The sequence below is a fragment of the Brevundimonas kwangchunensis genome (genome assembly GCF_039523815.1).
GTDB classification, from domain to species: Bacteria; Pseudomonadota; Alphaproteobacteria; order Caulobacterales; family Caulobacteraceae; genus Brevundimonas; species Brevundimonas kwangchunensis.
On sequence record NZ_BAAAGA010000007.1, the window covers coordinates 79,507 to 136,165 of the forward strand.

The window sequence follows — 56,659 nt, forward strand, 5'->3', positions numbered from 1 at the left end:
CTGCATGTCGCCATCATCATGGACGGCAACGGGCGCTGGGCGGCGGCGCGCGGCCTGCCCCGGGCGGTCGGCCACCGCGAGGGCGTCCAGGCCCTGAAACGCACCATCGAGGCCGCCCCGAAGCTGGGCATCAGCTGCCTGACTGTGTTTGGCTTCTCGACCGAGAACTGGAACCGCTCGACCGAGGAAGTCTCGGACCTCATGGGTCTGGTCCGCAGCTATGTGGCCAGCGACCTGAAGCGCCTCGAGAAGGCCGGCGTGCGTCTGCGGGTTCTGGGCCGCCGCGAGGGGCTGCCGAAAGACATCGCAGACATCGCCGACCGGGCCGAGGTCCAGACCGGCCATAACTCCAAATTCCTGCTGCAGGTCGCCTTCAACTACGGCGGCCGGGCCGACATCGTCGATGCCGCGCGGGCCTACGTCGAGAAACTGCAGGCTGGAGAGGTCGTCGGCCCGCTGGACGAGGAGTCGCTCGGCGCCGGCCTGTCGACCGCGGGCGGCCCACCGGTGGACGTGATCGTGCGCACTTCGGGCGAGCGCCGGCTGTCGAACTTCCTGCTGTGGGAAGCCGCCTACGCCGAGTTCGTCTACCAGGACATCCTCTGGCCCGACTACGGGCCGGAAGCCCTCGCTGACGTGGTCGCGCAATACAGGCAGCGCGATCGTCGCTACGGCGGCCGTCCGGCCGACGCGGTGGCCTGATGGCGGTCAAGGCCGGGGAAATCGGAATCCGGGCGGCGTCGGCGCTGGTGCTGGCGCCGGCGGCCGTGCTCGGCATCTGGGCCGGGGGCGTCTGGTTCCTCGGCCTGATGATGGCCGCCTGCGCCCTGTTGGCCGTAGAGTGGGCGATGATGAGCGCCCAGAAGGCCTGGCGTGTCATGGCCGGGGCGGTGGCGTTCGGCCTGTTCGCGGCGATGATCGCGGCACACATCGAGCAACTGTCCCTGTCGCTGGTGATGCTGGTCTTCTGCGCCGTCGCCGCCGGCCTGTTCGCCCGCAGCCGGGGGCAGGAGGCGCTCGACGCCTCCTATGGCGTTCTCTACCTCGGCTGGCCGGCGGTGCTGCTGATCTGGCTGCGCGACGGCTCCAGCGATGTCGGCCTGTACTGGACCGTCTTCGCCTTCGTCATCGCCTGGTCGTCGGACATCATGGCCTATCTGGTCGGCTCGACGGTTGGTGGCCCCAAGCTGTGGCCGCGCTTCTCGCCCAACAAGACCTGGTCCGGCTTCATCGGCGGACTGACGGCCGGCATGGTCGCCGGCGCCCTGATGGCGACCTTGTTCGACATGGGGCTCGGCATCGTCTGGGGCGCGGTCCTCGGTCTGGCCACCGCCATCGCCACCATGGCCGGCGATCTGTGGGAATCCGCCCTGAAGCGCCGCTATGGCGTGAAGGACGCCGGCAATCTGATCCCGGGCCACGGCGGTCTGCTGGATCGCGTGGACGGCCTGATGTTTGCGGCCGTCGTGGTCGCCTGCGGCCGTTTGATCATGCTGATGGCGGAGCGCGCGGGATGATCCGCCGCCGCATCACCGTGCTGGGGTCGACCGGATCGGTCGGCTGCTCGACGCTGGACCTGATGGCCCAGACCGAGGCGAGCGGGGCAGGGGCCTTCGAGGTCGAGGCCCTGACCGGCGGCGCCAATATCGCCCGTCTGGCCGAACAGGCCCGCCGCTGGAAGCCGAAGGTCGCCGTCACCGCCGATCCGGCCCGCCTGAACGAACTGCGCGACGCCCTCGCCGGCACGGGGGTCGAGGCCGCCGCCGGGCACGAGGCGATCGTCGAGGCCGCGCAACGCCCCGCCGACTGGGTCATGGCCTCCATCGTCGGCTCTGCCGGTCTGCGCTCCGCCTGGGCCGCCGCCGGGACGGGCGCGACGCTGGCCCTGGCCAACAAGGAAAGCCTCGTCTGCTGCGGCCCGTCGCTGATCGAACGGGTCAAGCGGGCCGGCGGACGGCTGCTGCCGGTCGATTCCGAGCATTCGGCCATCTTCCAGGTCTTCCCGCACGGCGCGCCCGAACAGGTGGCCAGGCTGGTGCTGACCGCCTCCGGCGGCCCGTTCCGCACCACGCCCAAGGCCGCCATGGCCGCGATCACGCCCGAACAGGCCGTCGTCCACCCGAACTGGAGCATGGGCGCCAAAATCTCGGTCGACAGCGCCACCATGGCCAACAAGGGCCTTGAGATGATCGAGGCGGCCTATCTGTTCGACACCCCGGCCGAGCGGATCGACGTGGTGGTGCACCCGGAATCTATCATTCACAGCCTCGTCGAGTACGTCGACGGCTCGACCCTGGCCCAGATGGGTCCACCGGACATGAAGACGCCGATCGCCTGCGCCCTGGCCTGGCCCGACCGGATCGCCTGGCCCGCGCCGAAGCTGGACCTCGCCGCGCTGGGCAGGCTGACGTTCGAGGCGCCCGACGAGGCCCGCTTCCCGTTGCTCGGACTGGCCCGTCAGGCGTTGCAGGCCGGCGGCTCGGCGCCCATCGTGTTCAACGCGGCCAACGAGGTGGCGGCGCTGGCCTTCCTTGACCGGCGTCTGGCGTTTCTCAATATTGCCGCAGTCGTCGCCGACACCTTGTCGCGCGTGACCGCCCCGGGGGTGGATTCCTGTTCCGACAGTGCATGCGACGCGGCTCTGGCCGTGGACGCGCAGGCGCGGCGGGCGGCTGAATCGATCGTCCAGGGCTTCGCGGCAGCGGCCTGAGACAGGCGTAGGGGACCCTTGGCGGAATGATGGGCTTTCTCGGCCAGGCGCTGATCTACATCGTGCCGTTCCTGCTGGTCCTGACGTTCATCGTCACGATCCACGAACTGGGCCATTTCTGGGTCGCGCGCGCCTTTGGCGTGAAGATCGACCGGTTCTCGATCGGCTTCGGCAAGACGATCGTCAGCCGGACCGACAAGCGTGGCGTCGAATGGCGCATCGCCTGGCTTCCGCTGGGCGGCTATGTGAAATTCTCCGGCGATCTGGACGCCTCCAGCGTGCCGGATCAGGCCGGTCTGGCCGAGCTGAAGTCGCGCGTGATCGCCGAGCACGGCCCGGGCGCCGAGCGCGACTATTTCCATTTCAAGCCGGTCTGGCAGCGCGCGCTGATCGTGGCGGCCGGTCCGGTCGCCAACTTCCTGCTGGCGATCGCCCTGCTGACGGTACTGTTCAGCGTGATCGGCGAACAGGTCGTCGGCCCACGCGTCTATAACGTCGTGGCGGGTTCCCCGGCGGCGCAGGCCGGTTTCCAGCGCGGCGACCTGATCACCGCGCTCAACGGCCGCGCGGTGTCCGAGGCCGAGACGGTGACCAATCACGTCATGCTCAGCGCCGGCGACGCGCTGATCTTCACGGTCGAGCGCGGGACGCAGATCCTGACGCTGACCGCCACGCCGGAGCGTCGTTTCGAGAACGACCCCATCGCGGGCCGCATTCGCGTGGCCCGCATAGGGCTGGAATTGAGGCCGCTGCCGCAGGATTATCACTACAACCGCCTGAATCCGCTGGAAGCAGCCGGGAAGGGCGTCGAGCGGATGAACCTGATCGTCGGCAGCACCTTCCGCTACCTGGGCCGCATCTTCGTGGGCAAGGAATCCGGCGATCTGCTGAACGGTCCGGTCGGCATCGCGCGCGCCGCGGGCGGCATCACCAACGCCGCAGCCTCGGTCGAGGCCCCCGTCGGACTGGTCGCCGCCAACGTCGCGCTGCATCTTCTTCAGTTCGCCGCCATAGTTTCGATCGGAATGGGTATTGTTAATCTGCTTCCGATTCCCGTTCTCGATGGGGGGCATCTGGTGTTCTACGGCTATGAGGCTGTGGCGCGCCGGCCAGTCCCCGCTCGTGTTCAGGAGCTCGGCTACAGGGTCGGTCTTGCTTTGCTGGCTGGATTGATGTTGTTCGCAACCTGGAACGACCTGCAGAAGCTGAGCCTGTTCAAATTCCTCGGCGGGCTCGCATGATGAGCCGACGCCAGCCCCCGATGGTTTCCCGAATGATTCAAAACGACGCGTCCGCCCTCCGTTTCGCCCGGACCCTGAGCCCGAGCCTCCTGGCCCTCGCCATGGCTGCCGGCCTTGCCGGTCCGGCGCTGGCCCAGACCGCCCCGGCCATCCAGCCCGGGGAGCCGATCGCCGCGCCCGCCGAGGCCCAGGAAGCCGCCCAGGCACAACGCGCCACGATCAACCGCATCCTCGTGCGCGGCAACCAGCGCATCGATCAGACGACGGTCCTGTCCTATCTGCCGATCCAGCCGGGCGACACGATCGACGCCGCGGTGCTGGACGTCGCGGTCCGTACCCTCGTCCGCACCCAGCTGTTCGCCGACGTGCAACTGGGCGTGCAGCCCAACGGCGATCTGATCGTCGAGATCGTCGAGAACCCGATCATCAACCAGGTGGTGTTCGAGGGGAACAGCGCCATCGGCGACGACAAGCTGAACGAGGAAGTCACGCTCAAGCCGCGTGGCATCTACACCCGCGCCCGCATCCAGGAAGACGTCGGCAAGATCGTCGAACTGTACCGCCTGTCGGGCCGTATCGCCGCCACCGTGACGCCGAAGATCGTTCAGCTGGACCAGAACCGCGTCGACGTCGTCTTCGAGATCACCGAAGGCCCCGAGACCGGCGTGCGCTCGATCACCTTCCTCGGCAACAGCGCCTTCTCGGACAATGACCTGCGCGAGGTCATGGTCACCAAGCAGAGCCAGTGGTGGCGCCTGTTCAGCTCGACCGACAACTACGACCCGAACCGTCTGGACTACGACCGCGAGCAACTGCGGAAATTCTACACCAACCGCGGCTACTACGATTTCCGCGTCGTTTCGGGTATCAGTGAGCTGTCGCCGGACGACAGCGCCTTCGCCATCACCTTCACGGTGGACGAGGGTGATCGGTACAACTTCGGCGAAGTCACTGTGGTCACCGAGAACGACCGCCTGAACGCCGACTTCCTGCGCGCACTGCTGCCGATCCGCTCGGGCGACCTGTACGAGAGCGACAAGATCGAGTCGGCCGTCGACGCCCTGACGTTCGCGGCCGGTTCGGCCGGCTACGCCTTCGTCGAGATCGATCCCGAGTACACCGCCAATCCCGAGACGGACACGGTGGACGTCACCTTCCGCGTCCGCGAAGGCCAGCGGGTCTATGTCGATCGCATCAACGTCGTGGGCAACACCCGCACCCTGGACAACGTCATCCGTCGCGAGATGATGCTGAGCGAGGGCGATGCCTTCAACCGCACCCTGCTGGAGCGTTCGCGCAACAACCTGCGTGGTCTGGGCTTCTTCAAGGACGTGACCGTCGAGGAGGCCCGTGGCTCGGCCCCGGATCGTTCGGTGGTCAATGTCACCGTGACCGAACAGCCGACCGGCGAACTGTCCGTCGGCGCCGGCTTCAGCTCGGTCGACTCCTTCGTGCTGAACCTGGGCATCACCGAGCGGAACTTCCGCGGCCGCGGCCAGAACGTGGTCGCCCGTCTGGAGTGGGGTTCGCTGCGTCAGCAGATCGACTTCCGCTTCACCGAGCCGAAATTCCTCGGCCGCGACCTGCGCGCCGGCTTCGACGCCTTCCACTCGCGCTACGATCTGTCGGAGTACTCGTCGTACGACTACCGCTCGACCGGCGGCGGCGTGCGTCTGTCCTACCCGCTGAACGGCTTCACCCTGCTCAGCACGCGCTACTTCCTGAAGTCGGACGAGATCATCGTTCCGTCGAACTACTGCGGCACTAACGGCAGCGGCTCGACCGCCCTGTGCGATCAGGTCGGTTCTTTCATCAACTCGTCGGCGGGCTACACCCTGCTGGTCGATCGCCGGAACGATCCGGTGCGTCCGACCCGCGGCTGGACCGGCTCGCTGCGTCAGGACTTCGCCGGCATCGGCGGCGACGTGAACTACATCAAGACCGAAGCCGACATCTCGGCCTATTGGGGCATCTCGCCCGCCTGGGTCGTCACGGCGACGGCCTCGACCGGCTATGTGTCGGGCTGGGGCGGTGATCCGATCCGGATCAACGACCGCTTCTTCAAGGGCGGCAACAGCTTCCGCGGCTTCGAGACCGCCGGCATGGGGCCGCGCGACCTGACCACGACCGACGCCCTGGGCGGCAACTTCTACGTCATCGGCTCGCTGGAGCTGACGGTTCCGAACTATCTGCCGGAAGAATACGGCATCCGGACCTCGCTATTCACCGACGTGGGTACGCTGGGCGTTCTGGACGACCGCTACACGGTCACCTCGACCGGTCTGCCTGACTCGAGCATCATCGATGACCTGGCCCTGCGCGCTTCCGCCGGCGTAAGCATCCACTGGCGCTCGCCGATGGGGCCAATCCGCTTCGACATCAGCAAGGTTCTCGGTCAGGAAGATTACGACAAGACCGAAAGCTTCCGCTTCTCCACCTCCACCCAATTCTGATCGCGGAACCAAGTCCCGCACTGCAAGGCCTGACCATGAAACTCCTCGCCATCGGCGCTTTCGCCGCCGCCATCCTCATCGCCGGCGCTGCTTCGGCACAGAACGCCCCGGCCCAGCCGACCGTCAACCACGGCCCGGCCATCGCCGGTCTGTGCATCTACAACCCGCAGCGCGTACTGGCCCAGTCGACCGCCGGCCAGGCCCTGCAAACCGGCCTGCAACGCCTCGCCGAGGAAGTGCGCGGCGAACTGCAGCCCTACGCCGCCAACATCCAGAGCGAAGCCCAGCAACTGCAGCAGGGCGGCCAAGCCGCCGATCCGGACGGCAGCCGTCGCCGCGCCTGGCAGCAGCGTCTGGAAGAAGCCCAGCAGCTGGAGCAGACCCGCGAGCAGGAGCTGCGCTACACCGAAGCCATGCAGACGCAGACCATCGGCAACGCCGCCAGCCCGATCATCGCCGCCGTCTATCAGGAGCGCAGCTGCAGCATCCTGCTGGACCGCAGCTCGGTCTTCATCGGCAACCCGGCCATGGACGTGACCGATCTGATCCTGCAGCGCCTCAACCAGGCCCTGCCGACCCTGCCGGCCTTCAACCGTATGCCGCTGCCGGCGCAGCAGTAAGTCGTTGATGCCCGATCCGCGCTTTTTCGAAAGCCTGCCCGCGCTGGACGTCGCGGCGCTGGCGCAGCGGATCGGAGCCGAAGTCCTGCGCGGCGGAGACCGGAAGGTCTCCGCCGTCGCACCTCTCGGATCCGCCGGATCCGGCGATGTCGCCTTCATGGGCGACCGCAAGTTCGTCCAGGCTCTCAAGGACACCGCCGCCGGCTGCGTGATCGTGCCGGCCGCCGCTGCTGACCATGCTCCGGCCGACGCCTCCGTGCTGGTTTCGCCAACGCCGCAGGCCAGTTGGGCCGAGGCCTCGATGCTACTGCATCGCTCCATCCCCCTGACCGCCATCACTTCCGCCGAAGCCGCCGAGGACGATAGCGTCGTCATCGAACCGGGCGTCGTGCTGGGGCAGGGCGTTCGCATCGGCCGTGGCTCGCGCATCGGCGCCAACACCGTGATCGCGTCGGGCGTCCAGATCGGCCGCGATTGCGTGATCGGCTCCAACGTCACAGTCGGCTTTGCCCTGATCGGCGACCGGGTGAAGCTCTACGCCGGCGTTCGCATCGGCGAGGCCGGCTTCGGCGCCGCCGGCGGCCGCACCGGCCCGATCGACGTGCCCCAGCTGGGCCGGGTGATCATCCAGGACAACGTCACGGTCGGCGCCAACACCTGCATCGACCGCGGCGCCTATGACGACACCGTCATCGGCGAGAACACCAAGATCGATAATCTGGTCATGATCGCCCACAACTGCGTCATCGGCCGCAACTGCCTGATCGCCGCCCACACCGGCATTTCCGGCTCGGTCGTCGTCGGCGACGGGGTCATCTTCGGCGGCAAGGCCGGCATCGGCGACCACCTGAAGATCGGCGCCGGAGCCCGGGTCGCAGGCGGCGCAGGCCTGCTGGCGGACATCCCGCCGGGCGAGACATGGTCGGGTTATCCCGCGAAACCCATTCGTCAATTCTTGCGTGAAACCGTCTGGGTGTCCAAACAGGCAGCGAAGAAGAGAGACGACAAGGAGTAGGCCCATGGCCGAGGATACGGGCAACATCGACTACGCCGAGGTGATGCGGCGCCTGCCGCACCGTTATCCCTTCCTGCTCGTCGACAAGGCCGAGGACTTCGTGCCGGCCACCTCGATCACCGGCATCAAGAACGTCACCCACAACGAGCCCTTCTTCCCGGGCCACTTCCCGATCGATCCGGTCATGCCGGGCGTGCTGATCGTCGAGGCCATGGCCCAGACCGGCGCTCTGCTGATGTCCAAGACCATGGACGTTGCGGTGGCCGACAAGGTCATCATGTTCATGTCCATCGACGGCGTGCGCTTCCGCAAGCCGGCGCGCCCGGGCGACCAGCTGCGCATGGAGGTCAAGGTGACCCGCGCCCGCGGCGACGCCTACAAGTTCCGCGGCGAGACCTTCATCGACGGCAAGCTGGCGGCCGAGGCCGAGTTCATGGCCATGGTCGTGACCGTGGACCAGCCGGCGACCTGACATGGCCATCCATCCCACAGCCCAGGTCGACGCCAGCGTCCGACTGGCCGACGGCGTCGAGATCGGGCCGTGGAGCATCGTCGGCCCGAACGTCGTCCTGTCCGAGGGCGTCCGCGTCGCCAGCCATGTCGTGATCCAGCAGGACACCACGGTCGGCGCCGGCACCACCATCCACCCCTTCTGCGTCATGGGCGGCGATCCGCAGCACGGCGGCTACAAGGGCGAGCCGGTGGCGCTGGAGATCGGCGCGGGCAACACCATCCGCGAACACTCGACCTTCAACCGGGGCACGCCGGGCGACCGCAAGCTGACCACCATCGGCGACAACTGCCTGTTCATGACCGGCGCCCACATCGGCCACGACTGCATCGTCGGCAGCAATGTCACCTTCGCCAACAACGCCACCCTGGGCGGTCACGTCCGCGTCGGCGACAAGGTTTTCCTCGGCGGTCTGGCGGCGGTGCACCAGTTCGGCCGGGTGGGGCAGGGCGCCATCGTCGGCGGCCTGTCGGCGGTCACGCGGGACATCATTCCCTACGGCTCGGCCTGGGGGAACCACGTCCGCCTGCACGGGCTGAACCTGATCGGGCTGAAGCGGAAGGGCTACGGCAAGGATGCGGTGCGTCGCCTGCTGGCCGCCTACCGCGACATCTTCGAGGCCGAGGGCCTGTTCTCGGAGCGTCTGGACAAGGCTGCCGAGGCCTATGCCGACCTGCCCGAGATCCAGGAGATTATCGCCTTCATCCGTGAAGACACCCGGCGCCCGGTCGCGCTTCCAGAAAAATGAGCGGCAAGCTGGGCCTTATCGCCGGCGGCGGAGCTCTGCCCCTGTCGGTCGCGGCGCGTTGCGAGGCCGAGGGGCGCCCGGTCTTCATCGTCCGCCTCGCCGGCTTCGCCGACCCGCATCTGGCCCACTATCCCGGCATCGACGCCGGCATGGCCGAGATCGGCAAGGTGCTGACGGCCATGAAGAAGGCCGGCTGTCAGGCCGTCTGCCTTGCCGGCACCGTCAGCCGCCCGGACTTCAAGACCCTGAAACCCGACTTCAAGGGCGCGACCGTCCTGCCCGGCATCATCGCGGCGGCGACCAAGGGCGACGACGCCCTGCTGCGGAAGATCCTGTCGGTGTTCGAGGCCGAAGGCTTCGCCGTGGAAGGCGCGGACGACATCCTGGGCGGCGAGACACTGCCGGCCGGCGCGCTGGGCAGGGTGCACCCCACGGAGAGCCAGCTCGCCGACCTCAAGAAGGCGCTGCACGTCGCCGAGAAGTCCGGCGAGCTGGATATCGGCCAGGGCGCCGTCGTCTGCGACGGCCTCGTGCTGGCGGTCGAGGCGCAGGAGGGCACCGACGCCATGCTGATGCGCGTCGCCGGCCTGCCGGCTGACCTGCGCGGCTCGGCCTCCGACCGCAAGGGCGCGCTGGGCAAGGCGCCCAAGCCCATTCAGGACCTGCGGGTCGACATGCCGGTCATGGGCGCGCGCACCATAGAGATGGCCGCCGCCGCCGGTCTGGCCGGCGTGGGCGGGGTCTCTGGCAAGCTGATCCTGATAGACCGGGCGGCGCTGGTGGAAGCCGCCGATCGGCTGGGCCTGTTCGTCTGGGGCGAGACCCGATGAGCCGGCCGCTGAAGATCATGCTGGTCGCCGCCGAGGCTTCGGGCGACGCGCTGGGCGCCGGTCTGGCGAAGGCGTTGAAGGCCCGGCTGGGCGCGGACGTCGTCTTCGTCGGCGTCGGCGGGCCGAAGATGGCCGCCGAGGGCGTCGCCAGCCCGTTCGACATCGCCGAACTGTCCATCCTCGGCTGGCTGGAGGGCCTGAAGGCCTACGGTCTGGTCAAACGCCGGGTCGCAGACACCGTCGCGCAGGCCGTGGCCGAGAAGCCGGACGCAGTGGTCCTGATCGACAGCTGGGGTTTCACCATCCGGGTGGCCAAGGCGCTGAAAGAGGCGCTGCCGGGCGTCCCGTTGATCAAATACGTCGGCCCGCAGGTCTGGGCCTCGCGCCCCGGTCGGGCGAAGACGCTGGCGGCCTCGGTCGACCACCTGCTGGCCCTATACAGCTTCGACGCCCCCTGGTTCGAGAAGGAGGGGCTGGCCACGACCGTCGTCGGCTCCCAGGCCCTGCACGTCGACATGTCGGGGGCCGACCCGGCCGCCTTCCGCGCTCGCCGCGGCATTGCGCCGGACGCCGACCTGCTGCTGGTCCTGCCGGGCAGCCGCCCGTCCGAGATCCGCCTGATGACGCCGGTGTTCGAGGGCGCGGTCGCGCGGCTCAAGCAGGAGAACCCCGCGCTCGAGATCGCCGTCATCGCCGCCGGCACCGTGGCCGACGACGTCGCCGGCCGCGTCGCCACCTGGCCCTTCCGCGTGCATCTGGTCTCCGAGGCCGAGAAGTACGACGCGATGAAGGCCGCCACCGTCGCCCTGGCGACCTCCGGCACGGTCTCGACCGAACTGGCGCTGGCCGGCGCGCCCATGATCATCGGCTACCGCTTCCAGCCGCTCAGCTATGCGATCATGAAGCCGTTCTTCACCGGCAAGTACGCGACCCTGTTCAACCACGCCGCCGACGCCGAGATCGCCCGCGAGCTGATCCAGACCGACGCCACGCCCGAGAAATTTGTCGCCGAGGCTCGCCGGCTGTTGTCCGACCCGGCCGCGCGTCGCGAACAGGCCGACCGCCAGACGGCGGCCCTGGACCTGATGGGCCGCGGCGGACGCGACCCCTCCGAAATCTCCGCCGACGCCGTGCTGCGGGTGATCGCGGGCAGGGCGGCGGCCCGGACCTGACCATGGCGCGGATGCTCAGCCCTCGACGGGCCGCCGAGGTCCGCGCCGCCCTTCAGATCGCCGTTGGCGCCGTCGTCGCCTTCTATTTCGCAACGGCCCTGCGCCTGCCGCATCCCTACTGGAGCGTGATCTCCGCCATCGTGGTCATCCAGACCAGCGTCGGCGGCGGCGTGCTAACCGTGGCCCGCGACCGGGCGATCGGCACCCTGGCCGGAGCTGTCGTCGGCGGGCTGGTGGCCTTCGTCCGGCCCGAGGGCGTGAACTGGATGATGGCGACCCTCGCCATGGCCACCGCAGGCCTTGCTTTCTTCGCAACGGGGCGTCCGTGGCTGAAGATCGCGCCGGTGACGGCGGCCATCGTCATCGCCGGCGGCGCAGGCCCCGAAGGGCCGGCCCAACTGGCTCTGGACCGGGTCATGGAGATTCTCGTCGGCAGCGGCGTCGGCGTCATCGCCATCCTGCTGCTGTTTCCACGCCATGCCCGCCAGACCTTCAGCCTTCAGGCGCGCGAGGCGGCGGGCAAGGCCGCGGCCCTGCTCGATCTGGTCATGCAGGGAGAGGCTGCCGACGGCGCAGAGCTCTCGCGTCGCCACGCCGACCTCAAGAAGCGGCTGGACGGGCTGGGTCAGGCGGCCGCCAGCGTCATCGATCTGCCCGGCGCCCAGAAGGAAACCGCCGACCGCGGGGCGCTGGTGCGGACCTTCTGGCGGGTGCGAAGCGACATCGTCATCCTTGGGCGCGGCTTCCAGGCTCCGGCCGCGATGGACCGGCTCGGTCCGTGGGAGATGGCTTCGCGCGGCGCTGTGATCCGTCTGGAAGCCCTGTCGCGCGGCGAGGCGACCGACATGCTCGGCGACCCCGATCCGGCCCTGAAACTGGGCGGCGAGGACGGCGATCTGGCGCGCGGCGCGGCGGCCATCGGGCTGACCCACATCCACCGCGACCTCGACGATCTGATCGCCCGTTTCCGCGACCTGCACCTCATCTCGCGGAAGTCTGTCGCAAACGAATGACTTGCGGCCGCCGCATTCTGCCGTCATAGGGAGCCGGTCGATATCTCTGCGTAACGCCATCTTCTCTGCGACGCATTGAGGTTTTCCGTTTCCATAGACCCGACAGGCCCAGGGAAATCGTTCCATGGGCCGACGCCAACGGAGTTCAGGAAATGGCTACCGGCACTGTTAAATGGTTCAACGGCACCAAGGGTTACGGCTTCATCCAGCCGGATGACGGCGGCAAGGACGTCTTCGTCCACATCAGCGCTGTCGAGGCCGCTGGCCTGCGCGGCCTGGACGACAACCAGAAGGTTTCGTTCGAGCTGGAACGCGATCGCCGCAGCGGCAAGGAATCGGCCGTTCAACTGCAAACGATCTAATCAGCCTCACCGCTGATCTGATTAGGGAAACGCCGGGGCGAAAGCTCCGGCGTTTTTCGTATCACGCGAATTGCCCTGGGCCACGGCTTGCCGTCGGCGACCATCGGGATAGCCTGAGCAGGCATTTTCTGGAGGCTATGTCAGTGGAAAGCTCTTCGAGCACACCTGAAGCCGCCCTCATGGAGCGAAGGGCTTGGATCGACGTCCAGTTCTCCGTCTGGAAGGTCGTGGTGTGCGTCCTGGTTTCCGCTGGCGTCCTTTTCTACACAATCGCCTATCAGGCGCCTGAGAGCGGCGGCCGGGCCATTCAGGTCTTGTACGGTCTGCCTGCTACCAAGGTATTCATCTCGAGCGTGTGTTCTCTGGCGCTGTTCGGCGCTCTTGTTCAGTTGGTTCATGCCCTGTCCGAGCGAGCGCTTTACAGAATACGTTCCGACGAGATCCGCATGCTCAAGTTCGCAGGCTACAAGACCGTTGTGCGTGGGCGCTGGTGGCCATCGGAAATGTCTGCGGCGATTGGTACGATCCAGATCCATAACGAGTTGGGCAAGATGGTCGTGCTTCCTTGGCTCATGGTGCGGGGAGGGCGGGCCGGACTTGTTCGGCAACTACGGCGGGCGCTGGAACGCCTTGAAGGGAACTGACCAATCCCCAACAAAAAACGCCGGAGCTTTCGCCCCGGCGTTTCGCGTTTCAGCCTGTGGTCTTCGATCAGCCGCGCTGGTCGATCGAAACATAGTCGCGCTGCGTCGGGCCGGTGTACAGCTGACGCGGGCGGCCGATCTTCTGGCCCGGGTCGGCCATCATTTCCTGCCACTGGGCGATCCAGCCGACGGTGCGGGCCAGGGCGAACAGCACGGTGAACATCGAGGTCGGGAAGCCCATCGCCGACAGGGTGATGCCCGAGTAGAAGTCCACGTTCGGGAACAGCTTGCGCGAGGTGAAGTATTCGTCGTTCAGCGCGACCTTCTCCAGCTCCTTGGCGACGACGAACAGCGGGTCGTTCTCGCGGCCCGTGGCGGCCAGAACCTCGTAGGCCGACTGCTGCATGACCTTCGCGCGCGGGTCGTAGTTCTTGTACACGCGGTGGCCGAAGCCCATCAGCTTGTACTTGCGGTCCTTCACGCCCTGGATGAACTCCGGGATCTTGTCCGGGGTGCCGATCTCCTGGAGCATGTTCAGCGCCTCCTCGTTGGCGCCGCCGTGCGACGGGCCCCACAGGCAGGCGATGCCGGCGGCGATACAGGCGAACGGGTTGGCGCCCGACGAGCCGGCCAGACGGACGGTCGAGGTCGAGGCGTTCTGCTCGTGGTCGGCGTGCAGGGTGAAGATGCGGTCCATGGCGCGAACCAGGGCCGGATCGACCTGATAGTCCTCGGCCGGCACGGCGAAGCACATGCGCAGGAAGTTCTCGGCGTACGACAGGTCGTTGCGCGGCGAGATGAACGGCTGGCCGATGTGGTACTTGTACGCGCGGGCCGCGATCGTCGGCATCTTGGCGATCAGGCGAATGGCCGAGATGTTGCGCTGGACCGGATCATGGATGTCCAGGCTGTCGTGATAGAAGGCCGACAGGGCGCCGACCGTGCCGACCATGATCGCCATCGGGTGGGCGTCGCGGCGGAAGCCCTCGAAGAAGCGGTCGAACTGGGCATGCAGCATGGTGTGCATGGTGATCGAGTTCTCGAACGCCTCGTACTGCGCCGCGGTCGGCAGCTCGCCGTGCAGCAGCAGGTGGCAGACCTCGACGAAGTTCGACTTGGACGCCAGCTGGTCGATCGGATAGCCGCGGTGCAGCAGGATGCCTTCGTCGCCGTCGATGAAGGTCAGCGCCGATTCACAGGCGGCCGTCGAGGTGAAGCCCGGATCGAAGGTGAAGGCGTCGGTGCCGGCGTACAGTTTGCGGATGTCGATGACATCGGGGCCGGTCGAGCCCGCCAGTACCGGCAGATCTACGGTCTTGTCGCCGTAGGTGAGGGTCGCCGTGCCGGCGGGTTTGGCTTGTTCAGTCATATCAGCCCCTTGTCATCTGCGGCCTCGCGCGGGGAGGCGACGGACCGCGTTTCGTGTGAAAGTCAGATAGTCTGTTGCAGCGCATCATCCAAGCGCCCCAAGGCTTCTTCTCGCCCCAAAGCCGCCAACGTTTTCGCGATGTCAGGTGATGCAGCCCCGCCGGTCAGCGCTGTACGCACCGCCGGACCGATCTTTCCGAAGCCCACGCCCTCTTCCTCGGCGAAGGCCTTGAGTTCGGCGTCCAGGGCGAAGACGTCCCAGCTGCCGAACAGTTTCAGCCGATCCCGCAGGCGGCCGATCCGCTCGCCGCTCTCGCCCGACAGCAGGCCGCGGCCCTTGTCGTCGATCGCCAGCGGGCGGGTCTTGAGCGCGAAGGCCGTCTGGTCGGCCAGTTCGAGCGTCGTCTTGGCCCGGTCCTTCACGAACGGCATGGCTCGCTGCAGGCGCGCCTCGTCGTCGGGGCCGAGCGTGTGGCCGCGCGACAGGTGCGCGTCCAGGGTCATCTTGGCCAGGCGGTCGTCGTCCGCCAGCCGGATCCAATGGCTGTTGACGTGGGCCAGCTTGTCGAAGTCCAGCCGGGCCGGGGCCTTGCCCACGCCGTCCAGATCGAACCACTGGCGCGCCTGTTCGTCCGAGAACAGCTCGTCGTCGCCATGCGCCCAGCCCAGACGGGTCAGATAGTTACGCATTGCCTCGGGCAGATAGCCCATCTCGGCATACTCGTGCACCGCCTGCGCGCCATGGCGCTTGGACAGCTTGGCGCCGTCCGGGCCGTGGATCAGGGGGATGTGCGCGAAGGTCGGGCGGGTCCAGCCCAAGGCGTCATAGATCAGCGCCTGCCGGGCGGCGTTGTTCAGGTGGTCGTCGCCGCGGATGACGTGGGTCACACCCATGTCGTGGTCGTCCACCACCACGGCCAGATTATAGGTCGGCGCCCCGTCCGAGCGCAGGATGACCAGATCGTCCAGCGCGGCGGAATCCCAGCGCACCGTGCCCTGCACGGCGTCATCGACCACCACCGCCGTATCCAGCGGGCGACGGAAACGCACCGTATGCGGCTTCGACAGATCGTCGACGCCAGGCTCGCGGTCGCGCCAGGGCGAGACGAACTGCGTATTGCCGGCCTTGGCCTCGTCGCGCAGCACGCCGGTCTCCTCGGCGGTCAGGAAGTCGCGATAGGCGTGACCGCTCTCCAGCAGCTGGTTGGCCACCTCGCGGTGACGCTCGGCGCGCGAGAACTGGAACACCGGCTCCTCGTCGGCGAACAGCTCCAGCCAGCTCATGCCGTCGAAAATCGCCTTCACGGCGGCGTCGGTCGAGCGCTCCCGGTCGGTGTCCTCGATGCGGACGAGAAACTTCCCGTTGTATCGGCGTGCAAACAGGAAGTTGAAAAGCGCGGTCCGCGCGCCTCCTATGTGCAGGTAGCCGGTAGGCGAGGGGGCGAAGCGTGTGACGACTTCGGAGCTGGGGGAGGAAGGCGAGGTCATTTCAGGCGTGTCCGATCGGGCCGTCCTTATACCCCCGCACGCGGCAAAGCCCACCCCGGCGGCGCGGATCCGGGCCTTCGTCCGGACCCAGATCGAGGCTCAGGAGCTCCGCTGGCGGCTCTGGACGCCGGTGGCATTCGGCGGCGGCTGCGCGACCTATTTCGCGCTGAAGACCGAACCGGCGCTCTGGCCTCTGGCGGTTGTGGCCATCGTTGCGGTCGGCCTGTGGCTCGCCGCCAGAGCGCTGCATGTGCATCGACCGCTGCGGCTGGCCCTGATGCTGGTCGCTTGCTTCGCGCTCGGCCTCGTGGCGGCCAAGGCCCGCGCCGTGGCGGTTTCCGCCCCGATCGCCCCGGCGATGACGGCGCCGACGGTGATCGAGGGCTGGGTCGTGGATGTCGACAGTCCGGGCGCGGCCGGCGCGCGGATCATCCTCGCACCGGTGCGCATCCGGGGGCTCTCGCCGGAGGAAACGCCCGTCCGCCTGCGCGCCACCGTGCGGGGCGAGGCGCCGGAACCGGGACAGTCGATCCGCCTGTTCGCCATCCTGAACCCGCCGCCGTCCCCGGCCGCGCCGGGCGCCTACGACTTTGGTCGTGGCGCGTATTTCCAGCGCATGGGCGGGGTCGCCTTCGCCCTCGGTGACACCCGCCCGGCCTGGCTGGAGCCGGCGCCGTGGACCCTGCGATTCGTCATGGCGGTGAATGCGCTTCGCTACGACCTCGCCCAACGGATCGTGGCCCGGCAGGGCGAGCGGGCCGGCGGCGTCGCCGCGGCCATGACCACGGGCCACGAGGCCTGGCTCGATCCCGAGGAGATGGAGGTGATGCGCGACTCCGGTCTGGCGCACATCCTGTCCATCTCGGGTCTGCACATGGCCGTGGTCGGCGGCTTCAGCTTCTTCCTGATCCGGCTGTTGGTCGCCTGCTGGCCGTGGCTGGCCCTGCGCGCGCCGGGCAAGAAGATCGCCGCCGTGGGTGGGCTGATCGCGGTCGGCGGCTATCTGATCCTGTCAGGCTCCCCGCCGCCGGCCGAGCGGGCGGCCGTCACCGCCTCCATCGCCTTCCTGGCCATCCTGCTGGACCGGCAGGCCATCACCATGCACGCCCTGGCCGTCGCCGCGGTCGTCGTCCTGCTGCTCCAGCCCGAGGCCATCGTCACCCCGGGCTTCCAGATGTCATTCGCCGCCACGGCCGCTCTCGTGGCCCTCGTCGAGGCCTGGCCCCGTCGTCCGCGCGAGATCTCCGCGCCTCTGGCCATTCTCGCCGTCCAGCGCACCGGCGCCTGGGTCGGGGCCGCGGTGCTGGCCAGCCTCGTCGCCGGCGCGGCCACCGGCCCCTTCGCCATGCAGCATTTCAACCGCACGGCCATGTACGGCCTGATCGCCAATCTCGCGACCGCGCCGGTGTCCGACTTCATCATCATGCCGGCGCTGGCGCTCGGCGCCGTGCTGGAGCCTCTGGGCCTCGGCGCGCCCTTCCTCTGGATCGCCGCGCAGGGCATCGGCGTGCTGCTGGCCGTCGGCGAATGGGTCGCGGCCTTGCCGGGCGCGGTGCAGACGGTGGCCAGCGCCCCCGCCGCCGCCCTGCCGGTGGCCTTTCTCGGCGTGCTGTTCTGCTGCCTCTGGCGAGGGCCGTTGCGCTGGCTGGGCCTGCCCTTCGCCTGCGCCGTCCTGCTGTGGCCGCGCCCCGCGCCGCCGGACCTCTGGATCGGGGAGGGCGGAACCCAGGCCGCCTTCGTCTCTGACCGTGAGGCCACCGTCGTCCGCCCCGGCGTGCGCCAGTTTGCCGTCGACGTCTGGTCCCGCCGCCGCGGCGTGCTGGCGGTGGAGCGCGATCCGAACGACTGGAGCTGCACCCGCTTCTCCTGCGCCCCCGCGACGCCCCAGGCCGGCCCCGTCGCCCTGTGGTGGGGCCGTCGCGCGCCGTCAGAGGATCAGCTGGCCGCCCTGTGCCAGTCCGCGCCCGTGATCGCCGTCCGCGCACCGGTCAGCGACCTGCCGCAGGCCTGCTCGGCCCGCCTCGTCCTCGATGGCGTCGACTTCGCTCGCGGCGGGGCGGTGGAGCTGAAACGCGAAGGGCCCGCAACGGCGAACCGCTGGCGGGCCCTGTGGGTGTCGGAAGTGCGCGGCGATCGGCCGTGGAGCCGATACGGCGACGCCGGCCTTAGTGATACCGGCGGATGAGTCCGACCAGCTTGCCCTGCACGGCTACCTGATCGGCGCCGTAGATCTTGGTCTCGTAGTTGCGGTTGGCGGGCTCCAGGGCGATCGACTGACCCTTCTTGCGCAGCCGCTTCAGCGTCGCCTGCTCGCCCTCGACCAATGCCACGACGATCTCGCCCGAGTTCACGTTCTCGGTCGATTTGATGATGACCATGTCGCCGTTGAGGATGCCGGCTTCGATCATCGAGTCGCCCTCGATCTCCAGAAGATAGTGCTCGCCCGCGCCCAGCATGGCTTCCGGCACCGGATAGCGGGCCGTTTCGTGCTCGATGGCGTCGATCGGCGTGCCCGCCGCGATCTTGCCCATCAGCGACAGTTCGCGCGTGTCGTTGGCCGGTTCGGCGACCTTCGGACGCCCGCCGCCCTCGATCACGCCCGGCTTGAAGCCCGAATGGCCGCGCGGCGCGCCCTGCGTCGCCTGCTCCGGCAGTTTGGTCACCTCAAGCGCCCGCGCGCGGTGGGCCAGGCGGCGGATGAAGCCCCGCTCCTCCAGCGCCGTGATCAGCCGGTGGATGCCCGACTTGGACGCCAGATCCAGCGCCTCCTTCATCTCGTCGAACGACGGAGACACGCCGGTCTCCTGAATCCGTTCGTGAATGAACATCAGCAGTTCGTGCTGTTTGCGCGTGAGCATGGAGACCTCGAGGCGAATCCCGTTTCGGGAACGCTAGCGGAACAAACCGCAAACGTCCACAATCCGTTCCTGAGGTGTTCCGGTTAAGGACCGGTTAGCGAGCCGTCAGACCGCCATCAACGCCCGCGTCGCCGCTTCCACGTCGTCCTGGCGCATCAGGCTTTCGCCGACCAGCACGGCCTGCGCATGGGCGTCGGAGACCCGCTGCACGTCCTCCGGCGTGAAGATCCCGCTCTCGGCCACCAGCAGCGCGCGCACGGGGCTCAGGATCGACAGCAGCTCCGTCACGCCCAGATCGACCTCGAAGGTCCGCAGCGAGCGGTTGTTGATGCCCACCAGATCGCCGCCCAGCTTGCACGCGCGGGCCATCTCGGCCTCGTCGTGGGTCTCGATCAGGGCGTCCATGCCGAAGCGCTCGGCTTCGGCCAGCAGTTCGGCCGCCAGCGCGTCGTCGATCATCGCCAGGATGATCAGGATGCAGTCCGCGCCCAGAGCCCGGCTCTCGGCCACCTGCCATGGGTCGACGAGGAAGTCCTTGCGCAGGCAGGGCAGTGCGACCGCCTCGCGGGCGGCGGCCAGATAGGCGTCGTCGCCCTGGAAGCTCGGCCCGTCGGTCAGCACCGACAGACAGGTCGCCCCGCCGCGCTCATACGCCCTGGCCAGCGCCGGCGGGTCGAAGTCAGGCCGGATCAACCCCTTGGACGGGCTGGCCTTCTTGATCTCGGCGATCAGGGCGGGGCGGCCCGTCTCCACGACATGCAGATCCAGCGCGGCCCGGAACCCGCGCGGAGCCGAGGCTTCGCGAGCACGGGCCTCGACGGCGTCCTGCGGCACGGCGGCCTTCCGCGCCGCCACATCCTCACGCTTGTAGGCCGCGATCCGCTCCAGCACGTCGGTCATGCGGTTTCCTCTTCCTCGATCGGCGTGTTGGTGGCGGCGACCAGCCCGGCGAGAGCCTGTGCGGCGCGTCCGTCGTCGATCACGGCGGCGGCCAGAGCTGCGCCCTCCGCCAGCGTCTCCGCCCGATCCGCCACCACCAGCGCCGCCGCTGCGTTCAGCAGCACGATATCGCGATAGGCGCCGGCCTGTCCGTCCAGCAGGGCGGTCAGGGCCGCGGCGTTCGTCTCGGCGTCGCCGCCGCGGATCGCGTCCAGCGAGGCGCGCGGCAGGCCGGCCTCCTCGGGCGTCACGGTGAACCGGCGCACCGACCCGTCCTTCCACTCGGCCACCTCGGTCGGACCGGTGGTGGTCAACTCGTCCAGCCCCTGTCCATGCACGGTCCAGGCGCGCACCGCGCCCAGCCGGCCCAGCACCTCGGCCAGCGGCTCCAGCAGACGGGGATCATAGACCCCCATCACCTGCCGCCGCGCTCGCGCCGGGTTCGATAGCGGCCCCAGCAGGTTGAACACTGTGCGGAAGCCGATCTCGGCCCGCACCGGTCCGACGTGGCGCATGGCCCCGTGATAGGAAGGCGCGAACAGGAAGGCGATGCCCGCCGTCTCCAGCGCGCGCAGTTGCTGCTTCTGGCTGGCCTGAAGGTTGACGCCCAGCACCGACAGCACGTCCGACGATCCTGACTTCGAGCTCAGCGCCCGGTTGCCGTGCTTGGCCACCTTCAGCCCCGCCCCGGCCAGCACAAGAGCGGCCGCAGTCGAGATGTTGAAGGTGTGCTGCCCGTCGCCGCCGGTGCCGCAGGTGTCGATGACGTCCCACGGATGCTCCAGCGTCACCGCCGCCTCGCGCATGGCGGTGGCGAAGGCGGCGATCTCGCCGACCGTTTCGCCGCGAATGCGCAAGGCGGTCACGGCGGCGGCCACCTGCGCCGGGGTCGGCTCGCCGCGCAGACAGGCGGCGAAGAAGGCGTGCGCATCGGCGTCCGACAGCACCTTGCCGTCGACCAGCGCGGCCAGCAGGGATTTGACGTCGGTCACGTCTTCCCTCCGCTCATCCCCGCGAAGGCGGGGACCCAGTGCGACGGGAACGTCCGGGCACGGCCTACCCGGAGCGCGCTGCGAAGCGCCTGTGCTGCATCATTGCATGCACTGGATCCCCGCCTTCGCGGGGATGAGCGGACAGGCACAGGCATCAGACCATCACCCGGCGCTTCACGCCCGCCAGATCGAGGAAGTTGGCCAGCAGGTCGTGGCCGTGTTCGGTGGCGATGGATTCCGGGTGGAACTGCACGCCGTGGATCGGGCGCGTCCTGTGCGCCAGACCCATGATCTCGCCGTCGGCGGTCCAGGCGGTGACCTCCAGCACGTCCGGCAGGGTCTCCCGCTTCACCGCCAGCGAGTGATAGCGTGTGGCCGTGAAGGGCGAGGGCAGGCCGGCGAAGACGCTCTTGCCCTCATGCTCGATCGGCGAGGTCTTGCCGTGCATCAGGGCCTTGGCGCGGATCACGTCGCCGCCGAAGGCCTGTCCCATCGCCTGATGACCCAGACAGACGCCGAAGATCGGCATGTCCAGCGGCGCGGTAGCCAGCAGTTCCAGGCAGATCCCGGCCTCGTTCGGCGAGCACGGACCGGGCGACAGCAGCACGGCCTCGGGCTTCAACGCCCACGCCTCGGCCGCCGTCAGGTCGTCGTTGCGCACCACGTGCGTCTCCGCGCCCAACTCCGCGAGGTAGTGGACGAGGTTGTAGGTGAAGCTGTCGTAGTTATCGACGACGAGGATCATGGCTGAGGTTCTAGGGGCTGGGCTCCGCCGCGCCAAGGCGACGACGACGGTAAGTCTGCGTTAACCATTCCGCCCCGAATTGGGACAGTCCGGATCGGGAGAGGGCGAGTGGCGAAGGCTCAGATCGACAAAGCGAAGGTCCTGCTGGCTGATCCTGTTGTGGCCGTCAGTCCGTGGTCGGTGCTGGGCGCTGCCGCCATGGCCGCATCGGCGGCCGTGCTGATGGCCGGAGTGATGGTTCTGGGGCCGGGCGTCCGGTTCGAGGAACCGGCTGTGGCTCAGCCCCTGTTTCCGAACGGATAGCGCCAGGATTCCCCGGCGGCGTTCATCGGCGCGCGGGCCTTGGCCTTTGTCTCGGCATACTCGGCCGCCGGATCGCTGTCCGCCACCACGCCGGCGCCCGCCTGCACGTGGATCTGGCCATCGCTGAACAGGGCGGTGCGCAGCACGATGCAGATGTCCGCCTCCCCACCGGCCGAGATGTAGCCCACGCCGCCGCCATAGCCGACGCCGCGCTTCACGCTCTCCAGCTCGTCGATGATCTCCATCGCCCGCACCTTGGGTGCGCCGGACAGGGTGCCGGCGGGCAGGGCGGCCAGCAGGGTGTCGACCGCGTCCAGCTTCGGATCGGCGTCGCCCTGAACCTCTGACACGATGTGCATGACCGAGCTGTAGCGTTCGACCCGGAAACTCTCGCGCACCTCGACGGTGCCCGGCGCGGAGACCCGGCCTACGTCGTTGCGGCCCAGGTCCAGCAGCATCAGGTGCTCGGCCCGTTCCTTGGGATCGGCCAGCAACTCTTCCTCCAGCGCCCGGTCGGCCTCCGGCGTCTCACCACGCGGACGGGTGCCGGCCAGCGGACGGATGGTCACGCGACCGTCCTTCAGCCGCACGAGAATCTCGGGGCTGGAACCGGCCAGCTGGAAGTCGCCGAAGTTCAGGAAGAACAGATACGGCGAGGGGTTCTGGCGGCGCAGGGCGCGGTAGAAGGCGAACGGATCGGTGTCCGTCGGCGCCGAAAAGCGGTGGCTCAGCACGACCTGGAAGATGTCGCCGGCGGCGATGTAGTCCTTGGCTTTCGCCACCATCTCGCCGAACCCGGCCTCGTCGACCGGTGACACGAACTCGGGGCCTTCCGAGTACACAGGCTCCGGCAGAACGGGCAGGGGCGAGCGCAGGTCTCGCTCGAACAGGTTCAGCTGGGTCTCGGCCCGGGCGAAGGCGGCCTCCGCATCGTCTTCGCTGTCCAGCCACGCCGGAGCGACCAGCACGATCTCGTGCTTCACCGAGTCGAAGATGCCCACGACCGACGGCCGGGTCAGCACGGCGTCCGGCAAGTCCAGCGGATCGGCATTGGGTTCGCCCAGCGGCTCCAGCAACCGGACCATGTCGTAGCCGAACACCCCGAACAGGCCCGCGGCCATCGGCGGCAGGTCCTCGGGCAGGTCCAGCCGCGAAGCGGCCATCAGCGCGCGCAGCGACGCCAGCGGGTCCTCGCCGTCGGCGACATAGCGTTCCGCCTGGATGTCCGAACCCCAGGCCAGCTCCGGCTTGCGGTTACGGCAGCGCCAGACGACGTCGGGTTCGCGCGTGATGATCGAATAACGGCCGTTGACGGCGCCGCCTTCGACGGACTCCAGCAGGAAGGCATAGGGCCGACCTTGGCCGACCTTCAGGAAGGCCGAGACCGGGGTCTCCAGATCATCCACCAGCCGGCGAACGACCACCTGGGGCCGACCGGCGGCCCAACCCTGCGAGAAGGCGGCGAAGACGGGGTCGCTCGCCTCCGGGATCATTGCGCGGGGGCGGGAGCCGCCGGAGCGGCTCCGCCGGAGGCGCCCGGCGCGGCCGGGGTCGCCGTGGCGGCCAGGCCGAGGGCCAGACGCGCCTGCGCCTCGTCATAGGTCGCCTTCGAACGGGTCGCGGCCGTCTGGATGGCGGACTGACCGAGGGCGCCGATGGTGTCCGGTGTCATGCGCTCGCGGAACTGCTCGGCGACCGGGGCGGCCAGGGTCGCCGACGGGGCGTTGATGCTGTCCGTCCGGCCCAGCACGAAGCTGTTCTCGGTGTTCTGCTGCGAGAAGACCTCGTTGCGGCCGCTGGTGAAGACGCCGGCGGTCACGCCCTGACCATGCGACTGGTCCTGACGGGTCAGGTTGGCGGCGGTCTGGACGGTGGCGCCGACCGAGGCGGCGACGGCGGCGATGTCGTCGCCACGACGCAGGCGGGCGGCCAGCGCGTCGGTGCGGGTGGTCAGCAGACGCACGTTCTCGCGGGCGACCCAGTTGCGGGCCAGCGCCGTGCGGATGGCCGGATCGGACAGCGAGGGCAGGGCGGGGGCGATCACATTGTCCAGACGGACCACGAAATACTGGCCCTGACCGGCATCGACCACTTCGCTCTCGGCGCCACGCGTCAGCGCCCACATGCTTTGCAGCAGTTGCGGCGGCAGGTTAACCTGCCCGCCTTGCTGGGTCCGGCCGTCCTGCGTCACGGCGGGAACGTTGATGATGCGTCCGCCAGCCTGGGTGACGGCGGCGTTCAGGTCCTTGCCCTCGGCGCGGGCCTTCTCATAGGCCTCGACGCGGCGATAGACGGCGGCGCGGACGTCCTCGGAGCGCAGCTCCTGGATCACCTGATCGCGCACGTCGGCCAGGGTCGCCGGGCGGCCCGGAACGACGGCGCTCAGCTGGGCGACCACGAAGCCGACCTGGGCCTGAATGGGCTCTGACACCGTGTTGGGCTGCATGGCGAAGACGGCGTTGCCGATGGCGGCGTCGCTGACGGCGCTGCGCGGCGTGCTGTCGTAGGTCGCCGGCTGGATGTTGTTGGCGGAGCCCACGGCCTGTGCCGTCTGGCCGGCGCGCAGGGCGTCGGCGATGCGGTCGGCGGCGGCCTTGGTCGAGGCAGTCAGCGTCACGAAGGTGCGGCGCTCGGGCTGCGACAGGGCGTCACGACGGAAGTTGAAGCGCTCCTCGATGCGGGCCTCGGTGATCGCGGCCTGGGCGTCGGCGGGGGCGTCGAACAGAACCACGCTGGCGCTGCGGAACTCCGGCAGGCGCAGCTGGGCGGCGTTCTGTTGCATGAAGGTCGTCAGCTGGGCGTCGGTCGGCGCCGGAGCCGTGCCGGCCATCGCCTGGGTCACGCTGAACCAGCGGGCGTTGCGGGTTTCGAGCGCCTGGTTGGCGAACACGGCGCCGTACACGTTGGGCAGACGCAGGCCCGCGCCGAGCGCCGAGCCGTAGTGGCGGGTGATGATGTCGTCACGCAGCTGGCGCTCGAACAGTTCGGGCGTGGCGTTGTTCTGGGCCAGGGTCGTTTCGTATTGGGTCTGGCTGAAGCGGCCGGTCACCTGGTCGAAGAAGCCCGGCGCCTGACGGATCTGGCGCAGGACCAGTTCCTTGCCCGGACGGATGCCGGCTTTCCAGGCCCAGTCCATGAAGCCGAGCTGCTCGGAGCGCTGGCGCAGATACTGGACCAGACCGCCGTCGCCGATCAGTTCCTCGAACGACAGCGAACGTCCGGCCTGTTGCTGGGCGCCCTCGCGGATGCGCTCCATGTCGGCCCGGAACTCCGGACCGTTGACGCTGCGGTCGCCGGCCGAGATCACATGCTTCGGACCCAGGCTGCCCAACACGTCCATCTGCGTGCCGCCCGTGACCAGCAGGCCGACGGCCAGCAGGCCGAGGAGGCCGATCGCCCACTTGGATTTGGCGAATTTGCGGAAGGCGGTGAGCATGGGCGGTCCCGGGACGGTTTGGCGGCGAAGGTAGCCGCTTCGGCCTATAGGGCTTGTGCGGGGCGCACGGCAAGATGATGGCGGTTCGCGAACTGTCACATGCCCGGTGCGATGGCTTGGCTTGAGCCGCGCATCCGCCTAGACAGGCCCGCATGAAACAATCCGTGAAGTTGATCGCCGGCAACTGGAAAATGAACGGCGTGGCCGCGAATCTGGCCGAGGTGGAAATCCTAAAGCGCGAGCTGGAATCAGGCGTCGATTGCCGCGTCGCCCTGTGTCCGCCCGCCACCCTGGTCGGGCGTCTGGCCGCCGTCGCGGGCTCGAAGATCGAGGTCGGCGGGCAGGACTGCCGCGCCGAGACGTCCGGGGCCTTCACCGGCGACATCTCCGCCGCGATGTTGAGAGACGCAGGCGCGACCCTCGTCATCCTTGGCCATTCCGAGCGCCGTCAGGGCCATGGTGAGACCGATGCCCTCGTCGCCGCCAAGGCCGAAGCAGCGCTTGAGGCCGGCCTTTCGCCCATCATCTGCGTCGGCGAGACCCTGCAGGAGCGTGAGGCGGGCAGGGCGGTCGAGGTGGTCCGCCGCCAGGTCGTCCACTCGTTGCCGCTGGCCCTGACCGGCCGCGACTTCGCCGTCGCCTACGAGCCCGTCTGGGCCATCGGCACCGGCCTGACGCCGACGCTGGAGCAGATCGAGGAAGTCCACCGCGCTGTCCGCTCGGCCATGATCGAGCGTCTCGGCCTGGCCGCGGCCCATCCGCCCATCCTGTATGGCGGCTCGGTCAAGCCGGACAACGCCCGCGACATTCTCGCCGTGCCGGAAGTCGGCGGCGCCCTCGTCGGCGGCGCCTCGCTGAAAGCCGCGGACTTCCTGGGCATCATCCAGGCGGCCTGACGGGCCGCGAGTGATTAGTGATTGGTGGTTAGTGGCTGATGCGGCCACGCTGTGTCCCGGATATCCGCCGGCTGCGACGCTGCAACCACTAACCACTCATCACCAACCACTCAGCCCCGCTTCCCCCGTTGCCCCAACAATGATAGAGCCCGCCGCTTGATCGGCGCGCCTTCGCGCCACACATATCGGCTGCCATGCTCCAGACCATTCTTCTCGTCGCCATGATCCTCATTTCGATCGCGCTCGCGGGCGTGATCTTGATCCAGCGCTCGGAAGGCGGCGCGCTGGGCATGGGCGGCGGCCCGTCGGGCATGCTGACCGCGCGCGGCGCGGGCAACCTGCTGACCAAGACCACCTGGATCCTGGCCACCCTGTTCTTCCTGTGCGCCATCGGCCTGACCATCCTGGGCAATGTCGAGCGCTCGAGCCGTTCGATCGTGAACCAGGACGCCATCGGCGATCTGGCCGCCCCGCCGCCGTCGGCCTCGCAGCAGCAGGCTCCGGCGCAGGACCCGGCTGCCCCGGCCCAGCCGGCGGCTCCGTCGCTGCAGGATCTCGAATCGAGCCTGTCGGGCATGTCGTCGGCTCCTGCCGCCGCGCCGGCCCAGCCGGCTCCGGCTCCGGCCCAGTAACAGTGGGCGGGGACCTTATCCCCGCCTTCCTCTCCCGCCCTCAAAGTCTTCGCAGTACGCCGCTCGAATCAGCGGTAAGGTGACCCCCCATGGCCCGTTACGTGTTCATCACTGGCGGCGTGGTTTCCTCATTGGGAAAAGGCCTCGCTTCCGCCGCTCTCGGCGCGCTTCTGCAAGCGCGCGGCTACAAGGTTCGCCTTCGTAAGCTCGACCCCTATCTGAACGTCGATCCGGGCACGATGAGCCCGTATCAGCACGGCGAGGTCTTCGTGACCGACGACGGGGCCGAGACCGACCTCGACCTCGGGCACTACGAGCGCTTCACCGGCGTCTCGGCGGCGAAGTCCGACAACATCACCACCGGCCGCATCTACTCGACCATCCTCGAGAAGGAGCGCCGCGGCGACTATCTGGGCGCGACCGTGCAGGTGATCCCGCACGTCACCGACCAGATCAAATCCTTCTGCCTGTCGCAGGCCCTGACCGACGACGGCCAGGACGTCGACTTCGTGCTGGTCGAGATCGGCGGCACTGTCGGCGACATCGAGGGCCTGCCCTTCTTCGAAGCCATCCGCCAGCTGGGCCAGGACCTGCCGCGCGGCCAGTCCTGTTTCGTCCACCTGACCCTGCTGCCGTTCATCAAGACGGCCGGGGAGATGAAGACCAAGCCGACCCAGCACTCGGTCAAGGAGCTCCGCTCCATCGGCATCCAGCCGGATATCCTGCTGTGCCGCTGCGAACAGCCCATCCCGGCCGACGAGAAGCGCAAGATCGGCCTGTTCTGCAACGTGCGCGAAAGCGGCGTCATCCAGGCGATGGACTCGGCCGACATCTATGCCGTGCCGTTGGACTATCACCGCGAGGGTCTGGACTCCGAGGTTCTGGCCCACTTCGGCATCACCGACGCCCCCGCGCCGGACCTTTCCCGCTGGACCGAGATCGTCGACCGCCGCCTGAACCCGGACGGCGAGGTCACCGTGGCCGTGGTCGGCAAGTACACGGTCCTCAAGGACGCCTACAAATCCCTGATCGAGGCCCTGCACCACGGCGGCGTGGCCAATCGGGTCAAGGTCAACATCGACTGGGTCGAGGCCGAGACCTTCGAGGGCGACAGCGACGCCTGCAACGCGCGCCTGCAAGGCGCCCACGCCATTCTGGTCCCCGGCGGCTTCGGCGAGCGGGGCTCCGAGGGCAAGATCGAGGCGGCCCGCTTCGCCCGCGAGCGCAATATTCCCTACTTCGGCATCTGCTTCGGCATGCAGATGGCGGTGATCGAGGCCGCGCGGAACCTTGCCGGCTATCCCAAGGCCTCCTCCACCGAGTTCGGCCCCACCTCGGAGCCGGTCGTCGGCCTGATGACCGAATGGACCCAGGGCAATCAGCGGGTCCTGCGCCAGCAGGGCGGCGATCTGGGCGGCACCATGCGTCTGGGCGCCTATGAGTCCACGCTGAGGGACGGCTCGAAGATCGCGGAAATGTACGGGTCGACGACCATCAGCGAGCGCCACCGACACCGCTATGAGGTCAACATCAACTACCGCGAGGCGATCGAGGAGAAGGGCGGGCTCGTGTTCGCCGGCCTGTCGCCCGACGGCGTCCTGCCCGAGACGGTCGAGCGTCCGGACCATCCGTGGTTCATCGGCGTGCAGTATCACCCGGAGCTGAAGAGCCGTCCGTTCGCCCCGCACCCGCTGTTCGCCGGCTTCATCGCCGCGGCCGTGGTGCAGAGCCGGCTGGTCTGAGGGATCAGTCGCGCGGAGGCGTCTGGACGGGCGCCGCTCCGGCCGGGCCCTTCAGGCTCGTGAACGGCTCGCGGTATTTGCAGCGCACACAGGTGATCATGCCGGGCTGGCTCCGGCTGTCCACGAACTGATGGCCCTTCATTTTACAGCGCAGTGCTTCGAACATGGTCACGCCCCGATCGGGTGAATCAATGTTCCCACACGCATGGCGTTGCAAGGGAAATAGTAATTTCCGTTACTTGCAGCCGCAAGTTGAGATTTTTTCGCCCGTCAGGCTCGTAAAGCGAGAAGTGCGAAGCTCGCCAGCCAGTGCTCGCCCATGTAATCGCCGGTGACATGCGGCAGGGCGGCGTCCAGATGTGTCGCGGCCGCCTTGTTCGCGATCGCAGCACGAATGTCGCCCTCGGGCAGAGCCGCGGCGATCTCGCGCCAGCACCATGCCCGGCTGAGGTTCAGACCGTCCAGATGCGCGATCTTGCCGTCCGACCGGTCGCTGACGCTGGCGGGGGTGAACAGGGGCGCCGGCTTCTGCGATCCGATCTTCGGAAGGAAGGCGTTGAACCAGTTGCGGAAGGCTCCGGGCTCCATCACCCGCCGCATCAGGGCCGCCTCCATCAGGGCCGGCGACAGGAACTCGTCCTGCGATGGCTCCCACGCCTGACAGTCCCGGTCGTCCGCATGCCAGGCCAGCGCCTTCTCCCGGCACAGGGCCGCCAGCTTCGGATCGTTGTCGTCCGCCCAGTCCAGCGTCAGCCTCAGCGCGAAGGCGGTGTTGTAATGGGTCCCGACCCGCACCGGATAGGCGGCCAGCGGCAGAAAGGCGTGGAACCGCTCCGCGAACGCCAGCGCCAGCGGTCGCAGCGTCGCCGCGCGCCTGCGCCCGCCCTCGCTGTCGTGCCGGTCCAGCTCCGCCTGCAGCATCAGCAGCCAGCCCCAGCCATAGGGCCGCTCGAACCCCCGGCTCGACGGCTGGGCCAGATAGTCGACCTCGGCCGCCACGTTCTCGGGCGTGAAGAGCTCGTTCGCCAGCGCCCAGATCCGCGGCGCCTCCGGATTGTCCGGATACAGCCGCAGCAGGGTGAACAGGGTCCACCAGCCGTGCACGCATGAGTGCCAGTCGAAGCTGCCGAAGAAGATCGGATGCAACTCCCGCGGCCCCTTCACGTCCCGCTTGCCGGTCATCACGTGATCCAGCTTGTTCGGATACTCGCGCGTCACATGTTCCAGCGCCGCCGAGGCGAAACGCGAGGCTGTGGCGGCGTCCAGCGAATGGGGCAGGGGTGTCGTCATCAGATCAGAACCGGAAAGCCAACAGGTACATCAGCACGATATTGGCCCCGAGCATGATCAGCGCCGTCGGGATCTGCGCCCGGATCACCCCGTTCAGCGCCGCATCCCGGTCCGGCAACTCCAGCAGGTTGGCCGGCACCACGTTGAAGTTGGCCGCCATTGGCGTCATCAGCGTCCCGCAGAAGCCCGCCAGCATGCCGATGGCGCAGACGATGGCCGGATTGCCGTCGAACTGGTGGACCACGATCGGAAGGCCGATCGCCGCCGTCATCACCGGGAAGGCCGCGAAGGCATTGCCCATGACGATGGTGAACAGGGCCATGCCCAGACAGTAGGCGATCACCGCCAGCAGCGGCGTCGTCAGCGGCACGGCCTGACTGACCAGTTCGCCGACCACCCCGCCCACGTCCGCCGCCAGGAAGACCGCGCCCAGCGAGGCCAGCATCTGCGGCAGCAGGGTCGCCCAGCCGATGGCGTCCATCAGCCGGCGGCCCTCCTGCACCGGCGCCAGCACCGGCGGGCGGAACCAGGCCATGGCGGCGAAGAGAGCGATCAGACAGCCAAGGCCGAGCGCGATCAGGGTCGTCTGGGTCGACGAGATCAGCCACGCCCCCGGCGCCGTGTGCTTGGCCAGCAGGGTCCCGCCCACGGCCACCAGCGGAATGATCAGAGCCGGCACGAACAGGGCGTTGCCGCGCCGCTCCGCCGCCTCGCGCCGTTCCTCCAGCGACGTCGTCGCAGGCTGGCCCACGGCCATCTTGCCGCCGACCGCCCCGACGATCACCAGCGCCACGACCAGCAGGCCGTTGCCCAGCCCGCCCAGCAGGTCGCCGAACAGCATTGAGGCCGCGATCAGCCCCCAGAACAGGGTGTTTCGGATCCGCGTCGGATGCGCCCGGTCCGTCGCGGTGAAGACGGCGAAGGCCAGGAACATCAGGCCGACGACGATATAGGCGTGCTGCAGGGTGATCATTGGGCGGCCTCCACGCCCGCAGCCAGATCACGCCTCACCGCCCGGTCGAACCACCACAGCCTCAGCCCGTGCACCGCGAAGGCGACGATGGCGGTGGGGATGGCCCACAGCGAGATCTCCAGCGCCTCGACCTTGATCCCCGCCTGCTCGAGGAAGCCGACCATCAGCACGATCGAGCCGATGGCGATGAAGATGTCCTCGCCGAAGAACAGGCCGATGTTGTCGGTCGCCGCCGACATCCCCCGGATCCGGAACCGCGCCTGGTCGGGCAGGGGACCGTACTCGGCCTCCGCCGCCCCCTCGGCCATCGGCGCCACCAGCGGCCGCACCATCTGCGGATGCCCGCCCAGCGACGTCAGTCCCAGCGCCGAGGTGGCCTGGCGCACGAACAGATAGACCAGCAGCAGCCGCCCGGCCGTCGCCGCCCTGACCCTGGCGATCAGCATCCGCGCCCGCTCCTGCAGACCCGCGCGCTCCAGCACCCCGATCACCGGCAGGATCAGCCAGGTGATGTGGAAATAGCGGTTGTCGTTGAAGGCGTCCCCGAACCGGGTCAGCGTCGCCACGCCCGCCTCGAACAGCGCCTGCGCATCCACGCCGCTGCCGACGGCCGCCAGCACCCCCGTCACGATCGCCGCGACCAGGATCACCACCAGCGGATTGATCCGCGCGATGAACCCCGCGACGACGACCAGTATTCCCAGAAGCACCAGCATCGGCGTCCCCTCCGTTCGGGGGAGACAGTTGCGCTGTTTGGTTGGGAGCGAAAGACCCCTCCATCTCGCCGCGCGAGCGCGCCGAGCCACCTCCCCACTGCGTGGAGAGGTGAACCTGTATCCGCTCACCTCTCCACCGAAGGTGTGGGGGAACCAGGCCAAGCATGGTGGAGGAGTTTGGTGGAGGACCTAACCCCGTCCCCCATCCGCCGCCGCGAACCCCGCCACCTGGTCGTCCCGCGCCTTCACGAACGCAGGCCGCGCCGTCACCCGCGCCACATAGGCCTCCAGCGCCGGATAGCGCCCGTGCGCCCGCACCTTGGGCACCCGCAGCACATCCGCCATGATCAGATCAGCCACCGTGAACCGACCGGCCGCCAGCCACTCCCGTTTCGCCAGCACCGCCTCCAGATGCGCCAGCCGCGAGTCCAGCCAGCCGGTCAGCCCGTTCTCCTTCGCCCCGGTAACCTCCAGGAACCACCACGGCACGCTGACCATCTCCATCGAGTTCAGCGCCGCGAAGAACCACTGCAGCGCCTGCGCCTCGCCGACCGGATCACGCGGCAACAGCACCTCGCTCTTCCTCGCCAGATGCAGCAGACAGGCCCCGCTCTCGAACAGGGTGATCTCGCCGTCAGTCAGGAACGGAACCTGCCCGAACGGCTGCCGCTCCAGGTGCGCCGGCCCCCGATCCTCGAACGGCACCGTCTGCACCTCATACGGAAGGCCAGCCTCCTGAGCCGCCCACCTGAGCCGCACATCCCGCACGAACCCCCGCGGGCCTTCCGGGACCCACTCCCATGTGTGAATGATCAGCGGTCGGGGCATGGCATCGTCCTTTCCCTTCTCTCGCAAGGGGAGAAGGCTCACCTCTTACCGTATCCACCCCCACCCGGCGTCTCGATCACGAACACGTCGCCGACCGCCATCTGCACCTCGGCCGTCGCATCCAGCGGCTCCACCGTCCCATCCGCCCGCTCGATCCGGTTGACGCCCGACGCGCCCGGTTGACCGCCCGCGGCCCCAAACGGCGCCGTGCGTCTCCGGTTCGACAGGATCGCCGCCGTCATGGGCTCCAGGAACCGCACCCGCCGCACCGCGCCGTCGCCGCCGGTGCTGGCGCCCGCGCCCCCTGACCCGCGACGGATCGAGAATTCCTCCAGCAGCACCGGGAAGCGGGTCTCCAGCACCTCCGGATCTGTCAGGCGGCTGTTGGTCATGTGGGTCTGGACGGCCGAAGCGCCGTCGAAGCCTGGCCCGGCGCCCGAGCCGCCGGCGATGGTCTCGTAGTACTGCCGGGTCGCGTCGCCGAAGGTGAAGTTGTTCATCGTTCCCTGGCTGGCCGCCAGTACGCCCAGCGCGCCGTACAGGGTGTCGACCACCGCCTGACTGGTTTCGACATTGCCGGCCACCACGGCGGCCGGATAGCGCGGCCTCAACATCGATCCGTCCGGCACAATCAGCTCGATGGGCTTCAGACAGCCCTCGTTCAACGGGATGGCGTCGTCCACCAGCGTCCGGAAGACGTACAGGGTCGCCGCCCGCGTGATCGACAGCGGGGCGTTGAAGTTGTTCGGCCGCTGCTCGCTGGTGCCGGTGAAATCGACCACGGCGCTGCGGGTCTGCGGATCGACGTCGATGCGCACACGGATGACCGCGCCGTCGTCCATCTCCAGCGCGAAGGCGCCCGGCTTCAGCGCCGCGATGGCGCGTCGGACGGCCTCCTCGGCATTGTCCTGCACATGGCCCATGTAGGCGATGACCGCCGCCTGTCCGAACTCTGCCGTCATCCGCGCCAGCTCGTCCGCGCCGCGGGCGCAGGACGCGATCTGGGCCTTCAGGTCGGCCATGTTCTGATCGACGTTGCGCGACGGATGCGGGCCCGAGGCGAACAGGGCGCGGGTCTCGGCGTCCCTCAGTGCGCCGGCGTCCACCAGCAGGAAGTCGTCGATCAGCACGCCTTCCTCGTCGACCGTGCGCGAGGTCGGCGGCATGGAGCCCGGGGTGATCCCGCCCACGTCCGCATGGTGCCCCCGCGCGGCCACGAAGAAGCGCGGCGCCGCCTCGCCGTCCAGAAACACCGGCATGATGACGGTGATGTCCGGCAGGTGGGTCCCGCCGTTATAGGGCGCGTTCAGCATGTAAACGTCGCCGGGCTTCATGCCCCGGCCGTCGGCCGCCCCGCCGCGCGAGGCGATCACCGTGCGGATGCTCTCGCCCATCGAGCCCAGATGCACCGGGATGTGCGGCGCATTGGCGATCAGGGCGCCGGTCGCGTCGAAGATGGCGCAGCTGAAGTCCAGCCGCTCCTTGATGTTCACCGAATAGGCCGTGGCCCTCAGCGCCTCGCCCATCTGTTCGGCGCAAGCCATGAAGCGGCTGTTGAACACCTCCAGCAGGATCGGATCGGCCTCGGTGCCCACCGCCGTGCGGGCGGGCAGGGGGATGACCCGTTCCAGGATCAGGTTCAGCGCCGGATCGACAGACGCGCGCCAGCCGGGCTCGACCACGGTGGTGCCCGTGTCCTCCAGAATGACCGTCGGCCCGTCGACCGTGTGGCCGGGCGACAGGTCGTTCCGCCGCCAGATCGGGGCGTCGTGGTGCTGGCCCGCCATCCAGAAGGCCTCGCTGGCGACAGGCGAGGGGGCCTCGCCCACGCCCGGCGCCGCGGCGCTCTCCAGCCGGTCGGACACGCCCGCCGCCTCGACCTCCAGCGTCTCGACCACCAGCGCCTTGCCGTCGGCGAAGAAGCCGAACCGCCGCCGATGCAGCGCCTCGAAGTCCGCCTGCATCTGCGCCGCCGGGCCGAACGGCACGGTCAGGGGCGTGTCCGAGCCCGCGAACTTGATCTCGGCCCGCGCCGTCAGGGTGATCTGGTCGGGGGTGAAGCCCTGCGCGGCCAGATCCTCGCCCGCCTGCCGCCCCAGCGCCTCGACCCGCTCGGCCAGCGCCGCGTCGCCCGCAGCCTCCAGCGGGCTCGCCGCCGTCGCCTGCCGGATCGACCGCACCTCGGCCAGCCCCATGCCATAGGCTGACAGCACGCCCGCGAAGGGGTGCAGCAGCACCTTGGTCATCCCCAGCGCATCGGCCACCAGACAGGCATGCTGCCCGCCCGCGCCGCCGAAGCAGTTCAGGACATAGCGGGTCACGTCGTATCCGCGCTGGATCGAGATCGACTTGATCGCCTCGGCCATGTTCTGGACCGCAATGGTCACGAAGCCCTCGGCCAGCGCCTCCGGCGTCGTCCCGCCGACCTCGGCCGCCAGCGCCGCGAAGGCGTCCCGCACCGCCTCGACGTCCAGCGGCTGATCCGCCCTCGGCCCGAACACCGGCGGGAAGAACTCCGGCCGCAGCTTGCCCAGCATGACATTGCAGTCGGTCACCGTCAGCGGCCCACCACGGCGGTAGGCCTTCGGCCCCGGCACGGCGCCCGCCGACTCCGGCCCGACCCTCAACCGCGCCCCGTCGAACCGGCAGATCGACCCGCCGCCCGCCGCCACCGTATGGATCGACAGCATCGGCGCCCGCAACCGGACTCCCGCGACCACCGCGTCCGACGTCCGCTCATACTCCCCGGCGAAGTGGGACACGTCCGTGGACGTCCCGCCCATGTCGAAGCCGATGACCCGCTCGAACCCTGCCGCCTTGGCGGTTTCGGCCATCCCGACAACACCGCCCGCCGGCCCCGACAGGATCGCATCCTTGCCCCGGAAGGCGTCCGCCGCCGTCAGCCCGCCGCTGGACTGCATGAACATCAGCGGTGTCGCCTCGCCCAGGTCCGCCCCGACCCGGTCCACATAGGCCCGCAGGATCGGCGAAAGGTAGGCGTCTGCAACCGTGGTGTCGCCCCGGCCGACCAGCTTGATCAGCGCCCCGACCTCGTGGCTGACCGAGATCTGCTCGAACCCGACCTCGCGCGCGATCTCCGCCACCTGCCGCTCATGGTCCGAAAACCGCCAACCATGAACCAGGGCGATCGCGACCGATCGGAAACCGGCCTCGCGCGCCGACTCGAGAGCGGCGCGGACGGCGTCGCTATCCACCGACTTATCCACAGATCCATCAACACGCACCCGCTCGTCGATTTCGATGACCCGATCGTACAGCTGATCGGTCAGTCTGATGTGTCGGGCGAACAGTTCGGGCCGGCTCTGCCAGCCGATTTTCAGAGCATCTCCAAAGCCTTGAGTGATGGCCAGGATCGTCGGCTCGCCCTTGCGCTCCAGCAGGGCATTGGTCGCCACCGTCGTCCCCATCCGCACCGCCTCGATTAGGCCCGTCGGCAACGGTCCCGGCTTGGCCTGCAGCGTCCTGCGGATGCCCTCCACGGCCGCGTCCGCATACTGTTCCGGGTTATCGGACAACAGCTTACGCGTAGTCAGCGCCCCGTCCGGCGCCCGCGCGACAATGTCGGTGAACGTCCCGCCCCGGTCGATCCAGAAGCGCCAGCCGGTCGGATTTTCGGTGTCCATGCCCGGTCAGACCACCTCCCGGGCCGGCATTCAAGCCGCCTTCGACGGCCCCGGCACCGGCGGCACGCCCTTCAGCCACAGCCTCAGCGCCTCCCAGTGGATGCCTAGCGTCACCTTCAGCGTCGAGAAGGGCAGGGCGATCGCGGCGCGAAGAATTTCTCGATCCGTCAATGGCTTGCGTTCCCCGCTCATGGCCGTCGCGATCAACAGTCCGTCCGCGTCATATCCATCGATCTTCAGCGTCATCCGCTCCCCCGGCGGCCCGCCGGTGAACTCGTAGTCCATGTCCATCTTCATGAACGGCGACACATGCAGGCTCTTGTCGCACCCCTGCCTGAACCGCTCTCCGGGCGCGTCCGGCTCGACCGGCAGGACGTAGGACCGGCGCTCCCCGAAGGTGCTGGTCACCTCATAGACCATGGCCGCCAGCCGCCCGTCGGCCCCGTGGCAGTAATACAGGCTGATCGGGTTGAAGGCGTAGCCCAGCACGCGCGGCATCGTCAGTAGGCGGATCATTCCGCCATCCAGCGCCACGCCGACGGCCTCCAGCTTCGCCTCGATCTGCTGTCGCAGCGGCATTCCGGGCGTTTCGCCGTGGTCGGACGGTCGGAAGGAGAGCAGGTTGAACCGGCTCAGCGAGAACAGCCGCGTCCCCGCCGCCGCCTCGGCCAGCCGGTCGATATCCAGGAGCATCCAGAACACACGATAGCGGAACCGGTGCGCCTTCGGCCGCAGGCGGGCATGCGCGACCTCGCCCCTGTAAAGGCAGCCGGCCTCCGTCACGCGGCCAGCTCCTTGACCGCCTCCGCCGGGGTCAGATGGATGCGACCGCTCTCGTCCGCGACGCTCCAGGGCCGGCGCAGCCCGCCTAGCTGTTCTGCCACGGCGAGGCCGGATTGCAGCCCATCCTCATGGAATCCCGCGCCAAAATGCGCGCCGCAGAACCAGACGCCGCCCTGTCCCTGCAGGCTCCATAGCTGCTTCTGCGCCGCCACCGCCGCGTTGTCGAAGATCGGATGCTCATAGGTCTCGGTGCGCAGCAGGGTATCGGGCCGCGGCGGCCGCGGCGGGTTCAGGGTCACGAACAGATCCTGTCCGGGCAGGCCCTGCAGCTTGTTCATCCAGTAGCTGACGCACAACCCCTGTTCGGTGCCCATGTAGTTCCAGCTGGCCCAGGCCCGCCGCCGCTTCGGCATCAAGCCTTCGTCCGAGTGCAGAAGGGTCAGGTTGCGGCTGTACCTGAAGGCGCCCAGCAGGCGGCGTTCCTCCGCAGTCGGCTGATCCAGCATGGCCAGCGCCTGATCGGCGTGGGCGCCGATGACGACGTGATCGAACCGCTCGGCGCCGCCTTTGGCGTCATGCACGATCACGCCGTTGCCGGTGCGTTCCACCCGCATCACCGGTCGGGCGAGACGGACGCCGTTCAGCGACTGCGCCAGCTTCTGGACATAGACCCGGCTGCCGCCCTCGACTGTGCGCCACAGCGGCCGGCCGACGAACTTCAGCAGGCCGTGGTTGGCGCAGAAGCGGATGAAGGCCTCGGCCGGGTAGTCGTTCAGCGTATGCGCGGGTGACGACCAGATCGCCGCCGCCATCGGCAGCAGATGGTCGTTCCGGAACGCCTCGCCGAAGCCTTGCGAAGTCAGATAGTCGCCCAAGCTCATGTCCGGGTCGGTCATCTTGCCGATGTCCAGCGGCGCACGGCGATAGAAGCGCACCAGCTCGGCCAGCATCTTCCAGAAGCGCGGGCGGAAGATGTTGCGGCGCTGGGCGAACAGGGCGGGGGCGGCGTACTCGAACTTCCCGTCGTCCAGCGATACGGCGAAGGACATGTCCGTCTCGCGCGACGCCACGCCCAGGTGGTCGAACAGGGCGCACAGGTTCGGATAGGTCGCGGCGTTGAAGACGATGAAGCCGGTGTCCACCGCCACCTCGCCCTCGGTGGTCCGCGCGTCAACGGTGTTGGAATGCCCGCCCAGACGGTCCTCGCGCTCATACACCGTCACGCCGTGCCGCTGCCCGAGCAGCCAGGCGCACGACAGGGCCGATACGCCAGAACCCACCACGGCAATGCGAAGGCGGGACTGTTCAGAGGATGGGGGCATGCGGCTGTTCAACTCAGGCGACCTGGAGGTTTGGTCCTCCTGATACGCAGCGCAACGCAATCCGGATGACGAATGATCCGGATGGGGGCACAAGGCGTATCAGGTGCAATGCATGGCTCAGTCACAGCGTCCCCTGTCGGCTCGATGGTCCGCCCCGCTCGCATGAGTTCAGGGCGTGAGGATCTTGATCGGCTCATCGTCGCGATCGCTGTCGATCGCGACCGCGAGGCCTTTGCGGCGCTGTTCGCCCACTTCGCGCCACGGCTGAAGGCCTATCTGATGCGCTCCGGCGCGACCGATGCGGCGGCCGAGGAGTTCGCCCAGGACGCCATGCTGACGGTCTGGCGCAAGGCCGACCTGTTCGACGGCGCCCGCGCCGGGGCCGCGACCTGGATCTTCACCATCGCCCGTAACCGCCGCCTCGACGCCCTGCGCCGCGAGGCCCGCGCGCCCCAGCTGGAGCTGGCCCCGAGGCCGGAAGACCCCGAGCGCCCGGACCAGTTGCTTGAAGGCGCCGAAGACGCTGAGCGCGTCCGGCACGCCATGAAATCCCTGAACCCGGACCAAGCGGAGGTCCTCCGCCTGTCCTTCTTCCTCGACCAACCTCACTCGGAAATCGCCGAACGCCTGGGCCTGCCCCTCGGCACGGTGAAATCCCGCATCCGGAAAGCCATGATCAAGCTGCGCGTCATTCTTCAGCCGTCCAGCGGGGAGGGCCTCGCATGACTCTTCGCCACTCTCCATCAGAGGAACGACTGCTGGCCTATGTCGCCGGGACCCTGAGCCCGCCGGAGGCCGTGGTTGTCGCCACCCATCTGGCCATGCGGCCGGACGCCGATCGTTGGGTCAAGCGGCTGCAGCAGGTCGGCGGTCAGGTGCTGGACGATCTGGAGCCCGCTTCGATGGGGGGCGACGCCCTGAGTCGCACGCTCGCCCGCATCGACGTGGACGCCGGTGAGGCTGTCGCGCCGCCGCCGCTGAACGACATGCCGGAGCTGCCCGAGCCGCTGCGTCGTCTGCCGCTGGGCAAGTGGCGCTGGGCCGGGCCGGGGGTCGAGGTGCGCCACATCGAGGCGCCGCGCGAAGGAGCGACCCGCCTCATCCTGCTGCGTATCGCGCCCGGCCAGTCCACGCCGAAGCACACCCACGAGGGCGCGGAACTGACCTGCGTCATCTCCGGCGCTTACGCCACCGACGAGGTGCGCTACGAGGCCGGCGACTTCGAGGAGGCGGACGAGGATGTCCTGCACCAGCCTCGTGTGGTCTCGAAGGAGCCCTGTCTCTGCGTCGCCGCCCTCGATGGCGAGATTCAGCTGGGCGGCTGGATGCGGGTCTTCCAGCCGTTCGTGAAGCTGTAGGGCCTCAGGCCGGTACGGCTTGACGATCCCGCTCGAGGAAAGCCAGCACATCCGCCGGCGTCGTCCGCGTCTGCCGCGTGTGGGGATAGGCGTGGGCCGTGCGCGGTTTGCGGTCGAACCAGATCTCGTCGACGACCTCGGCCGGGCGCGTGGCGGCCAGCCAGTCGATAGTGTCCGCGCCCTCGGCGTCGTTGCGGAGGATCGGCGCGAGGATGCGCCGGAACTTCGGCAGGGAGGTCTTCACCCCTGCCGTATCGGCCCAGCCGGGATGGACCGCATAGGTCTTCGCCCCTACGTCCGCGAAGGCCGTCCGCCAGTGATCCGCCAGCGCGACCTGCGCCCGCTTGTGCGCGGCATAGGCGGCGAAGCCGTTGAACTTCTCGGGCGGGATATTCAGCATCGATTTGGTCAGGGGCAGATTGTAGAGGCCGCCCGAGACGACGTTGATCACGGCCGCGCCCGATGCGAGGCGGCCCAGCTCATGCAGCCGCTCCGTCAGGATGTAGTGGCCCAGCAGGTTGGTGGCGTAGGACGTCTCGAACCCTTCGGCGGTCGCCTGATACTCGCGCATCAGCAGGCCGACGTTGTTGACCAGCACGTCGATGGGGGCACCGCCCAGTTCATCGCTGGCGGCCATTGCGTTGACCGCCGCCATCGACGACAGGTCGCACCGGATCGGAACGAACGTGCCCGGCGCGCCTGCCGCCTCGGCCTCAAGAGACGCCAGCGCGGCGGGGTTTCGACCGACAGCCAGCACACGCGCACCCTTGCGCACGCCCTTCAGCGCCGCGGCGCGGCCCAGCCCGCCCGTTGCGCCGGTCACCAGCCAGGTCTGGCCTGAGTAGTCCGCCTTCACCGGCTTGAAGGGGAGCCCGCGCGCGATGTAGCCGACACGGGTGAAGGACGGCGCGAAACGGCCATAGAAATTCATTGATTTCACAAGGGCTTGGAACCAAGGCGGCTCTGCCATCCGTCATCTCCCCAACGCGATGAGTCCGAAACTTGCGTAAACATACTAGTGATCGGGCGTGGCTTGGCAACAGGCTTGCGTTTCTGGACTTTCAGAGTATCGCTGGAGGTTCGATGGGGGCGGGGAGTGCGGCATGAGCAGACCGATCCGGGTCATCCAGTGGGCCACGGGCTCTATGGGAAAGGCCTGTCTGAGGGCCGTTCTGGACGACCCGCGCTTCAAGCTGGTCGGCCTGTTCGTCTATGGCGACGCCAAGGCCGGCCGGGACGCGGGAGAGATCGCCCGCCGCCCGGAAACAGGCGTGAAGGCGACGCGTGACAAGGCCGAGATCCTCGCGCTCGAAGCCGATGTGGTGTTGCACTGTCCGATGCTGTCAGCGCCGTACGACGGTCATGACGCGGACGTCCGGGACCTGCTGGAGGCCGGCAAGAACGTCATCTCGATCAACAACTACTTCGAGCCGCGCGCGCTGGGCGACGTATTCGCCGAACAGATGACCGCCAGCGCCATCAAGGGCGGCGTGACCTTGGCCGGGACCGGCGTGAACCCGGGCTGGGTGGCCGAGCGGATGGCGGCCAACGCGGTCGCACTGTGCCTCGAGCATCGCAACATCGCGACCCGGGAAATCATTGATTGCACGTCGGTTCCCAATCCCGACTACGTGTTCGGCGCGCTGGGCTTCGGAGCGTCTCCGGATCAGGTCGATCTGAAGTCAGGGCCTCTGGCGCAGACCTTCGACGCCATGTTCGCCCAGAGCGTGGAGGGGTTGGCCCAGCGCATCGGTCTGACGCTCGATGGCTATGAGTCGGACCACCAGCTGCGGCTGGCGGGGCACGACCTCGCTGTGGCGGCCGGCGAGATCGCCAAGGGGACGGTCGCGGCCACGACCTGGCGCGTCCACGGCGTCGTGAACGGCCAGCGCCGCATCACCCATGAGGTCAACTGGATCATGGATCCGACCGACCCGGCCTTTGCCGGCAAGCCGCATTGGGAGGTCGAGATCGATGGTCTGCCGGGGCTGAAGATGGCGATGGATCTGGTGGACACGGCCCCTGACGGCGTGCGCACCAAGCCCGAGCAGTTCGCCGTCGCCGCCATGGTCCGTGAGGCCATTCCGCGGGTGGTTGCCGCATCGCCGGGCCTGCTGCGGCTCTGACTTCATCGACTTGCCCGTTAACGCAAGTCATGTCACTTTCAATCAAAGACTAAAAAGAACGACCGGAGGATACAGGATGGCGGACCGCGACCCCGAGGTTCAGGCGCTGCTCGACAAGAAGGCGATCGAGGAGGTGCTGCTGCTCTTCTTGCGTGGCTGCGATCGCGGTGATCCGGAACTGGTGGAACGCACCTACTGGCCCGACGGCTGGGAAGACCACGGCGGCACCTTCAACGGCCCGGCGTCGGAGTGGGTGGCGGTCGTCAAGGAGCGGCTGCCCAAGGCCGGCCTGATGAACCATCTGGCGATGAACATGGTCGTGGAGCTGAAGAGCGCCACCACGGCGACCGCCGAATGCTACATCCTCACCGCCTCGCGCCTGAAGGTGAAGGGCGAGCTGTTCGACACCCGCACCCTGGCTCGCTGCGTCGACCAGATGGAAAAGCGCGGGAACGAATGGCGGATCCTGCGCCGCACCATGTGCTGGGAATGGAACGAGGAGCACGAGATCTCGGAAACCTGGGCGCGCGGAGCGATCACCAACGATCCCTCCCTGTTGCGTCGGGGCGCGAAGAAGCCCGACGACATCATCTACACCGCAGCCTGAGGTCGCCGTCATGGAGGTTCAGGGCTGTGTCGCCATCGTCACCGGCGCCAATCGCGGCATCGGTGAAGCCTTCGTCCGCGTACTGATCGAGGAAGGGGCGGCCAAGGTCTACGCTGGCGCGCGCGACCCGGCCTCGGCGCGCCATCTGGAAGAGCAGTTCCCCGGCAAGGTCCAGGCGATCGCCCTGGACGTCACCGACCACGGGCAGATCGCGGCAGCGGCCGCAGCTTGTCCCGACGTGTCCGTGGTGGTGAACAACGCCGGCGCCTTCCACAACGAACTCCTCATCGGCGCGGCGGACATGTCGGCCGCGCGCAACGAGATGGAGGTCAACTATTTCGGCCCGCTGGCCATGGCTCGGGCCTTCGCGCCGGTGCTGAAATCGAATGGCGGCGGAGCGATCCTGAACGTCCTGTCGGTCGGCGGCATTCTCGCCGCGCCGAACATGGGCGGGTACAGCCCGTCCAAATTCGCCATGCGCGCCGCCGGGACCTGCATTCGCGCCGAGCTGGCGGGGCAGGGGACGACGGTCACCTCGCTGATCGTCGGCTCGGTCGACACCCGCATGGCCGCCCATGTGAAGGGCGCCAAGGAAGCGCCCGAGGATGTCGCTCGCGCCGCCATGCGCGGCATCACCCGCGGCACGGACGAAATCGATACCGACCGCTTCGCCATCGAGATGCGCGCCGCCAAGGCCCGCGATCCCAAGGGGCTGGAGCGACAGATGGCCAAGGCCGTCCACGTCAAGGAACCATCGACCGGGCGCTAGGCGTCGAGGTCACACAAGGGGGAGGAAGACCATGCCGCCAATCCAGGAGATCGCGACCATACTCGGGGTGAACCTCGGGATCTGCATCGCGTCCTTCGTCATCCTCTGGGCCATCGGTTGCGCCATCAAGGATGTCACCTTCGTCGATGCCTGGTGGGCGCTGGGGTTGGCCTTCATGGCCGTGACGACCTTCTTTCAGGCCGAGGGCTCGGCGGAGCGGATGCAGTTGCTGCTGGTCCTCTCCGGGCTCTGGGGCCTTCGACTGGGCCTGTACATCCTCTGGCGCTGGCGCTCTCACGGGCCCGACCGCCGCTATGTGAAGATGCTGAGCCGGGCACAGGAGGCCAAGGGCTGGAGCTATCCGGTTGCCGCCTGGCGCCTCGTCTTCATGTTCCAGGCCCCCATCCTTTGGGTCGTCAGCATGCCGGTTCAACTAGGCCAGATGTCCGCCACGCCGGTCGCCATCGGCACGCTGGGCTGGATCGGCGCCGGGCTGGTGGTCTTCGGTATCCTGTTCGAGAGCCTGGCCGACTTCCAGCTGGTGCGGTTCAAGGCGAACAAGGCCAACGAGGGCAAGGTCCTGTCGAGCGGCCTGTGGCGCTACACTCGTCACCCCAACTATTTCGGCGATCTGTGCGTCTGGTTCGGCCTGTGGGCCATTGCGGCGGAGACGGGCACGCTCGGCATCGTCTCGATCGTCGGCCCGCTGCTGCTGGTGGTGATGTTCGTGAAATACAGCGGCGGCCCGTCGTACGAGAAGCGTCTGACCTATCAACGGCCGGGATATGCTGATTACATCGCCCGGACGAGTTCCCTTGTTCCCTGGCCGCCCAAGCCGGCGGGGAAGGCAGCCCCGGAGGTCGTGTGAAGCGTCCGTCCAACCCTCGCACCATGTCCACCCCGGGGATCGGGGAGATGATCCCCCGGGCCATGGGCGCGCTTCTGGATATCCATGCGGCGCGCGATCCGGATCGCCCGGCCCTGACGTTCGAGGGGAAGACCCTGACCCGGCGCGAGCTGGCGTCGCGGGTGAACCGGCGAGCAAGGGTGCTACAGAAGGCGGGGGTGACGGCCGGCGACTTCGTTGGCATCGCCCTGCCGAACAGCCCGGCCTTCCTCGAGCTGGCCTTCGCGACCTGGGCGCTGGGCGCCACGCCGGCCCCGCTGTCGCACAAGCTGCCGGCGGTCGAGCTGGTGGGCATTCTCGACCTTCTGAAGCCCCGGCTGGTGGTCATCAACGAGGCGGCGAAGGCGGGTGACTGGCCGGCGCTGGCGGAATTGGAAACCTTCGACTCGGCCGAGGACGACAGCCCTTTGCCCGAGAAGGTCGCGCCGCACCTGAAGGCCATCGCCTCGGGCGGCAGCACCGGCCGGCCCAAGGTCATCGTCGACATGGCGCCGGGGGTGGCTGACCCGGACAAGCCGCTGCTGGGCATGCTGCCTGACGATGTGCTGATGAACCCGGGGCCGCTCTATCACGCGGCGCCCTTCGGCATGACCTGCTTCGCCATGGGCTGGGGCCTGCACGTCGTGCTGATGCCCCGCTTCGACGCCGAGGAGGCCCTGCGCCTGATCGACGAGACGAAGGTGCGCTGGCTGTTCCAGGTGCCGACCATGATGCACCGCATCTGGTCCCTGCCGGACGAGGTGAAGGCGAAATACGACGTCTCGTCGCTGGACGCCGTCATGCACATCGCCGCGCCGTGTCCGCCGTGGCTGAAGCAGGCCTGGATCGACTGGGTCGGCGCCGAGACGGTGTGGGAGCTCTACACCGGCACCGAGGCCATGGGCGGCACCGGCATCAACGGCGTGCAGTGGCTGCAGAAGCCCGGCTCTGTCGGCCGCATCCTGCCCGGCTACGAGATGCAGGTGCTGCGGCCGGACGGCGCGCCCTGCGACGTCGATGAGGTCGGCGAGATCTTCTTCCGGCCGCTGCGAGGGCAGGGGACGACCTACCGGTATCTCGGCGCCGAGCCGAAGGCGGTGGGGGAGTTCGAGACTCTGGGCGACATGGGGCGGGTGGACGCCGACGGCTATCTGTTCCTCGCTGACCGTCGCGTGGACATGATCCTGTCGGGCGGGGCCAACGTCTATCCGGCCGAGGTCGAGGCGGCGATCGATGCCTATCCGGGCGTGCTGTGCAGCGTGGTCATCGGCCTGCCGGACGCCGATCTGGGGCAGCGCATCCATGCCATCGTCGAGACTCCGGACGGCGTGGTGGACGAGGCTGGGCTGGCGGCCTTCCTCGCCGAGCGGATCGCCCGCTACAAGCAGCCGCGCAGCTTCGAGGCCACGACCGAGCGCCTGCGCGACGACGCCGGCAAGGTGCGTCGCAGTGCGCTGAGGGCGGAGCGGGTCGAGGCCTGAGGCCTCAACCCGTCGCCGCCGGGTCCTTCATCTGGAAATAGTCGCGCCAGGCGACGATCCGGCCGTCCGGGCCGAACTCGATGATGCCCATATAGGGGTGGGACACCTTCACACCGTCGGCGTTGACGTAATCCTCGCGGCCTTCGGTCAGGACCTGGGTATCGTTCTGCGCCCAGTTCGTCAGCACCCACTCGGTGTCCGAGTGGTTAGCCCAGTAGCGGCTGATGAATTTGTCGACCCACTCCACCCCGATCAGGGGTCGGGTGCCGACATGGTAGTGGTACTCGATCGCGGGGTCGAAGAAGGCGAGGAAGGCGGGCTTGTCGCGCGTCTTCGACACTTCCATCAGCGCCCGCAGACGCTCGATCGGAGCCGTCACGCCGAGGCCGCCTGCGCGGTTTCGGGCTTGGCCGGGGCGTGCACCTGCGAGGTGTCATAGTAGTCGCGCATGCGGCGGATCAGGCCGTCGCGGATCTCGAAGATCTGGACGAAAGGATTGTCCATCTTCACGCCAGTCGAACGGTCAACCAGCACCTCCATGCCCTCGACGAACAGGATGTCGTCGTTTTCGGCGATGTGCACGATACGCCACTCCTGCTGGTCGAAACCGGCTTCGTAGTTCGAGAGGAATTTCCGCATCTTGTCCTTGCCGATGGCCGGACGTTTGGTCGGGTGCCAGTGGTATTCGATGTCGTCGGACAGGGTGGCGATGAAGCCCTCGACGTCACGACGTTTCCACGCCGCCATCATCGCCTCGACCACCTTCATCTTCTCGCTCATGGCATCCTCCCGTTCGTATCGTTGATCGAACGCTAGGATGATAAGTTTGTTTATGCAAGCGACCTGAGTGACGCTTTCAAACGCGGACTTTCACGCTTGGGTGATCAAGTGATCGTGTGGCCCTTGCCAGGTTTCAGCAGCACATCGGCCATGGTCAGGGGCTGCTTGCAGCAGCTGCAGGACACTCGACTGTTCAGCGCCGCGCCGCACTTGTGCCGGATACGCACCGGCGGCCCCGCCTTGTCCTTCAGCCAGGTCTCCGCCCAAGCCAGCATGGTCAGGGCGTGCGGATACAGATCCAGCCCCTTCTTGGTCAGCCGGTACTCGTAGCGGGGCGGGGTGATCTCGTAGAGGCGACGCTCGAAGATGCCGGACTGCTCCAGCGTGCGCAGGCGATCCGTCAGGATGTTGGACGCGATGCCCAGCATGTTCTGCATCTCGTCGAAGCGATGGATGCCGAAATACTGGACGCTGACGACAAGCCCGGTCCAGCGGTCGCCTAGCAGGTCTACGACCTCTAGCGTGGGCGAGGCATCGGTCGGCTGGCGGCGGCGGTGCATCCGCTGCGTCGGAAGCTTTTCCATGCCCTGACCCGGGCCGGGCACGAAGCTGCAGCTGTGCAGGGTCATGGGCTCGCCGCAGTCGCCGCACAGCACCTCGGGCAGCATGGGCTTGCCACAGGTCTGGTGAATGAAGACGGTGGGAGCCCGACGGCCCGCCACGCCCCAGCGCACGCCCCAGCCCCACATCAGGATCATGCTGTCGAACAGATCCAGCCCGCGCTTCGTCAGGTGATAGGCCATCCGCGCGGCGTCGTCCTTGAACGGCCGCTTCTCGAGGATGCCGTTGCGCTCCAGCGCCTGCAGGCGGCTGGACAGAGTGCTGCGCGCGCCGCCCAGCCGTTCGTGGAACTCCTCGAACCGGGTCGCGCCCAAGAAGGCTTCCTGAACGACCAGCAGGCTCCAGCGATCGCCCAGCGCGTTCAGCGCGCGGTTGAGCGAACTCTTCGGAACCAAACGGGTTTTCGGCGCGCCCTGTGAAGCCATCGCCTGTCTTTGCGACCTCGCCGAACGAGATTCAAGCGGTTGTGAGTTTCTGCCGACGTACAACCAGACCGGCGGCCTCGCGATCGAAGGTCTCCGGCGTCACGCCCTCGGCCCTCAGACCTGTCTTCTGGATCTTGTTCGTGGGCGTCTTGGGAAGCTCGGCCTCGACCCTCACATAGCGGGGCACCATGAAGTGGGTCATGCGCGGGATCAGGTACTCGACCAGTTCCTTCGGATCGATCGTCGCGCCCGGCACGGGGGCCACGGCGACCATCACCTCCTGCTCGCCGCCCGGCAGATCGACGCCATAGGCGGCCGCCTCGCGCACCGCCGGATGGCCACAGACCTCGATCTCGATCTCCAGCGAGGACATGTTCTCGCCGCGCCTACGGATCGCGTCCTTCTTGCGGTCGATGAAGAAGAAGCAGCCTTCCTCGTCCCGCCGCATCAGATCGCCGGTGTGGAACCAGCCGTTGCGCCACGCGGCGGCCGTGGCCTCCGGATCGCCCAGATAACCGTGGCTCAGCGTCCAGGGATTGTCCGCGCGGATCACCAGTTCGCCCGGCTCGCCATGCGGGACCTCGTTGTCGAAAGCGTCGACGATCCGGCACTCCATTCCTTCTCGCGCGCGTCCGCAGCTGCGCATCACCGTCTCGTTCACCGCGCAGATCAGCGGGCCGGAGACCTCGGTCATGTTGAAGCCGGAGATGTAGTCGAACCCGAACCGGTCGGCGAGAGCGACCGTGTCTTCGGTGATCGGCGCGAGGGTGACCATCCGAAGGGGATTGTCCCTGTCGTCAGCCTTCGGCGGCTCCTTCATCAGGAAGGCTGTCAGGGCGCCGATCAAGCCGCTGCAGACGGTCGATTCCGTCTCGCGGATCACGTCCCAGAAGCGCCGGGTGTCGAAGGCTTCGAACAGGGCGACGGAGCCGCCACACGCTACAGCGGCGGTAATCGCCGCGATGCCGCCGACGTGGAACATCGGCAGGTTGACCAGCATCCGGTCGTCGCCGTGCATGTAGCCGTAGGTGACCTTGCCGGTGGTCCATTCCTGCACATAGGAGGTCATCACCGCCTTCGACGGCCCGGTAGTGCCGGAGGTGAAGATGACGACCGGCATGTCCCACGGGTCGGAGTCGACCTTTACATAGGCCGGGGCGTCACCGGCCAGTGTCGAAGCGGGCAGAATGCGGACGCCGAGGTCGATGGGGCCTTTGGCTTCACCTGTGAGGATCAGGGTCTCGACGGCACCGAGGGACAGTCCCTGCAGGCGCTCGACCAGATCCGGATGCACGATCAGGATCTTCGCCTGACATTTGGCGATTGCGTGCTCCAGCAGCTTGCCGCGGAAGCTGGTGTTGATCGGGGCCAGGGCCGCGCCGGCGTAGTTGGCGCCGAACCACGAGCGAACCAGCGCGGCGGAGTTGGGCGCCCAGGCCGCGACGATGTCGGCCTTCCTGACGCCCAGAGCCTGCAAGGCCGCCGCTGTCTCGCGCGCCTTTGTTCGGGTCGCCGACCAGCTCCAGGTTTCGCCCGTCTCATACCGGATGAAGGTCTTGTCGGGCGTCTCGGCCGCAAACCGGTCGATCAGGCGCGGAATGACGCATTCGTCGGCCGTAGGCGGCTTCGGATCGAACCACGGGAGCTTCAGACCGCTCACTGGTGACCTCCTTGCCATTCCTCGGCCTCGTCCACGCTGGCGCGGAAGTGGGGCAGGGTCTTGATCAGGATCAGGGTGGCGACGGTGATGCAGACGCCGCTGACGATGGCCAGCGACAGGCCGATCTTCTGCGAGCCGCCCAGCAGGGTGTCGCTGATCGCCGCCACGATGGTCGGGCCGCCCGCCAGGGAGATCAGGTTGCCGATCAGGAAGTAGATGGCGGTGACCTGCGCCCGGAACTGGTTCGGCGCGACCGACTGCAGCGAGGTGGCAGGCAGGCTGTTCATGACGCCCGCGAAGAAGCTGAAGCCCGCCAGCGAGGCGATGGTCAGATTGACGTCGGCGAACAGGGGCGTCGCGATGGCGAAGGGAATACAGCCGATCAGGCCGATGATCGCGGCATAGAGCGGCGCATCCTTGCGGCCACGCGCCGACAGCCAGTCGCTGAGCCAGCCGCCGACCAGAACGCCGGGCGTGGCGGCCAGCAGCAGCACGGCCCCGTAGGTGAAGCCGACCTGCGACGCCGTCCACTCATGTTGACGGATCAGGACCGCGGGGATCCATGCGAGGTAGGAAATGCCCGCGATGCCGAAGATCGAGAAGCCCATGATCATGGCGTAAAAGGTCTTCTTCCGCGCCCACATGAACTTCAGCACGCCGGCGTTCTTGTCCGCCTTCACGAGGCCGTGCCTGGGTGGCTCGCGAACGATCAGGAACAGGGCGGCGATCAGCAGGCCGGGCAGGCCGACCAGCACGAAGGTCTGCTGCCATGGCGCCAGTTCGCCGACGAAGGGCAGGGTGAGGGAGCCGTGCCGGGCGATCATGTCGATCACGCCGCCACCGATCATCAGCGCCAGTCCCGCGCCGATGTACGGGCCCATGGAATAGACCGCGAGCGCTCGCGCCCGCATGCGGGGCGGGAAGTAGTCCGAAATCATGGAGTAGGCCGCCGGGGACAGGGCCGCCTCGCCGATACCGACGCCGACCCGCGCCGCGAACAGGGCCCAGAAGCTGTTGGCCAGGCCGCAGGCGACCGTCATCACGCTCCACACGACGATGCCGACGAAGATGATCATCCGCCGGCTGCCGCGATCCGCCAGCCGCGCCAGAGGGACGCCCATCAGGGTGTAGAACAGCGAGAAGGCCAGTCCGGCCAGCAGGCTGAACTCGGTGTCACTGATTCCCAGGTCCGCGCGGATCGGCTCGACCAGCAGGCTCAGGATCTGCCGGTCGATGAAGCTCGAGGTGTAGGCGATCATCAGCGCCGCCACCGCAAACCAGCCCCAAGCGGGGTGCGGCCATATCCGCGGCTGGACGGGCGTCTGCTGGACGGGCGGGGCAGGGGTCGTCAGGTCGGTCATGGGCCGTCAGTCCGCTCGGATCAATCTCAAGGTGAAAGTGAGACGGACGGTCGCGGGAGTCGGAAATGACGAGTTTGTGAGAGCGCTCCTCCGATCGCGGCCGGTCATCCCGCTGCTGGCGGGGCATCCGAACTCCGACGAGAGGTCGTGATCACATAACATACGAAAAATACGTTCTAATTTCCTGCCCGTGAGCCGACTGAACCCGTTCTCGGAAGAGGTGTGAGCCCGTTCCGGCAGGTCCTTATGTCCGCCATGTCGCACTCAAGCACGGAAGTTGGTCTGATTACAAAAGCTATTTGACAGTCTCAATACGCAAGTTACACCTAGTGACGAAGCACCTCGGCTAAACGGGGGCTCATGGGAGGATAAGGCGTGAACATTCGAGGTTCGATCAGCGTATCCGCATTGCTCCTGGCCGCATCGCTGACCGCGACCCCGGCCTTTGCGCAGCAAGCACCGGCCGGGGCTCCGCAGGAGGAAACCAGCCGCATCGACGACGTCATCGTCACGGCCACCAAACGCGAGGAGCGACTGATCGAGGTTCCGGTCGCCGTCACCGCGATCGGCGCCGAGCAGCTCCAGAACTCCGGCGTTTCGGATATCCGCGAGCTGACGGGTCTAGCCCCCAGCGTGCAGTTCCAGACGCCCGGCGGCGGCGCCGACTCGTCCATCCGCATCCGCGGTATCGGCACGACCTCGACCAATCCGGGCCTCGAGTCCTCGGTCGGCGTGGTGATCGACGGCGTGACCCGCGCCCGGACGGGTGTCGCCCTGTCGGAGCTGGGCGATCTCGAGCGCATCGAGGTTCTGCGTGGACCGCAAGGCACCCTGTTCGGCCGCAACACCTCGTCGGGCCTGATCAACATCGTCACCCGCGCCCCCAGCTTCTCGGGCATCGACGGACGCCTTGAGGGTACCTACGGCGCCTTCTCGAACATGCGGGTCGCCGGCGCGATCAATGTGCCGCTGTCGGACAACGCCGCGGTGCGTGTCGAGGCCAGCTCTGAAACGCGTGACGGCTTCTATCCTGACGCCAACAGCCAGGAGACGATGGACAACCTCGACCGGCAGTTCGTCCGCGCCAAGCTGCGTTACGAGCCGTCGGAAAATCTCAGCTGGCTGTTCAGCGCCGACTATACGCAGCGCGAAGAGAACTGCTGCATCGCGGTGCTGGCCATCGCCGGGCCGACCTATGGTCTGGTCAACAGCCTGTCCGCCGCGCGCGGCAACGTTGGTTACACCTCGACCAATCCGTTCGACCGTCAGGCGTCCAAGACGCGTGGACGGGTCAACTCCGAGAACATCGACGACTGGGGCTTCTCGGCCCAGGCGGACTGGGATCTCGGCTGGGCCAGCCTGACCTCGGTGACTGCCTATCGCAGCTGGGAAGCCTCTCGCTCGCAGGACTTCGACCATTCGGGCGCGGATCTGGGCTTCTTCGCTCCGGACGGCCTGCATCAGAACTTCGACGTCTTCACTCAGGAGTTCCGCCTGCAGGGCACGACGGGCCGGCTCGACTGGCTGGTCGGCGCCTACTACTCGGACGAGGACGTCCGCAACGACTCCGCCTATCGCATGGGCGCCGACTACCCGCTGATCTACGGCGGCGCGGCGACGTTCCAGGCCACCACTCTGGCGGCCTTCACGCCGGGCGACGGCGCGCGGGGTGTGGGCGAGCAGAGCGGGCAGGACATCTCGTTCTTCACCCACAACATCTTCAATGTAACCGACGCCCTCAGCGTCACGGCCGGCCTGCGCTGGACCCAGAACAAGAAGTCGATCGACTTCTGGGGCGAGAACTTCAACCCGGCCTGCGACAGCGCCCGAGCCACCGGCGATGCTCCCGGCGTCACCCGCTTCTGCGCGCCCTTCTGGGATACGCGGATGAACCCGGCGGGCGATACGGACTCGCGAACCGAGGACGCCATAACCGGCACCTTCAATATCGCCTACCAATTCGCGCCCAACATCAACGGCTATGTGTCGTACTCGCGTGGCTACAAGTCGGGCGGCTATAACTTCGACCGCGCCGGCTTCACCACGCCTGCGACGCCAAACGCCCGCGATCTGGCCTTCTCGGAAGAGACGGTGGACGCCTATGAGATCGGCCTGAAGACCGAGTTCTTCGACCGTCGCCTGATCGCCAACCTGGCGGCCTACAAGCAGACGTTCGAGGGCTTCCAGCTGATCGAGTACACCGGCGTGAACTTCGTCGTGCGCAGCCTCGCCGAGGCCGTCTCGGAAGGCGTCGAGCTGGAAGTGACCTGGCGTCCGCTGGACGGCCTGACGATCACCAACGGCCTCAGCTACACCGACGCCTACTATCCGAACGACCCGGGCAACTCGACCTACTCGGGCCGCGAGATGGAGCAGTCGCCAGACTGGGTGAACGTGAGCTCGGTGACCTACGAGTTCCCGATCTCCGGCGACCTGTACGGCGTGGCCTACATCGACAACCGCTACAGCTCGGAGTTCTTCACCGGCGGGTTCGACCCGAACCGCGTGCAGGGCAGCTTCTCGGTCGCCAACGCGCGCTTCTCGCTGCGCAACGAGGGCGGCGACTGGGCGGTGGACCTGTGGGCCCGCAACGTCTTCGACAAGGACTACTATCGCCGCGTGATCCCGGCCACGTTCCAGGCTGGCAGCTACTCGGCCTTCCTCGGCGATCCCCGCACCTACGGGATCACCCTTCGTCGCAACTTCTGATCCCTCACGAGGCTGCGATCTCCTGACAACTGGCCCCGCCGAGCGATCGGCGGGGCCTTTTCTTTGTCCGGTCTCAGAAGCCCATCTGCTTGGCGGCGAGGTCGCGAAGGATTTCTTCGGAGCCGCCGCCGATGACGAAGATGCGGGCCTCGCGGTAGATGCGCTCGACGCGGTTGTCGCCGGTGTAGGCGCGGCCGCCGAGGACCTGCAGGCTCTCGCGGGCGCAGTGCTCCAGCGTGGTCGTGGCCTGGACCTTCAGCAGGGCCAGGTCGGCGACCGGGGTCTCGCCGCGCTGGAAGCGCCAGACGAGGATGTCGAGGAAGGCGTAGGCGGCCTTCAGGCGCTGGATCATCTCCACGATCTTGTGGCGCATCGACTGGTGGTCGATCAGGCGCTTGCCGAAGGTCTGGCGCTCGCGGGCGAAGGCGATTGCCTCGGCGATGCAGGTGCGGGCCATGGCCAGGGTGGCCGAGATGCCGCTGAAGCGCTCGATGTTGAACTGGCCGGCGAGGCCTGCGAAGCCGCGGTTCTCAACGCCGATCAGGTTGGTGACGGGGACCTCGACGTTCTCGAAGCCGAGCCAGCCGTTGTTGCGGTTGTACCATTGCAGGCCGGGAACCGGGCCGCGGGTCACGCCCGGGCGGTCGGTCTCGATCAGCAGCATGGACAGGCCGCCCATGCCGGGCCCGCCGGTGCGCACGGCGGTCAGCAGGTAGTCAGCCTTCATGGCGCCGGAGATCAGGGTCTTGCCGCCGTTGACGACGAAGACGTCGCCCTTGCGCTCGGCCGTCGTGGTGAAGCCCGAGACGTCCGAGCCGCCGCCGGGTTCGGTGACGGCGAAGGCGATCTTCTTCTGGCCGGCCAGCACAGGCTTGGCCACGCGGTCCAGCATCTCCGGCGTGCCGCCGGAGATGATCGGGGGGAGGGCGATCCACGGGGTGGCGAGGTCGGCGAAGACGACGCCGGAGCCGAGGCGGAAGAACTCCTCGGCGAAGATGATGCGATCCCACAGGTCGATGTCCTCGCCCGTGCCGCCCAGATCCTCGCGGAAGCCCATGCCGAGAATGCCGGCCTTCGCGGCCTCCAAATACAGACTGTCAGGGAAGTCCGACGCGGCGTCCCACTCGGCCAGATTTGGCGCGATGTGCGTATCCACGAAGCTGCGCAGCTGGCTGCGCCAGCCGTCGTGGCGCTCTGTCAGGAAGGGGCTAGGCGGGCGCAGGCCGTCGAAGTCGAGCGCCGGTGGTGTGTGGTCCGCCATGGTCTTTTCCTTCCTGCATCCGCCGTGATCGGCGTCACTTTCGAATTGATACTAAAAGGCCTCGCCTTCGCCGACAAGGATGGTATTCTAACGCAACCCACTCTGGAGTAGAGTGTTGTCCGCAAGGAGAGATCATGGGTTTCGAACCGACCGGCGCGGCGCGCGCTGACCTGCAGGACACAACCGCCCCCAACGCCTTCAAGGCGACGCTGAAGCCGTCCGGGCATCCCTACATGACGGGGGCATGGACGCCGCAGCACGAGGAGCACACTGCCGAGGACATGCCGGTGATCGGCACGATCCCGACCGACATCGACGGCGTCTATGTGCGCAACACCGAGAACCCGGTGCACGAGCCGATCGGCCGCTACCACCCGTTCGACGGCGACGGCATGATCCACACGATCAGCTTCCGGGACGGCAAGGCCGCCTATCGCAACCGCTTCGTCCGCACCAAGGGCTTTGTCGCCGAGCAGGAGGCCGGCCATGCGCTGTGGGCCGGGCTGGCCGAGCATCCGTCGCTGTCGCAGCGTCCGGGCTGGGGCGCGCACGGCGGGCTGAAGGACTCGTCCTCGACCGACGTCATCGTTCACGCCGGGGCCATCCTGTCGACCTTCTACCAGTGCGGCGAGGGCTATCGCCTCGACCCCTACACGATGGAGCAACTGCCCAGCGTCGACTGGTGCCCGCCCGAGGGCATCTCGGCCCACCCCAAGGTCGACGAGAAGACCGGCGACCTGCTGTTCTTCAACTATTCGAAGACCGCGCCGCACATGCACTACGGCGTCGTCGGGCCGGACAACAAGCTGAAGCATTTCACGCCGGTGCCTCTGCCGGGCGCGCGCCTGCCGCACGACATGGCGTTCACGACCAACTATTCGATCCTGAACGACTTCCCTCTGTTCTGGCAGGAAGACCTGCTGCCCAAGGGCATCCACGCCGCGCGCTTCCATCCGGAGATGAAGTCGCGCTTCGGCATCCTGCCGCGCTATGGCACCGAGAAGGACGTGCGCTGGTTCGAGTCGAACGCCACCTATGTGCTGCACTTCCTGAACGCCTGGGAAGACGGCGACGAGATCGTCATGGACGGCTACTTCCAGGACAATCCGGTGCCGAAGACCAGCCCGGACGCGTGGCCCGGTCATGAACGGATCATGACCTTCCTCGACCAGAACATGCTGGAGCCCAAGCTGCATCGCTGGCGCTTCAACCTGGCGACCGGCCAGACGACCGAGGAGCGGCTGGACGACCGGGTGCTGGAGTTCGGCATCATCAACAACCAGTACGCCGGGGTGAAGTACCGCTACGCCTACAGCGCGGTGTCGAAGCCCGGCTGGTTCCTGTTCACCGGTCTGGTGAAGCACGACATGGACACCGGCGAGAGCTGGACGCTCGACTTCGGCCCGGAGCGTTATGGCTCGGAGCCCGGCTTCGCGCCCCGCATCGGAGCCACCGAAGAGGACGACGGCTACCTGATCACCTTCGTCACCGACATGATCGAGAACCGGTCGGAGTGCGTGATCTATGATGCACAGAAGCCCGGCGACGAGCCGGTGGCGCGGATCATCCTGCCGGGCCGCATTTCCAGCGGCACCCACGCGACCTGGGCCCAGGGCGAAACCATCCGCGCCTCGCAGGCCACGCTGGCCTCGCAGGCCGCGGCTTAAGGACGAAAGCGCATGACCTACATCCTCGGCGGCTGGCAGTCGGACTTCTCGAAGAACTGGGCGCGGGAGGGGATGGAGATCGCCGACGGCTTCGCACAGGCGCTGGGCGAGGGGCTGGCCTCGGTCAGCCTCGACCCAAAGGACATCGACGTCGGCCACGTCGGCAACTTTGTCGGCGACCTGTTCGCGGGGCAGGGGATGCTGGGCGGCTTCTTCGCCTTGGCGCATGACGACTTCGACGGCCTGCCAACCTCGCGCCACGAGGCGGCTTGCGCCTCGGGCAGTGTGGCCCTGCTGGCGGCCGCGGCGGACATCGAGGCCGGACGCTACGGCACGGCGGCGGTGCTGGGACTGGAGCTGATGCGCAATGTGCCCGGCCAGACGGCGGCCGAGCACCTCGGCGCGGCGGCGTGGACCGGCCACGAGTTCGGCGATGCGACCTATGTCTGGCCACGCGCCTTCAGCGACCTGACCGACGAGTACGACAAGCGCTATGGCATCGACGAGGCGTATCTGCGCCGGATCTCGGAGATCAACTTCGCCAATGCGAAGGTGAACCCCAATGCCCAGACGCGCGGCTGGTCGTTCAACAACCTGAGCTTCAGCACCGACGACGAGGCCAATCCGGTCATCGAGGGGCGTACCCGCAAGTCGGACTGCGGTCAGGTGACCGA

The 56,659-nt window shown here is 67.9% G+C and carries 52 protein-coding genes (1 of these 52 cut by a window edge); 29 read left to right on the forward strand and 23 right to left on the reverse strand.

Translation table 11 applies throughout. The annotated features are described in order from the left end of the window. The 14 genes from uppS to ABDZ95_RS13885 form a co-directional block, all read left to right on the forward strand. Positions 1-702: polyprenyl diphosphate synthase (uppS, locus tag ABDZ95_RS13820; protein WP_343794544.1), on the forward strand; the 702-nt coding region annotated here is incomplete at its 5' end. Continuing rightward, positions 702-1,517: a phosphatidate cytidylyltransferase gene (locus ABDZ95_RS13825; RefSeq protein WP_343794545.1), complete on the forward strand. Its 816-nt coding sequence runs from the start codon at positions 702-704 to the stop codon at positions 1,515-1,517. The genes uppS and ABDZ95_RS13825, both read left to right, overlap by 1 nt. Then, positions 1,514-2,710 carry a 1-deoxy-D-xylulose-5-phosphate reductoisomerase gene (dxr, locus tag ABDZ95_RS13830; protein ID WP_343794546.1) on the forward strand — a complete coding sequence of 399 codons (1,197 nt, stop codon included), beginning with the start codon at positions 1,514-1,516 and terminating at the stop codon, positions 2,708-2,710. The genes ABDZ95_RS13825 and dxr overlap by 4 nt, the downstream gene beginning before the upstream one ends. Before the next feature lie 26 nt (positions 2,711-2,736). Next, positions 2,737-3,951: a M50 family metallopeptidase gene (locus ABDZ95_RS13835; protein ID WP_343794547.1), complete on the forward strand. Its 1,215-nt coding sequence runs from the start codon at positions 2,737-2,739 to the stop codon at positions 3,949-3,951. A gap of 101 nt (positions 3,952-4,052) precedes the next feature. Then, positions 4,053-6,404 carry an outer membrane protein assembly factor BamA gene (bamA, locus tag ABDZ95_RS13840; protein ID WP_425542999.1) on the forward strand — a complete coding sequence of 784 codons (2,352 nt, stop codon included), beginning with the start codon at positions 4,053-4,055 and terminating at the stop codon, positions 6,402-6,404. A gap of 35 nt (positions 6,405-6,439) precedes the next feature. Next, positions 6,440-7,024: an OmpH/Skp family outer membrane protein gene (locus tag ABDZ95_RS13845; protein ID WP_343794549.1), complete on the forward strand. Its 585-nt coding sequence runs from the start codon at positions 6,440-6,442 to the stop codon at positions 7,022-7,024. 7 nt (positions 7,025-7,031) lie between these two features. After that, complete coding sequence (gene lpxD, locus ABDZ95_RS13850) at positions 7,032-8,039, forward strand: UDP-3-O-(3-hydroxymyristoyl)glucosamine N-acyltransferase (RefSeq protein WP_343794550.1); 1,008 nt, start codon at positions 7,032-7,034, stop codon at positions 8,037-8,039. Positions 8,040-8,043: 4 nt separating this feature from the next. Then, positions 8,044-8,511, forward strand: a complete 468-nt coding sequence (gene fabZ, locus ABDZ95_RS13855; RefSeq protein ID WP_343794551.1) for a 3-hydroxyacyl-ACP dehydratase FabZ — start codon at positions 8,044-8,046, stop codon at positions 8,509-8,511. Between the two features lies 1 nt (position 8,512). Then, complete coding sequence (lpxA, locus tag ABDZ95_RS13860) at positions 8,513-9,298, forward strand: acyl-ACP--UDP-N-acetylglucosamine O-acyltransferase (protein ID WP_343794552.1); 786 nt, start codon at positions 8,513-8,515, stop codon at positions 9,296-9,298. Then, positions 9,295-10,128: a UDP-2,3-diacylglucosamine diphosphatase gene (gene lpxI, locus ABDZ95_RS13865; RefSeq protein ID WP_343794553.1), complete on the forward strand. Its 834-nt coding sequence runs from the start codon at positions 9,295-9,297 to the stop codon at positions 10,126-10,128. Before lpxA ends, lpxI begins: the two co-directional genes overlap by 4 nt. Next, positions 10,125-11,300 (forward strand): lipid-A-disaccharide synthase, encoded by a 1,176-nt coding sequence (gene lpxB / locus ABDZ95_RS13870; RefSeq protein ID WP_343794554.1) that lies wholly within the window; start codon positions 10,125-10,127, stop codon positions 11,298-11,300. Before lpxI ends, lpxB begins: the two co-directional genes overlap by 4 nt. A 2-nt stretch (positions 11,301-11,302) precedes the next feature. Further along, the gene (locus tag ABDZ95_RS13875; RefSeq protein ID WP_343794555.1) at positions 11,303-12,313 is read left to right on the forward strand and encodes an FUSC family protein; all 1,011 of its coding nucleotides are present in this window, start codon (positions 11,303-11,305) and stop codon (positions 12,311-12,313) included. Positions 12,314-12,465: 152 nt separating this feature from the next. Further along, positions 12,466-12,675: a cold-shock protein gene (locus tag ABDZ95_RS13880; protein ID WP_343794556.1), complete on the forward strand. Its 210-nt coding sequence runs from the start codon at positions 12,466-12,468 to the stop codon at positions 12,673-12,675. Positions 12,676-12,854: 179 nt separating this feature from the next. Next, complete coding sequence (locus tag ABDZ95_RS13885) at positions 12,855-13,319, forward strand: hypothetical protein (protein ID WP_343794557.1); 465 nt, start codon at positions 12,855-12,857, stop codon at positions 13,317-13,319. A 67-nt stretch (positions 13,320-13,386) separates the two neighbouring features. Here ABDZ95_RS13885 and gltA read toward each other — a convergent pair whose 3' ends face one another. Then, the gene (gene gltA, locus ABDZ95_RS13890; RefSeq protein WP_343794558.1) at positions 13,387-14,688 is read right to left on the reverse strand and encodes a citrate synthase; all 1,302 of its coding nucleotides are present in this window, start codon (positions 14,686-14,688) and stop codon (positions 13,387-13,389) included. Positions 14,689-14,750: 62 nt separating this feature from the next. Then, complete coding sequence (gene gltX / locus ABDZ95_RS13895) at positions 14,751-16,175, reverse strand: glutamate--tRNA ligase (RefSeq protein ID WP_343794559.1); 1,425 nt, start codon at positions 16,173-16,175, stop codon at positions 14,751-14,753. Between the two features lie 7 nt (positions 16,176-16,182). On the opposite strand from gltX, the gene ABDZ95_RS13900 reads away from it, so the two are divergent. After that, a complete protein-coding gene (locus ABDZ95_RS13900; protein WP_343794560.1) occupies positions 16,183-18,360 on the forward strand; it encodes a ComEC/Rec2 family competence protein in 2,178 nt (725 codons plus the stop codon). On the opposite strand, the gene lexA is transcribed toward ABDZ95_RS13900, so the two are convergent. The 4 genes from lexA to ABDZ95_RS13920 form a co-directional block, all read right to left on the reverse strand. Beyond that, positions 18,341-19,033 (reverse strand): transcriptional repressor LexA, encoded by a 693-nt coding sequence (lexA, locus tag ABDZ95_RS13905; RefSeq protein WP_343794561.1) that lies wholly within the window; start codon positions 19,031-19,033, stop codon positions 18,341-18,343. The genes ABDZ95_RS13900 and lexA overlap by 20 nt on opposite strands. 105 nt (positions 19,034-19,138) lie before the next feature. After that, positions 19,139-19,933, reverse strand: a complete 795-nt coding sequence (gene trpC / locus ABDZ95_RS13910; protein ID WP_343794562.1) for an indole-3-glycerol phosphate synthase TrpC — start codon at positions 19,931-19,933, stop codon at positions 19,139-19,141. Further along, positions 19,930-20,964 carry an anthranilate phosphoribosyltransferase gene (gene trpD, locus ABDZ95_RS13915; protein ID WP_343794563.1) on the reverse strand — a complete coding sequence of 345 codons (1,035 nt, stop codon included), beginning with the start codon at positions 20,962-20,964 and terminating at the stop codon, positions 19,930-19,932. The genes trpC and trpD overlap by 4 nt, the downstream gene beginning before the upstream one ends. 154 nt (positions 20,965-21,118) lie before the next feature. Beyond that, positions 21,119-21,709: an anthranilate synthase component II gene (locus tag ABDZ95_RS13920; RefSeq protein WP_343794564.1), complete on the reverse strand. Its 591-nt coding sequence runs from the start codon at positions 21,707-21,709 to the stop codon at positions 21,119-21,121. Positions 21,710-21,817: 108 nt separating this feature from the next. Between ABDZ95_RS13920 and ABDZ95_RS13925 the strand changes: the two genes are divergently transcribed. Continuing rightward, positions 21,818-22,012, forward strand: a complete 195-nt coding sequence (locus tag ABDZ95_RS13925; protein ID WP_343794565.1) for a peptidoglycan-binding protein — start codon at positions 21,818-21,820, stop codon at positions 22,010-22,012. Here ABDZ95_RS13925 and trpE read toward each other — a convergent pair. Further along, complete coding sequence (trpE, locus tag ABDZ95_RS13930) at positions 21,988-23,505, reverse strand: anthranilate synthase component I (protein ID WP_343794566.1); 1,518 nt, start codon at positions 23,503-23,505, stop codon at positions 21,988-21,990. The two genes, ABDZ95_RS13925 and trpE, sit on opposite strands and share 25 nt — an antisense overlap. Next, the gene (locus ABDZ95_RS13935; RefSeq protein ID WP_343794567.1) at positions 23,502-25,448 is read right to left on the reverse strand and encodes a peptidylprolyl isomerase; all 1,947 of its coding nucleotides are present in this window, start codon (positions 25,446-25,448) and stop codon (positions 23,502-23,504) included. The genes trpE and ABDZ95_RS13935 overlap by 4 nt, the downstream gene beginning before the upstream one ends. Before the next feature lie 152 nt (positions 25,449-25,600). Here ABDZ95_RS13935 and tpiA point away from each other — a divergent pair, with 152 nt between their 5' ends. The 3 genes from tpiA (at position 25,601) to pyrG (ending at position 28,718) form a co-directional block, all read left to right on the forward strand. Beyond that, on the forward strand, positions 25,601-26,344 hold the full coding sequence (gene tpiA / locus ABDZ95_RS13940) for a triose-phosphate isomerase (RefSeq protein ID WP_343794568.1): 744 nt from the start codon (positions 25,601-25,603) through the stop codon (positions 26,342-26,344). 194 nt (positions 26,345-26,538) lie between these two features. Next, positions 26,539-26,976 (forward strand): preprotein translocase subunit SecG, encoded by a 438-nt coding sequence (secG, locus tag ABDZ95_RS13945; RefSeq protein WP_343794569.1) that lies wholly within the window; start codon positions 26,539-26,541, stop codon positions 26,974-26,976. 89 nt (positions 26,977-27,065) lie between these two features. Further along, positions 27,066-28,718: a CTP synthase gene (pyrG, locus tag ABDZ95_RS13950; RefSeq protein ID WP_343794570.1), complete on the forward strand. Its 1,653-nt coding sequence runs from the start codon at positions 27,066-27,068 to the stop codon at positions 28,716-28,718. 4 nt (positions 28,719-28,722) lie between these two features. Here pyrG and ABDZ95_RS13955 read toward each other — a convergent pair whose 3' ends face one another. The 8 genes from ABDZ95_RS13955 to ABDZ95_RS13990 all read right to left on the reverse strand — a co-directional run bounded on the left by ABDZ95_RS13955 (position 28,723) and on the right by ABDZ95_RS13990 (position 38,274). Further along, the gene (locus ABDZ95_RS13955; RefSeq protein ID WP_343794571.1) at positions 28,723-28,884 is read right to left on the reverse strand and encodes a hypothetical protein; all 162 of its coding nucleotides are present in this window, start codon (positions 28,882-28,884) and stop codon (positions 28,723-28,725) included. A 104-nt stretch (positions 28,885-28,988) separates the two neighbouring features. Beyond that, the gene (locus tag ABDZ95_RS13960; protein WP_343794572.1) at positions 28,989-30,008 is read right to left on the reverse strand and encodes a DUF2891 domain-containing protein; all 1,020 of its coding nucleotides are present in this window, start codon (positions 30,006-30,008) and stop codon (positions 28,989-28,991) included. 4 nt (positions 30,009-30,012) lie between these two features. Beyond that, positions 30,013-30,981 (reverse strand): DUF979 domain-containing protein, encoded by a 969-nt coding sequence (locus tag ABDZ95_RS13965; RefSeq protein WP_343794573.1) that lies wholly within the window; start codon positions 30,979-30,981, stop codon positions 30,013-30,015. After that, a complete protein-coding gene (locus tag ABDZ95_RS13970; protein WP_343794574.1) occupies positions 30,978-31,697 on the reverse strand; it encodes a DUF969 domain-containing protein in 720 nt (239 codons plus the stop codon). Before ABDZ95_RS13970 ends, ABDZ95_RS13965 begins: the two co-directional genes overlap by 4 nt. A gap of 189 nt (positions 31,698-31,886) precedes the next feature. Further along, entirely contained in the window at positions 31,887-32,525 is a 639-nt protein-coding gene (locus ABDZ95_RS13975) for a glutathione S-transferase family protein (RefSeq protein ID WP_343794575.1), read from the reverse strand. A 38-nt stretch (positions 32,526-32,563) separates the two neighbouring features. Continuing rightward, positions 32,564-36,169 carry a hydantoinase B/oxoprolinase family protein gene (locus tag ABDZ95_RS13980; protein ID WP_343794576.1) on the reverse strand — a complete coding sequence of 1,202 codons (3,606 nt, stop codon included), beginning with the start codon at positions 36,167-36,169 and terminating at the stop codon, positions 32,564-32,566. 30 nt (positions 36,170-36,199) lie between these two features. Then, on the reverse strand, positions 36,200-36,952 hold the full coding sequence (locus ABDZ95_RS13985) for a DUF1365 domain-containing protein (RefSeq protein ID WP_343794577.1): 753 nt from the start codon (positions 36,950-36,952) through the stop codon (positions 36,200-36,202). Next, positions 36,949-38,274 (reverse strand): NAD(P)/FAD-dependent oxidoreductase, encoded by a 1,326-nt coding sequence (locus ABDZ95_RS13990; protein ID WP_343794578.1) that lies wholly within the window; start codon positions 38,272-38,274, stop codon positions 36,949-36,951. Before ABDZ95_RS13990 ends, ABDZ95_RS13985 begins: the two co-directional genes overlap by 4 nt. 162 nt (positions 38,275-38,436) lie before the next feature. On the opposite strand from ABDZ95_RS13990, the gene ABDZ95_RS13995 reads away from it, so the two are divergent. Both ABDZ95_RS13995 and chrR read left to right on the forward strand, forming a co-directional pair. Continuing rightward, positions 38,437-39,000: a sigma-70 family RNA polymerase sigma factor gene (locus tag ABDZ95_RS13995; protein ID WP_343794579.1), complete on the forward strand. Its 564-nt coding sequence runs from the start codon at positions 38,437-38,439 to the stop codon at positions 38,998-39,000. Further along, positions 38,997-39,632: a cadmium/peroxide/UV radiation responsive anti-sigma factor ChrR gene (gene chrR, locus ABDZ95_RS14000; protein ID WP_343794580.1), complete on the forward strand. Its 636-nt coding sequence runs from the start codon at positions 38,997-38,999 to the stop codon at positions 39,630-39,632. Before ABDZ95_RS13995 ends, chrR begins: the two co-directional genes overlap by 4 nt. 4 nt (positions 39,633-39,636) lie before the next feature. Here the strand turns inward: chrR and ABDZ95_RS14005 are convergent, their stop codons facing one another. After that, positions 39,637-40,602, reverse strand: coding sequence for an SDR family NAD(P)-dependent oxidoreductase (locus ABDZ95_RS14005; RefSeq protein ID WP_343794581.1), 966 nt, complete (start codon positions 40,600-40,602; stop codon positions 39,637-39,639). A 133-nt stretch (positions 40,603-40,735) separates the two neighbouring features. Between ABDZ95_RS14005 and ABDZ95_RS14010 the strand changes: the two genes are divergently transcribed. The 5 genes from ABDZ95_RS14010 to ABDZ95_RS14030 all read left to right on the forward strand — a co-directional run bounded on the left by ABDZ95_RS14010 (position 40,736) and on the right by ABDZ95_RS14030 (position 45,501). Beyond that, complete coding sequence (locus ABDZ95_RS14010) at positions 40,736-41,758, forward strand: NAD(P)H-dependent amine dehydrogenase family protein (RefSeq protein WP_343794582.1); 1,023 nt, start codon at positions 40,736-40,738, stop codon at positions 41,756-41,758. 76 nt (positions 41,759-41,834) lie between these two features. Beyond that, entirely contained in the window at positions 41,835-42,365 is a 531-nt protein-coding gene (locus ABDZ95_RS14015; RefSeq protein WP_343794583.1) for a nuclear transport factor 2 family protein, read from the forward strand. Between the two features lie 10 nt (positions 42,366-42,375). After that, on the forward strand, positions 42,376-43,134 hold the full coding sequence (locus tag ABDZ95_RS14020; protein ID WP_343794584.1) for an SDR family oxidoreductase: 759 nt from the start codon (positions 42,376-42,378) through the stop codon (positions 43,132-43,134). 31 nt (positions 43,135-43,165) lie between these two features. Further along, on the forward strand, positions 43,166-44,002 hold the full coding sequence (locus ABDZ95_RS14025) for a DUF1295 domain-containing protein (protein WP_343794585.1): 837 nt from the start codon (positions 43,166-43,168) through the stop codon (positions 44,000-44,002). A gap of 47 nt (positions 44,003-44,049) precedes the next feature. Further along, the gene (locus ABDZ95_RS14030) at positions 44,050-45,501 is read left to right on the forward strand and encodes an AMP-binding protein (protein ID WP_343794586.1); all 1,452 of its coding nucleotides are present in this window, start codon (positions 44,050-44,052) and stop codon (positions 45,499-45,501) included. A gap of 4 nt (positions 45,502-45,505) precedes the next feature. On the opposite strand, the gene ABDZ95_RS14035 is transcribed toward ABDZ95_RS14030, so the two are convergent. The 5 genes from ABDZ95_RS14035 to ABDZ95_RS14055 form a co-directional block, all read right to left on the reverse strand. Beyond that, the gene (locus ABDZ95_RS14035) at positions 45,506-45,880 is read right to left on the reverse strand and encodes a nuclear transport factor 2 family protein (protein WP_343794587.1); all 375 of its coding nucleotides are present in this window, start codon (positions 45,878-45,880) and stop codon (positions 45,506-45,508) included. Continuing rightward, the gene (locus tag ABDZ95_RS14040) at positions 45,877-46,281 is read right to left on the reverse strand and encodes a nuclear transport factor 2 family protein (RefSeq protein WP_343794588.1); all 405 of its coding nucleotides are present in this window, start codon (positions 46,279-46,281) and stop codon (positions 45,877-45,879) included. Before ABDZ95_RS14040 ends, ABDZ95_RS14035 begins: the two co-directional genes overlap by 4 nt. Before the next feature lie 104 nt (positions 46,282-46,385). Next, complete coding sequence (locus ABDZ95_RS14045; protein ID WP_343794589.1) at positions 46,386-47,327, reverse strand: winged helix-turn-helix transcriptional regulator; 942 nt, start codon at positions 47,325-47,327, stop codon at positions 46,386-46,388. 31 nt (positions 47,328-47,358) lie between these two features. After that, the gene (locus ABDZ95_RS14050) at positions 47,359-48,987 is read right to left on the reverse strand and encodes an AMP-binding protein (protein ID WP_343794590.1); all 1,629 of its coding nucleotides are present in this window, start codon (positions 48,985-48,987) and stop codon (positions 47,359-47,361) included. Next, positions 48,984-50,348 (reverse strand): spinster family MFS transporter, encoded by a 1,365-nt coding sequence (locus ABDZ95_RS14055; RefSeq protein WP_343794591.1) that lies wholly within the window; start codon positions 50,346-50,348, stop codon positions 48,984-48,986. Before ABDZ95_RS14055 ends, ABDZ95_RS14050 begins: the two co-directional genes overlap by 4 nt. A gap of 375 nt (positions 50,349-50,723) precedes the next feature. On the opposite strand from ABDZ95_RS14055, the gene ABDZ95_RS14060 reads away from it, so the two are divergent. Then, positions 50,724-53,057, forward strand: coding sequence for a TonB-dependent receptor (locus ABDZ95_RS14060; RefSeq protein WP_343794592.1), 2,334 nt, complete (start codon positions 50,724-50,726; stop codon positions 53,055-53,057). Between the two features lie 73 nt (positions 53,058-53,130). Here the strand turns inward: ABDZ95_RS14060 and ABDZ95_RS14065 are convergent, their stop codons facing one another. Then, a complete protein-coding gene (locus ABDZ95_RS14065; RefSeq protein ID WP_343794593.1) occupies positions 53,131-54,318 on the reverse strand; it encodes an acyl-CoA dehydrogenase family protein in 1,188 nt (395 codons plus the stop codon). 134 nt (positions 54,319-54,452) lie between these two features. Between ABDZ95_RS14065 and ABDZ95_RS14070 the strand changes: the two genes are divergently transcribed. Next, entirely contained in the window at positions 54,453-55,985 is a 1,533-nt protein-coding gene (locus ABDZ95_RS14070; protein ID WP_343794594.1) for a carotenoid oxygenase family protein, read from the forward strand. A gap of 12 nt (positions 55,986-55,997) precedes the next feature. Further along, a protein-coding gene (locus ABDZ95_RS14075) for an acetyl-CoA acetyltransferase (protein ID WP_343794595.1) crosses the window boundary here: on the forward strand, positions 55,998-56,659 show its 5' portion. 556 nt of this gene lie beyond the right edge of the window; 662 of the gene's 1,218 nt are visible here — the first part of the coding sequence; it begins with the start codon at positions 55,998-56,000; its stop codon lies off the right edge, out of view.

Bases quoted from the DNA above. Each gene is read 5' to 3' on its own strand.
- ABDZ95_RS13825 (WP_343794545.1), top strand. From the start codon at position 702: ATGGCGGTCAAGGCCGGGGAAATCGGAATCCGGGCGGCGTCGGCGCTG.
- dxr (WP_343794546.1), top strand. From the start codon at position 1,514: ATGATCCGCCGCCGCATCACCGTGCTGGGGTCGACCGGATCGGTCGGC.
- ABDZ95_RS13835 (WP_343794547.1), top strand. From the start codon at position 2,737: ATGATGGGCTTTCTCGGCCAGGCGCTGATCTACATCGTGCCGTTCCTG.
- bamA (WP_425542999.1), top strand. From the start codon at position 4,053: ATGGCTGCCGGCCTTGCCGGTCCGGCGCTGGCCCAGACCGCCCCGGCC.
- ABDZ95_RS13845 (WP_343794549.1), top strand. From the start codon at position 6,440: ATGAAACTCCTCGCCATCGGCGCTTTCGCCGCCGCCATCCTCATCGCC.
- lpxD (WP_343794550.1), top strand. From the start codon at position 7,032: ATGCCCGATCCGCGCTTTTTCGAAAGCCTGCCCGCGCTGGACGTCGCG.
- fabZ (WP_343794551.1), top strand. From the start codon at position 8,044: ATGGCCGAGGATACGGGCAACATCGACTACGCCGAGGTGATGCGGCGC.
- lpxA (WP_343794552.1), top strand. From the start codon at position 8,513: ATGGCCATCCATCCCACAGCCCAGGTCGACGCCAGCGTCCGACTGGCC.
- lpxI (WP_343794553.1), top strand. From the start codon at position 9,295: ATGAGCGGCAAGCTGGGCCTTATCGCCGGCGGCGGAGCTCTGCCCCTG.
- lpxB (WP_343794554.1), top strand. From the start codon at position 10,125: ATGAGCCGGCCGCTGAAGATCATGCTGGTCGCCGCCGAGGCTTCGGGC.
- ABDZ95_RS13875 (WP_343794555.1), top strand. From the start codon at position 11,303: ATGGCGCGGATGCTCAGCCCTCGACGGGCCGCCGAGGTCCGCGCCGCC.
- ABDZ95_RS13880 (WP_343794556.1), top strand. From the start codon at position 12,466: ATGGCTACCGGCACTGTTAAATGGTTCAACGGCACCAAGGGTTACGGC.
- ABDZ95_RS13885 (WP_343794557.1), top strand. From the start codon at position 12,855: ATGGAGCGAAGGGCTTGGATCGACGTCCAGTTCTCCGTCTGGAAGGTC.
- gltA (WP_343794558.1), bottom strand. From the start codon at position 14,688: ATGACTGAACAAGCCAAACCCGCCGGCACGGCGACCCTCACCTACGGC.
- gltX (WP_343794559.1), bottom strand. From the start codon at position 16,175: ATGACCTCGCCTTCCTCCCCCAGCTCCGAAGTCGTCACACGCTTCGCC.
- lexA (WP_343794561.1), bottom strand. From the start codon at position 19,033: ATGCTCACGCGCAAACAGCACGAACTGCTGATGTTCATTCACGAACGG.
- trpC (WP_343794562.1), bottom strand. From the start codon at position 19,933: ATGACCGACGTGCTGGAGCGGATCGCGGCCTACAAGCGTGAGGATGTG.
- ABDZ95_RS13920 (WP_343794564.1), bottom strand. From the start codon at position 21,709: ATGATCCTCGTCGTCGATAACTACGACAGCTTCACCTACAACCTCGTC.
- trpE (WP_343794566.1), bottom strand. From the start codon at position 23,505: ATGATCCCGGAGGCGAGCGACCCCGTCTTCGCCGCCTTCTCGCAGGGT.
- ABDZ95_RS13935 (WP_343794567.1), bottom strand. From the start codon at position 25,448: ATGCTCACCGCCTTCCGCAAATTCGCCAAATCCAAGTGGGCGATCGGC.
- tpiA (WP_343794568.1), top strand. From the start codon at position 25,601: ATGAAACAATCCGTGAAGTTGATCGCCGGCAACTGGAAAATGAACGGC.
- secG (WP_343794569.1), top strand. From the start codon at position 26,539: ATGCTCCAGACCATTCTTCTCGTCGCCATGATCCTCATTTCGATCGCG.
- pyrG (WP_343794570.1), top strand. From the start codon at position 27,066: ATGGCCCGTTACGTGTTCATCACTGGCGGCGTGGTTTCCTCATTGGGA.
- ABDZ95_RS13955 (WP_343794571.1), bottom strand. From the start codon at position 28,884: ATGTTCGAAGCACTGCGCTGTAAAATGAAGGGCCATCAGTTCGTGGAC.
- ABDZ95_RS13960 (WP_343794572.1), bottom strand. From the start codon at position 30,008: ATGACGACACCCCTGCCCCATTCGCTGGACGCCGCCACAGCCTCGCGT.
- ABDZ95_RS13965 (WP_343794573.1), bottom strand. From the start codon at position 30,981: ATGATCACCCTGCAGCACGCCTATATCGTCGTCGGCCTGATGTTCCTG.
- ABDZ95_RS13970 (WP_343794574.1), bottom strand. From the start codon at position 31,697: ATGCTGGTGCTTCTGGGAATACTGGTCGTCGTCGCGGGGTTCATCGCG.
- ABDZ95_RS13975 (WP_343794575.1), bottom strand. From the start codon at position 32,525: ATGCCCCGACCGCTGATCATTCACACATGGGAGTGGGTCCCGGAAGGC.
- ABDZ95_RS13980 (WP_343794576.1), bottom strand. From the start codon at position 36,169: ATGGACACCGAAAATCCGACCGGCTGGCGCTTCTGGATCGACCGGGGC.
- ABDZ95_RS13990 (WP_343794578.1), bottom strand. From the start codon at position 38,274: ATGCCCCCATCCTCTGAACAGTCCCGCCTTCGCATTGCCGTGGTGGGT.
- ABDZ95_RS13995 (WP_343794579.1), top strand. From the start codon at position 38,437: ATGAGTTCAGGGCGTGAGGATCTTGATCGGCTCATCGTCGCGATCGCT.
- chrR (WP_343794580.1), top strand. From the start codon at position 38,997: ATGACTCTTCGCCACTCTCCATCAGAGGAACGACTGCTGGCCTATGTC.
- ABDZ95_RS14005 (WP_343794581.1), bottom strand. From the start codon at position 40,602: ATGGCAGAGCCGCCTTGGTTCCAAGCCCTTGTGAAATCAATGAATTTC.
- ABDZ95_RS14010 (WP_343794582.1), top strand. From the start codon at position 40,736: ATGAGCAGACCGATCCGGGTCATCCAGTGGGCCACGGGCTCTATGGGA.
- ABDZ95_RS14015 (WP_343794583.1), top strand. From the start codon at position 41,835: ATGGCGGACCGCGACCCCGAGGTTCAGGCGCTGCTCGACAAGAAGGCG.
- ABDZ95_RS14020 (WP_343794584.1), top strand. From the start codon at position 42,376: ATGGAGGTTCAGGGCTGTGTCGCCATCGTCACCGGCGCCAATCGCGGC.
- ABDZ95_RS14025 (WP_343794585.1), top strand. From the start codon at position 43,166: ATGCCGCCAATCCAGGAGATCGCGACCATACTCGGGGTGAACCTCGGG.
- ABDZ95_RS14030 (WP_343794586.1), top strand. From the start codon at position 44,050: ATGATCCCCCGGGCCATGGGCGCGCTTCTGGATATCCATGCGGCGCGC.
- ABDZ95_RS14040 (WP_343794588.1), bottom strand. From the start codon at position 46,281: ATGAGCGAGAAGATGAAGGTGGTCGAGGCGATGATGGCGGCGTGGAAA.
- ABDZ95_RS14045 (WP_343794589.1), bottom strand. From the start codon at position 47,327: ATGGCTTCACAGGGCGCGCCGAAAACCCGTTTGGTTCCGAAGAGTTCG.
- ABDZ95_RS14055 (WP_343794591.1), bottom strand. From the start codon at position 50,348: ATGACCGACCTGACGACCCCTGCCCCGCCCGTCCAGCAGACGCCCGTC.
- ABDZ95_RS14065 (WP_343794593.1), bottom strand. From the start codon at position 54,318: ATGGCGGACCACACACCACCGGCGCTCGACTTCGACGGCCTGCGCCCG.
- ABDZ95_RS14070 (WP_343794594.1), top strand. From the start codon at position 54,453: ATGGGTTTCGAACCGACCGGCGCGGCGCGCGCTGACCTGCAGGACACA.